The organism is Paraburkholderia sp. GAS199, from assembly GCF_050436585.1.
Lineage (GTDB): Bacteria > Pseudomonadota > Gammaproteobacteria > Burkholderiales > Burkholderiaceae > Paraburkholderia.
This window is the reverse complement of record NZ_JBNDMM010000001.1, coordinates 461,373-518,900: the sequence shown is the minus strand read 5'-3', so window position 1 is coordinate 518,900 and position 57,528 is coordinate 461,373. Positions and strand designations below refer to the sequence as shown.

53 protein-coding genes, 2 pseudogenes and 1 riboswitch (2 of these 56 running past the window's edge) are annotated in these 57,528 nt (G+C 57.5%); of the genes and pseudogenes, 33 read left to right on the top strand and 22 right to left on the bottom strand.

The features are described 5' to 3' along the window. Window positions 1-484, top strand: partial view of an aldehyde dehydrogenase gene (locus P3T18_RS02215; protein WP_429298272.1) — the end only. 995 nt of this gene lie to the left of the window's left edge; the window shows 484 of its 1,479 coding nt (coding positions 996-1,479); its start codon lies off the left edge, out of view; the stop codon is at window positions 482-484. A 249-nt stretch (window positions 485-733) separates the two neighbouring features. Here the strand turns inward: P3T18_RS02215 and P3T18_RS02210 are convergent, their stop codons facing one another. After that, complete coding sequence (locus tag P3T18_RS02210) at window positions 734-2,095, bottom strand: MFS transporter (protein ID WP_429298271.1); 1,362 nt, start codon at window positions 2,093-2,095, stop codon at window positions 734-736. Window positions 2,096-2,471: 376 nt separating this feature from the next. Here P3T18_RS02210 and P3T18_RS02205 point away from each other — a divergent pair, with 376 nt between their 5' ends. Further along, window positions 2,472-2,651, top strand: a complete 180-nt coding sequence (locus tag P3T18_RS02205; RefSeq protein WP_429298270.1) for a hypothetical protein — start codon at window positions 2,472-2,474, stop codon at window positions 2,649-2,651. Between the two features lie 7 nt (window positions 2,652-2,658). Here P3T18_RS02205 and P3T18_RS02200 read toward each other — a convergent pair whose 3' ends face one another. The 3 genes from P3T18_RS02200 to P3T18_RS02190 form a co-directional block, all read right to left on the bottom strand. Continuing rightward, window positions 2,659-3,603 (bottom strand): LysR substrate-binding domain-containing protein, encoded by a 945-nt coding sequence (locus P3T18_RS02200; RefSeq protein ID WP_429298269.1) that lies wholly within the window; start codon window positions 3,601-3,603, stop codon window positions 2,659-2,661. A 442-nt stretch (window positions 3,604-4,045) separates the two neighbouring features. Beyond that, window positions 4,046-4,651, bottom strand: a complete 606-nt coding sequence (locus tag P3T18_RS02195) for a thiamine pyrophosphate-dependent enzyme (protein WP_429298268.1) — start codon at window positions 4,649-4,651, stop codon at window positions 4,046-4,048. Window positions 4,652-4,659: 8 nt separating this feature from the next. Beyond that, entirely contained in the window at window positions 4,660-5,175 is a 516-nt protein-coding gene (locus tag P3T18_RS02190) for a thiamine pyrophosphate-binding protein (RefSeq protein WP_429298267.1), read from the bottom strand. Between the two features lie 303 nt (window positions 5,176-5,478). Between P3T18_RS02190 and P3T18_RS02185 the strand changes: the two genes are divergently transcribed. The 3 genes from P3T18_RS02185 to P3T18_RS02175 all read left to right on the top strand — a co-directional run bounded on the left by P3T18_RS02185 (window position 5,479) and on the right by P3T18_RS02175 (window position 7,599). Continuing rightward, entirely contained in the window at window positions 5,479-6,228 is a 750-nt protein-coding gene (locus tag P3T18_RS02185; protein WP_429298266.1) for an electron transfer flavoprotein subunit beta/FixA family protein, read from the top strand. A gap of 66 nt (window positions 6,229-6,294) precedes the next feature. Then, on the top strand, window positions 6,295-7,263 hold the full coding sequence (locus P3T18_RS02180) for an electron transfer flavoprotein subunit alpha/FixB family protein (RefSeq protein ID WP_429298265.1): 969 nt from the start codon (window positions 6,295-6,297) through the stop codon (window positions 7,261-7,263). Between the two features lie 33 nt (window positions 7,264-7,296). Continuing rightward, entirely contained in the window at window positions 7,297-7,599 is a 303-nt protein-coding gene (locus tag P3T18_RS02175; protein WP_429298264.1) for a hypothetical protein, read from the top strand. Window positions 7,600-7,602: 3 nt separating this feature from the next. Here P3T18_RS02175 and P3T18_RS02170 read toward each other — a convergent pair whose 3' ends face one another. Beyond that, window positions 7,603-8,514, bottom strand: coding sequence for a LysR family transcriptional regulator (locus P3T18_RS02170; protein ID WP_429298263.1), 912 nt, complete (start codon window positions 8,512-8,514; stop codon window positions 7,603-7,605). Window positions 8,515-8,664: 150 nt separating this feature from the next. On the opposite strand from P3T18_RS02170, the gene P3T18_RS02165 reads away from it, so the two are divergent. From P3T18_RS02165 to can, 8 genes are all read left to right on the top strand, one after another. Beyond that, window positions 8,665-8,823 (top strand): hypothetical protein, encoded by a 159-nt coding sequence (locus P3T18_RS02165; protein WP_429298262.1) that lies wholly within the window; start codon window positions 8,665-8,667, stop codon window positions 8,821-8,823. Between the two features lie 132 nt (window positions 8,824-8,955). Beyond that, window positions 8,956-9,606, top strand: a complete 651-nt coding sequence (pxpB, locus tag P3T18_RS02160; RefSeq protein ID WP_429298261.1) for a 5-oxoprolinase subunit PxpB — start codon at window positions 8,956-8,958, stop codon at window positions 9,604-9,606. Beyond that, window positions 9,603-10,580 (top strand): biotin-dependent carboxyltransferase family protein, encoded by a 978-nt coding sequence (locus P3T18_RS02155; protein WP_429298260.1) that lies wholly within the window; start codon window positions 9,603-9,605, stop codon window positions 10,578-10,580. The genes pxpB and P3T18_RS02155 overlap by 4 nt, the downstream gene beginning before the upstream one ends. 29 nt (window positions 10,581-10,609) lie before the next feature. Further along, window positions 10,610-11,386 (top strand): LamB/YcsF family protein, encoded by a 777-nt coding sequence (locus tag P3T18_RS02150; protein WP_429298259.1) that lies wholly within the window; start codon window positions 10,610-10,612, stop codon window positions 11,384-11,386. 11 nt (window positions 11,387-11,397) lie between these two features. Continuing rightward, entirely contained in the window at window positions 11,398-11,856 is a 459-nt protein-coding gene (locus P3T18_RS02145) for an acetyl-CoA carboxylase biotin carboxyl carrier protein (protein WP_429298258.1), read from the top strand. Next, window positions 11,849-13,216 carry an acetyl-CoA carboxylase biotin carboxylase subunit gene (gene accC / locus P3T18_RS02140; protein ID WP_429298257.1) on the top strand — a complete coding sequence of 456 codons (1,368 nt, stop codon included), beginning with the start codon at window positions 11,849-11,851 and terminating at the stop codon, window positions 13,214-13,216. Before P3T18_RS02145 ends, accC begins: the two co-directional genes overlap by 8 nt. Continuing rightward, entirely contained in the window at window positions 13,213-13,659 is a 447-nt protein-coding gene (locus P3T18_RS02135; protein ID WP_429298256.1) for a hypothetical protein, read from the top strand. Before accC ends, P3T18_RS02135 begins: the two co-directional genes overlap by 4 nt. Then, on the top strand, window positions 13,646-14,293 hold the full coding sequence (gene can / locus P3T18_RS02130) for a carbonate dehydratase (RefSeq protein WP_429298255.1): 648 nt from the start codon (window positions 13,646-13,648) through the stop codon (window positions 14,291-14,293). Before P3T18_RS02135 ends, can begins: the two co-directional genes overlap by 14 nt. Window positions 14,294-14,363: 70 nt before the next feature. On the opposite strand, the gene P3T18_RS02125 is transcribed toward can, so the two are convergent. Together P3T18_RS02125 and P3T18_RS02120 are read right to left on the bottom strand one after the other, a co-directional pair. Continuing rightward, window positions 14,364-14,765: a hypothetical protein gene (locus P3T18_RS02125; RefSeq protein WP_429298254.1), complete on the bottom strand. Its 402-nt coding sequence runs from the start codon at window positions 14,763-14,765 to the stop codon at window positions 14,364-14,366. Continuing rightward, window positions 14,762-16,135, bottom strand: a complete 1,374-nt coding sequence (locus P3T18_RS02120; protein WP_429298253.1) for a voltage-gated chloride channel family protein — start codon at window positions 16,133-16,135, stop codon at window positions 14,762-14,764. Before P3T18_RS02120 ends, P3T18_RS02125 begins: the two co-directional genes overlap by 4 nt. A gap of 79 nt (window positions 16,136-16,214) precedes the next feature. After that, window positions 16,215-16,283: riboswitch (Fluoride riboswitch) on the bottom strand. Window positions 16,284-16,442: 159 nt separating this feature from the next. On the opposite strand from P3T18_RS02120, the gene P3T18_RS02115 reads away from it, so the two are divergent. Next, window positions 16,443-16,745: a hypothetical protein gene (locus P3T18_RS02115; RefSeq protein ID WP_429298252.1), complete on the top strand. Its 303-nt coding sequence runs from the start codon at window positions 16,443-16,445 to the stop codon at window positions 16,743-16,745. A 207-nt stretch (window positions 16,746-16,952) separates the two neighbouring features. Further along, entirely contained in the window at window positions 16,953-18,089 is a 1,137-nt protein-coding gene (locus P3T18_RS02110; RefSeq protein WP_429298251.1) for a PDDEXK nuclease domain-containing protein, read from the top strand. Between the two features lie 58 nt (window positions 18,090-18,147). On the opposite strand, the gene P3T18_RS02105 is transcribed toward P3T18_RS02110, so the two are convergent. From P3T18_RS02105 to P3T18_RS02095, 3 genes are all read right to left on the bottom strand, one after another. Further along, window positions 18,148-18,786, bottom strand: coding sequence for a DNA-3-methyladenine glycosylase I (locus P3T18_RS02105; protein WP_429298250.1), 639 nt, complete (start codon window positions 18,784-18,786; stop codon window positions 18,148-18,150). 302 nt (window positions 18,787-19,088) lie between these two features. Then, a complete protein-coding gene (locus tag P3T18_RS02100; protein ID WP_429298249.1) occupies window positions 19,089-19,958 on the bottom strand; it encodes an SDR family oxidoreductase in 870 nt (289 codons plus the stop codon). Window positions 19,959-21,229: 1,271 nt separating this feature from the next. Next, complete coding sequence (locus P3T18_RS02095; protein WP_429298248.1) at window positions 21,230-22,450, bottom strand: MFS transporter; 1,221 nt, start codon at window positions 22,448-22,450, stop codon at window positions 21,230-21,232. 110 nt (window positions 22,451-22,560) lie between these two features. Between P3T18_RS02095 and P3T18_RS02090 the strand changes: the two genes are divergently transcribed. Beyond that, window positions 22,561-23,079 (top strand): winged helix-turn-helix transcriptional regulator, encoded by a 519-nt coding sequence (locus tag P3T18_RS02090; protein ID WP_429298247.1) that lies wholly within the window; start codon window positions 22,561-22,563, stop codon window positions 23,077-23,079. A gap of 409 nt (window positions 23,080-23,488) precedes the next feature. After that, a complete protein-coding gene (locus P3T18_RS02085; RefSeq protein WP_429298246.1) occupies window positions 23,489-24,043 on the top strand; it encodes a BON domain-containing protein in 555 nt (184 codons plus the stop codon). A 236-nt stretch (window positions 24,044-24,279) separates the two neighbouring features. Here P3T18_RS02085 and P3T18_RS02080 read toward each other — a convergent pair whose 3' ends face one another. The 4 genes from P3T18_RS02080 to P3T18_RS02065 form a co-directional block, all read right to left on the bottom strand. Beyond that, window positions 24,280-24,882: a nitroreductase family protein gene (locus tag P3T18_RS02080; protein WP_429298245.1), complete on the bottom strand. Its 603-nt coding sequence runs from the start codon at window positions 24,880-24,882 to the stop codon at window positions 24,280-24,282. Between the two features lie 350 nt (window positions 24,883-25,232). Then, the gene (locus tag P3T18_RS02075) at window positions 25,233-26,183 is read right to left on the bottom strand and encodes a GlxA family transcriptional regulator (protein ID WP_429298244.1); all 951 of its coding nucleotides are present in this window, start codon (window positions 26,181-26,183) and stop codon (window positions 25,233-25,235) included. A gap of 407 nt (window positions 26,184-26,590) precedes the next feature. After that, window positions 26,591-26,797 (bottom strand): hypothetical protein, encoded by a 207-nt coding sequence (locus tag P3T18_RS02070; protein ID WP_429298243.1) that lies wholly within the window; start codon window positions 26,795-26,797, stop codon window positions 26,591-26,593. A gap of 103 nt (window positions 26,798-26,900) precedes the next feature. After that, on the bottom strand, window positions 26,901-27,191 hold the full coding sequence (locus P3T18_RS02065) for a DUF1272 domain-containing protein (RefSeq protein WP_429299022.1): 291 nt from the start codon (window positions 27,189-27,191) through the stop codon (window positions 26,901-26,903). 529 nt (window positions 27,192-27,720) lie between these two features. On the opposite strand from P3T18_RS02065, the gene P3T18_RS02060 reads away from it, so the two are divergent. The 3 genes and pseudogenes from P3T18_RS02060 to P3T18_RS02050 all read left to right on the top strand — a co-directional run bounded on the left by P3T18_RS02060 (window position 27,721) and on the right by P3T18_RS02050 (window position 29,037). Next, complete coding sequence (locus P3T18_RS02060; protein WP_429298242.1) at window positions 27,721-28,236, top strand: hypothetical protein; 516 nt, start codon at window positions 27,721-27,723, stop codon at window positions 28,234-28,236. Window positions 28,237-28,426: 190 nt separating this feature from the next. Then, a pseudogene (locus P3T18_RS02055) lies at window positions 28,427-28,702 on the top strand (hypothetical protein); the annotation flags it as partial. A gap of 149 nt (window positions 28,703-28,851) precedes the next feature. Then, window positions 28,852-29,037 (top strand): hypothetical protein, encoded by a 186-nt coding sequence (locus tag P3T18_RS02050; protein ID WP_429298241.1) that lies wholly within the window; start codon window positions 28,852-28,854, stop codon window positions 29,035-29,037. A gap of 121 nt (window positions 29,038-29,158) precedes the next feature. Here the strand turns inward: P3T18_RS02050 and P3T18_RS02045 are convergent, their stop codons facing one another. Together P3T18_RS02045 and P3T18_RS02040 are read right to left on the bottom strand one after the other, a co-directional pair. Continuing rightward, window positions 29,159-30,064, bottom strand: a complete 906-nt coding sequence (locus P3T18_RS02045) for a LysR substrate-binding domain-containing protein (RefSeq protein ID WP_429298240.1) — start codon at window positions 30,062-30,064, stop codon at window positions 29,159-29,161. Between the two features lie 255 nt (window positions 30,065-30,319). Beyond that, entirely contained in the window at window positions 30,320-31,231 is a 912-nt protein-coding gene (locus tag P3T18_RS02040) for a LysR substrate-binding domain-containing protein (protein WP_429298239.1), read from the bottom strand. Between the two features lie 482 nt (window positions 31,232-31,713). On the opposite strand from P3T18_RS02040, the gene P3T18_RS02035 reads away from it, so the two are divergent. Beyond that, window positions 31,714-33,198, top strand: coding sequence for an NAD-dependent succinate-semialdehyde dehydrogenase (locus P3T18_RS02035; protein WP_429298238.1), 1,485 nt, complete (start codon window positions 31,714-31,716; stop codon window positions 33,196-33,198). Between the two features lie 351 nt (window positions 33,199-33,549). On the opposite strand, the gene P3T18_RS02030 is transcribed toward P3T18_RS02035, so the two are convergent. Continuing rightward, on the bottom strand, window positions 33,550-33,987 hold the full coding sequence (locus P3T18_RS02030; RefSeq protein WP_429298237.1) for a DUF3331 domain-containing protein: 438 nt from the start codon (window positions 33,985-33,987) through the stop codon (window positions 33,550-33,552). Between the two features lie 1,015 nt (window positions 33,988-35,002). Between P3T18_RS02030 and P3T18_RS02025 the strand changes: the two genes are divergently transcribed. The 9 genes and pseudogenes from P3T18_RS02025 to P3T18_RS01985 all read left to right on the top strand — a co-directional run bounded on the left by P3T18_RS02025 (window position 35,003) and on the right by P3T18_RS01985 (window position 47,703). Continuing rightward, window positions 35,003-37,633, top strand: coding sequence for a PAS domain-containing protein (locus P3T18_RS02025; protein ID WP_429298236.1), 2,631 nt, complete (start codon window positions 35,003-35,005; stop codon window positions 37,631-37,633). A 138-nt stretch (window positions 37,634-37,771) separates the two neighbouring features. Beyond that, window positions 37,772-38,143 carry a response regulator gene (locus P3T18_RS02020; RefSeq protein ID WP_429298235.1) on the top strand — a complete coding sequence of 124 codons (372 nt, stop codon included), beginning with the start codon at window positions 37,772-37,774 and terminating at the stop codon, window positions 38,141-38,143. 33 nt (window positions 38,144-38,176) lie between these two features. After that, window positions 38,177-38,833, top strand: a complete 657-nt coding sequence (locus P3T18_RS02015) for a response regulator transcription factor (protein WP_429298234.1) — start codon at window positions 38,177-38,179, stop codon at window positions 38,831-38,833. Window positions 38,834-39,140: 307 nt separating this feature from the next. Continuing rightward, window positions 39,141-40,343 (top strand): MFS transporter, encoded by a 1,203-nt coding sequence (locus P3T18_RS02010; RefSeq protein WP_429298233.1) that lies wholly within the window; start codon window positions 39,141-39,143, stop codon window positions 40,341-40,343. 64 nt (window positions 40,344-40,407) lie between these two features. Continuing rightward, the gene (locus tag P3T18_RS02005) at window positions 40,408-41,919 is read left to right on the top strand and encodes an MFS transporter (protein WP_429298232.1); all 1,512 of its coding nucleotides are present in this window, start codon (window positions 40,408-40,410) and stop codon (window positions 41,917-41,919) included. A gap of 354 nt (window positions 41,920-42,273) precedes the next feature. Then, on the top strand, window positions 42,274-43,611 hold the full coding sequence (locus P3T18_RS02000; RefSeq protein WP_429298231.1) for an LLM class flavin-dependent oxidoreductase: 1,338 nt from the start codon (window positions 42,274-42,276) through the stop codon (window positions 43,609-43,611). A gap of 103 nt (window positions 43,612-43,714) precedes the next feature. Beyond that, the gene (locus P3T18_RS01995) at window positions 43,715-45,355 is read left to right on the top strand and encodes an ABC transporter substrate-binding protein (RefSeq protein ID WP_429298230.1); all 1,641 of its coding nucleotides are present in this window, start codon (window positions 43,715-43,717) and stop codon (window positions 45,353-45,355) included. A gap of 173 nt (window positions 45,356-45,528) precedes the next feature. Next, window positions 45,529-47,379 (top strand): FAD-dependent oxidoreductase, encoded by a 1,851-nt coding sequence (locus P3T18_RS01990; protein ID WP_429298229.1) that lies wholly within the window; start codon window positions 45,529-45,531, stop codon window positions 47,377-47,379. Window positions 47,380-47,397: 18 nt separating this feature from the next. After that, window positions 47,398-47,703: pseudogene (locus P3T18_RS01985) on the top strand (ArsR/SmtB family transcription factor). Between the two features lie 167 nt (window positions 47,704-47,870). Here P3T18_RS01985 and P3T18_RS01980 read toward each other — a convergent pair. From P3T18_RS01980 to P3T18_RS01970, 3 genes are read right to left on the bottom strand one after another with little or no spacing between them, the layout of a single operon-like run. Beyond that, a complete protein-coding gene (locus P3T18_RS01980; RefSeq protein ID WP_429298228.1) occupies window positions 47,871-49,346 on the bottom strand; it encodes an efflux transporter outer membrane subunit in 1,476 nt (491 codons plus the stop codon). Next, window positions 49,343-52,537, bottom strand: coding sequence for an efflux RND transporter permease subunit (locus tag P3T18_RS01975; RefSeq protein WP_429298227.1), 3,195 nt, complete (start codon window positions 52,535-52,537; stop codon window positions 49,343-49,345). Before P3T18_RS01975 ends, P3T18_RS01980 begins: the two co-directional genes overlap by 4 nt. Beyond that, complete coding sequence (locus P3T18_RS01970; RefSeq protein WP_429298226.1) at window positions 52,534-53,784, bottom strand: efflux RND transporter periplasmic adaptor subunit; 1,251 nt, start codon at window positions 53,782-53,784, stop codon at window positions 52,534-52,536. The genes P3T18_RS01975 and P3T18_RS01970 overlap by 4 nt, the downstream gene beginning before the upstream one ends. A 332-nt stretch (window positions 53,785-54,116) precedes the next feature. Here P3T18_RS01970 and P3T18_RS01965 point away from each other — a divergent pair, with 332 nt between their 5' ends. After that, window positions 54,117-54,767: a TetR/AcrR family transcriptional regulator gene (locus tag P3T18_RS01965; protein ID WP_429298225.1), complete on the top strand. Its 651-nt coding sequence runs from the start codon at window positions 54,117-54,119 to the stop codon at window positions 54,765-54,767. Between the two features lie 429 nt (window positions 54,768-55,196). Here P3T18_RS01965 and P3T18_RS01960 read toward each other — a convergent pair whose 3' ends face one another. Further along, window positions 55,197-55,889 (bottom strand): cysteine hydrolase family protein, encoded by a 693-nt coding sequence (locus P3T18_RS01960; RefSeq protein WP_429298224.1) that lies wholly within the window; start codon window positions 55,887-55,889, stop codon window positions 55,197-55,199. 186 nt (window positions 55,890-56,075) lie between these two features. Between P3T18_RS01960 and P3T18_RS01955 the strand changes: the two genes are divergently transcribed. Together P3T18_RS01955 and P3T18_RS01950 are read left to right on the top strand one after the other, a co-directional pair. Next, the gene (locus tag P3T18_RS01955; protein WP_429298223.1) at window positions 56,076-56,249 is read left to right on the top strand and encodes a hypothetical protein; all 174 of its coding nucleotides are present in this window, start codon (window positions 56,076-56,078) and stop codon (window positions 56,247-56,249) included. Between the two features lie 469 nt (window positions 56,250-56,718). Then, on the top strand, window positions 56,719-56,922 hold the full coding sequence (locus P3T18_RS01950; protein WP_429298222.1) for a hypothetical protein: 204 nt from the start codon (window positions 56,719-56,721) through the stop codon (window positions 56,920-56,922). A gap of 99 nt (window positions 56,923-57,021) precedes the next feature. On the opposite strand, the gene P3T18_RS01945 is transcribed toward P3T18_RS01950, so the two are convergent. Then, window positions 57,022-57,528, bottom strand: partial view of a TetR/AcrR family transcriptional regulator gene (locus P3T18_RS01945; protein WP_429298221.1) — the 3' portion only. The gene runs 114 nt beyond the window's last position; the window shows 507 of its 621 coding nt (coding positions 115-621); the start codon falls outside the window, past its right edge — the gene reads right to left on this strand; the stop codon is at window positions 57,022-57,024.

Genomic DNA, 57,528 nt, shown 5'->3' with positions numbered 1-57,528 from the left:
CCACAAGGTGCTGTCGTACATCGAGACTGCGAAGCAGGAAGGTGCGACCTTGCTGCTCGGCGGCAAGCCTGGCAGCGCGCCGGAGTGCGGAAAAGGTTGGTTCGTCGAGCCTACTATCTTTGGCGATGTGAACAACAGCATGCGCATTGCTCAGGAAGAGGTGTTCGGCCCGATCCTGTCGATCATCAAGTTCAAGGACGAAGACGACGCCGTCGCACTGGCCAACGACGTGCGCTTCGGGCTGGGATCGGGTGTGTGGACGAAAGATATCGGGCGATCCATTCGCGTCGCCGAAAAACTGCAAGCGGGCATGGTCTGGGTCAACAGCTATCGCGCAGTGAGCTTTATGTCGCCGTTCGGCGGCTATAAGGATTCCGGCCTTGGGCGCGAGAACGGCATCGACGCGATCCGCGAATACCTGCAAACGAAGAGCGTCTGGATCAATACCGGTGTCAAGACGGCGAATCCGTTCGTCATGAGGTAAGTTGAAACGATGCCCGCGGCGCTGACTGCGGGCATCGTATTGTTTGCGTCGGTTTGTCCGGGGGAATCACACTAATGGGCGACCCGCAAAAAAGACTTCGCGCAGCGCATTCGCCGTCTGCCTTTTATCTTCCCCGTCTTGTCTCGCTTCGATTCACACCCAATAACCCGACCATTTGTGCTGCAGAGTTGCGTAGCGTGCTGCCGGATGCAATGGCAGCACGCTATCAATCGCTTGACGATGAAACCTTCAACTTGCCGTCACGGACGCGGCCGGCAGTAAGCGTGCGGCGCCCATGCCGAGGATCGCACAGAGCGCCCCCGCGACGAACACCACGACGTAGGAATGGGTGATATCGATGAAGTAGCCGGAAACGATGGGTGCCAGCGATCCGAGAATTTGTGCGACCGTATTCATCAGGCCGCCAATCGGTCCCGCGGCGGATGTCGGAAACAGCATCGTGGTGAGCGGCCAGGCAATAATCCACATGTTCACGAAGATCGAGAAGAATACGGCCGTGGTGAGCACCATCCACGCGGGAATCAGTCGCGGTCCCATGATCGTATAGAGAATGAACAAGGAGCAGATCAAGGCCACGATAGACAACGAGATCATCAGTGCGCGGCGGTGGCCGAATCTGTCGGAAGCGAAACCCGCGAGCGGTTGACACAACGCAGCGGGAACCGCGGCGACGAATGCCCAGAGGAATCCCGCATTGCCAATTTTTATCTGATACGTCGACACGAGAAAGGCCGCGAACCACGTCCAGACAAAATATTTACTGGCGATGAATCCTGAGTAGGCGATGGTCAGGACATACGGATACCGCGAACTCTTCATGATTTTCCAGAACGACGCCATGGACGGATCGGTGTCCGGGTTCACGCGGCCGACTTTCAACTTCTTCTTGTCGAGCGAAACGAGGCCGATCTGTTCCGGCTTGTCACGCAATACCAAAGGAACCACCACGATCATGATCAGGCCGGGAATGGCGGAATAGAGAAACCCGGACTGGATCATCGAAAGTCCGAACAGGGAGACGCTGCCGGTGATCAGCAAGGGCATGAGCGCGCCACCCGCTCCGGTTCCGAGCGCCCCGCCCATCGCGAGAATGCCCGTTTGCGTGCCTCGCAGCTTCGGCGAAAACCATCTTGCGAGCATCGGGTTCACGGGAACCCACACCGCCGCTGCGCCGAGGCCGATCAGTGCGCGGGCCAGAATCGCGAGCGCAATGCTGTCGGCGTGAATCGCAAATGCAATGCTGGAGAACGCGATCAGCGCGGTGCCGATCGTCACGGTCCAACGCGCACCGAGCCAGCGTTCGCTGATGACGCCCCACGGCAATTGACCGACGGCATACGCAATCAGGAACGACGAGTCGATCCAGCCGATTGTCGACGCACTCCACCCGTGCTCCCGGCGCAAGATCGGGATTACCGTGGGAATGTTGTAGCGCATGAAGAGATCGATGAAATACGCGGCCCATGCGACCAGCAGGATGTACCACGAGCGGCGATACGCGTTGGGCAATTGGATGGCTTCCTGGCCGTCGACGGAGCCGGACGCAGGCTCCAGTCGATCCTGATCCAGTGAATGATGTACCACTACCATGGCTGTCTCCTGACTTACCGTTAATGCACGGTTCTGTTTGATATGTCGTAGTGCACCGGCGCGATACGCCGCACCCGTTAGCGGGTGCGTGACTGAGGTATTGATGGCGTCAGAATTCGCGTGGGCCGGGCGGCATCCAAGTGTCGGTCCCGAATAGCCGGCCGCCAATAATTGATTCTGGAAGTCCCCATTAGCCGGCGCTTAAGGCATGCGAAGCTCGAGGACAAGGCGACGCCTTTATCCGGAACGTGCCGTTAGCGGCACGCTAAGGTGATGTTTCGATGTTTTGAATTGTGCGTTGCGGGTGATTGCTGCACCCTGACGTGCCATGCGGGATCGCATGAAGCACTATGTTCAGGACATCTGGAAATAAATCATGGTTTTCAAAATCGAGCAGGACCCTAATCACGAATCGGCGAATGCGCGAAATAAGGTGCCGCAGAGCAAGCCGGAATCAGCTCGCGACGCTAACGCGCGCGATACGGTGGCGTCAGAAAGCGGAGCGGCTTATGACTGGATGGGTCATTGCCTGCCGTTCGACGTATGCGAATGGTAGAGACGGGTCAGGTCGCGTTAGTCTTGCGCGATGTTTGCGAGGCCGCGTTCTCCGCATCATTGCTCTTTTGAGTGAGCAGATCGACCAGCTCGCGTGCGAAGGACGGCAACAAATCGAGGCTGCGCACGCAGATCAGCAGATTGCGTGTCGCCCAGTCGTCTTCGATCTCGACCAGATGGATATTCATGGTCTTCACGTAACGAACCGCGGACGAACCCGGCAGCACGCCGATGCCGACGTTTGCTTCGACCATTCGGCACAGCGCTTCGAAATTGCCCACTTCGATTCGCACATGAAGCTTCTTGTGCAGGTCGCTCGCGACCCGGTTCAGGAAGGTATGAATCGCGCTCGCTTCGGGCAGGCCCACGAAATCGAAACCGATCGCTTCCTCGAATGGAATCGACTTTTTCCCGGCGAGGGGATGCGAATTCGATACCGCCAGAATGAGCCGATCCGAACGGTACGGCAGAATCTGCAGGGATTCCGGCCTGACGTTACTGGCAACGATCCCGACATCCGCTGTCCCTTCGCTGACCGCACGAACCACGTCGTGGCTCAAACGTTCGCGCAGTTCGACATTCACATCCGGATGCTCGGCGAGAAAATCGCGCAGGTCGTTGGGCAGAAATTCGGTCATGGCGGTGGTGTTCGCAAAGATGCGGACATGACCTTTGACGCCGCGCGCGTACTCCTGCATGTCGCCGCGTAGCTGTTCGAGTTGAGACAGCACGACACGGGCATGATGGAGGAATGCCTGACCAGGCGGCGTGAGCGTGACGCCCTGGCTCGTCCGGTAAAGCAGCTTGGTTCCGAGGCTTTCTTCCAGATTCTTGATCCGGGTACTCGCCGCCGGTACCGACATATGGAATCGCTCGGCGCCACGCGTCAGGCTATCCGTCTCGGCAATACAGGTGATGAGACGAAGATCGACAAGATCGAAATGCATAGCCATGTGACGTGCTCCGAGTAATAACGTTCTGCTTACACCAGTGTAGCAAACAGCAGGAAGGCTCAAATCCGTGTTTGCGATAATTTTCCCGCTTCCCTGAGACCTCGCTGCCCATAGCCATGCCGACGCCAGTATGCCCCGTTCGTCGCGAGGCCTGCGTAGTCAAACGACGGAGATGATTACCTGGGCGACGGATGGCGCGAACGTCCACTATAAAGCTGGGCGGGTGTGTGTCGACGCCTGTTTCGAAGCGCGGGATTTTGAAGTGGGGAACATCGGGCACGCTTCGCGAAGCGTCGGGGAGATCACGTGATTGCAGGTGACAGAGGCGGAATTTCCGTACAGGCTGCGGCGTAGCGGCTACGAAACGGCTGCGAAACGGGCGCGAAAGCGACGAGGGGACAACCGCCTCGCCGCTTTCGTTTCCGCATGATACGACCCGAACTTACTGACTCGCGTGCGCCTTGGCGCCCAGTAGCGCTTCACGGAAGCGGCTTCGCAGGTACGGACCGTCGCGCGGAGGCAGGGCGGTCGGTTCGGGATCGGTGCCCACCTTCACCGTGGCGAGCACGGGGCCCGAAGCTTTCAGGATGACGTCGACGAATTCTTCGAGTTCGCCTTCCGTGTGGATCGTCGTCGCCTTGTCGAAGCCGGCCGCACGCGCGATTGCCGTGATGTCGACGCCGCGCCCCGCGTGGGCCAGTTGCATGCCCGTTTCTGCGTAGTGTTCGTTGTCGATCACGACGATCGAGAGATTCGACGGCTGATCGACACCGACGGTCGCCAGCGAGCCGAGGCCCATCATCATCTCGCCGTCGCCCACGAACACGATCACGCGCTTCGAAGGTTGCGCGAGCGCGATGCCGAGCCCGAACGTGACGGCTCCGCCCATCGCACCCCACAGATAGAAGTTCTGGGGCGTATCGCCTGCAGCGGCCACGTCGAAGGTCGGGTTGCCGAGGCTGGTCACTGCCAGAACGTCCTGCTGACGATCACGGAGAATCCGCTTGACCGCCAGTCGACGGTTCAATGGCGTCGTCTGCTGAGTCATATTCGTGCTCACTTGTTGAAGTTTTTGGTGCCGATGACGCGCTGTCCGATCAGGACGGCGACCATCCGGGAGGTGTTGTAGCCGAAATTCAGTGCCGCGCGCACGGTCTCGGGTACTTCGGCGGCGTCGTCCGCGCGGTAGACGTAGACGCCGGCCGATTCAAGCGCTTCCTGGGTGGATTTGCCCATTGCCACTTGCCACGGATTGAATTCGCCCCACTCGCCGCGCATCGTGACCAGCATGACGATCGGCATGCGGCATTCGTGCTGCAGCGAGAGCATGTTGATGCAGTTGCCCACGCCGCTCGATTGCAGCAGCAGGACGCCGCGCTGGCCACCTGCCCATGCGCCGCCCATCATGGCCACGCCTTCTTCTTCGGTGGTCAGCGAAACTGCATGGATTTCGGCGTCTGCTTCACAGAGTTCGATAAGGCGTTTGTGACCCGCGTCGGGTACATAAGCCACTTGCCGCACGTCAGCGGCTTTGAAGTGCTCGAAGATTGTTTCCGGCCAGTTGACTGACATGGTGACGAGTTTTGGTAAGTTGAAAAAAAACGGATAGCCGTCGCGCCCAGCAGGGCAGATCGTTTGCCGTGCTTTGATGGTTGATAGCGTGCATCAGCAGAACTCGTCGCTCAATTATTGATTTCAGAAGACATGTTTAGGCTGGGGTTAACGGGCCTACCGCGCGGCCGCTCCACGGCCAAACCCTTGGTGGCGCGGCGGCGCGCGCATTTGAGCGGATGAAATGCGGCCTTTCAGAATGCCGAATTCCAACGCCTCGCCCGAGTGAGCACACTAGCGTGCAAACCGATTGGAGAGGGAAGGATGAAGATTGTTGTGGCAGTCAAAAGAGTGGTCGACTACAACGTGAAAGTCCGTGTGAAATCGGACGGCACGGGTGTCGACATCGCGAACGTGAAGATGTCGATGAATCCGTTCGACGAAATCGCGGTGGAAGAGGCCGTGCGCCTGAAAGAAGCGGGCGTGGCAACGGAAGTGATCGCCGTGTCGGCGGGTGTGACGCAGTCGCAGGAAACGCTGCGCACGGCGCTGGCCATCGGCGCGGACCGCGCGATCCTGATCGAGTCGTCCGAAGAACTGCAGCCGCTGGCGGTCGCCAAGCTGCTCAAGGCGCTGGTCGACAAGGAACAGCCGCAGCTGATCATCCTGGGCAAGCAGGCCATCGACGACGATTCGAACCAGACCGGCCAGATGCTGGCTGCGTTGGCCAACCTGCCGCAGGCGACGTTCGCGTCGAAGGTTGTCGTGGCCGACGGCAAAGCTACTGTTTCGCGTGAAGTGGATGGCGGTGCTGAGACGCTGTCGCTCACGCTGCCGGCCGTGGTCACCACCGACCTGCGCCTGAACGAGCCGCGTTACGTCACGCTGCCGAACATCATGAAGGCGAAGAAAAAGCCGCTGGAAACGATCAAGCCGGAAGATCTCGGTGTCGACGTTGCACCGCGCCTGAAGACGCTGAAAGTCGCCGAGCCGCCCAAGCGCTCCGCCGGTGTGAAGGTGCCGGACGTGAAGACGCTGGTCGAGAAGCTGAAGACCGAAGCCAAGGTGCTGTGATCACGAGGATGGGACCAGAGTAAGCGCTAAAGCGCTAACTCTGGTCGACAAGGGAGATTGGACGAAATGACGAATCTGGTAATTGCAGAACTCGACGCCCCGAAGGAAGCCCCCTCGGGGGGCAACGCGTCGATCAAGGCCGCGACGCTGAACACGATTGCAGCGGCGCAGAAGATCGGTGGCGATATTCACGTGCTGGTCGCCGGTCGCAACGCGCAGGCAGCGGCCGACGCGGCAGCGAAGATTGCGGGCGTGTCGAAGGTATTGCTGGCCGACGCGCCGCAACTCGAAGCGGGTCTCGCGGAAAACGTGGAAGCCACGGTGCTGAACATCGCGAAGGACTACACGCACATCCTCGCGCCGGCAACGGCGTACGGCAAGAACATCGCGCCGCGTATCGCCGCGAAGCTCGACGTCGCGCAGATCAGCGACATCACGGCAGTAGACAGTGCCGACACGTTCGAGCGTCCGATCTACGCGGGCAACGCCATCGCGACGGTGCAATCGGCTGACCCGATCAAGGTCATCACGGTGCGCTCGACCGGTTTCGACGCCGTGGCGGCCGAAGGCGGCAGCGCGGCGGTCGAAAAGATCGAGGCCGCGGCAGACAGCGGCATCTCGTCGTTCGTGAGCCGTGAAGTGACGAAGCTGGATCGTCCGGAACTGACCTCGGCGAAGATCATCGTGTCGGGCGGTCGCGGTCTGGGCAACGGCGAGAACTACACCAAGGTGCTGGAGCCGCTGGCCGACAAGCTGAACGCAGCGCTGGGCGCATCGCGCGCCGCAGTGGACGCGGGCTTCGTGCCGAACGACTATCAGGTCGGTCAAACGGGCAAGATCGTCGCGCCGCAGCTGTACGTGGCGGTCGGCATCTCGGGTGCGATCCAGCATCTGGCCGGCATGAAAGACTCGAAGGTCATCGTCGCGATCAACAAGGACCCGGAGGCGCCGATCTTCAGCGTGGCCGATTACGGTCTCGTCGGCGATCTGTTCACGATCGTGCCGGAACTGGAAACGGCATTGCCTCAGACCTGAGATCCACCGCGACGGAAATCGACGAGGTAGCCTGTGACCGATTCTCAAGAGATGCGGCGTACGCGGGCGTTGGCCGCTTCACTCGCCAACGCCGACGACGCTTCCATCTGGCGCTGGTTCTCTGTGCTGCTCGAAGAGCGTCGGATCCGCTGGTGTCTCGCCGGAGACCGATGGATCGTCAGTGTCGACAATACGCACGCTGGCACCGACAAGAGTTTCGACCTGGCGATTCGTCTTGCGAAACAGAACGTCGAAAAGCGGGCGCCGAAAGTACCGAAAACACCGAAAAGGCAGAGCGAAAGCGCCCGAGGCTTGAATGCCGCCGCATCGGCATGAGTTTTATGCCGGTGCGAAAGGTGCATGCATGGCCCGCATGTAACGGTCGGCTTCCTGACACGCCAGTTCGGCGACGAACCGGATAGCGTCCGATGCGCGGCTCTCCAGATAGCTCACCACCAGGCCCTGCAAAGGCAGCGCGTGCTCGCTGGAAATGATGCGGAGTTCACCGCTTTCGATTTCACGACGCACGGGCGGCAAGGGCATCATCGCGCGGCCGAATCCGCTTTGCACCAACCCCACGATCGCGGCGATGGAGTTGACGCAGTGAACCTTGCCGAGCGGCATGCCGGCCCGCCGGTAGAGGTCTTTGAGCACGAGATAAGGTTGTGAGCCACGGCTGAGCGTAATGGTGGGCTGACTCAGGATGAGCTGAAGATTGTTGTCGAGTTCGGCGGGCGCGTCGGCGGGGCCGACCCAACCCATGGTCATGGGCAAGCATGCCTTGCTCACGATGCCTTCTCCAATCAGCTGGTCCGTCTGAAGGGCGATATCCACGTCGCCGTCGCGCAAACTGCGGAACAGGCGTTCCGTCGATTCGGAGCTGAGCTGCAATTCGATGCCCGGATACGACGACTGGAGATGCTGCATGAAGTCGACCAGCCACGTGTGAACTACGCTGTCGATGGCCCCGATTCGCACGCTTCCCAGCAGGTTCTGATCGGTCTTGCCCAGCAAGAACATCTCCTGCTGCAACTCGAGCATTCGCTCGCCGTAACTGATGAGGCGCAGACCGACGGGTGTCAGTCGCAATTCGCCGGGGCCGCGATCGAACACGCGCGCATTCAGTTCTTCCTCGAGTGACGCAATGCGATTCGAAATGGCAGCCTGAGTGACGTGCAGACGATCGGCGGCGGCGCGGAAGCTACCCAGTTCGGCGACCACGAGGAAGCTTTCCAGAAAACGGGTATTCACTTTGGTCTTCCTATTTTCAAGCGGTTTGTTGTCGCGAGTGCCACAAGAAAAATCTATCAGGCTCCCCCACAAAATCCCGTTTGCTCACGACTTATTGGCTGATGACGATAGCTCATTCGACGAACAGAAGAGCCAGAGGAGATCAACACGATGACAGCCCATGAAATGCCATTCGCCCGATCGGGCCTCGATGTCCCGCGTGATGCGTACGCATGCTCGCGGCTCTCGCTGGATAACTTCGCCATCCACACGATCGATTCGATCTTCGCTGTTGAAAATACCACTGCCTGCAACCCGTTGGAAGAGTAATTCATGCAAGCTCAAACGTTGGAGACATCGTGCGGTGCTGGGTCTGCAACAGGGGCCGTGCCCCTGACAAAACAAAATTCGCCACCCCTGAATCCGTTGCAACAACAACCGCAACCGCAATCGCAGCCCAGGTTGAGCGCTGCCGGCGCGGGTGCCGTCTTGCTCGATCCCGGCACCGGTATTTTCGACGCAGCCACGCAAATGCGTCTGCTGGCGATGGCAAAGCAGATCGAGGACACGCTCGGCACGCAAGGAACGGCCGAAGTCGTGCTCGGCGTGAACAACCTGTTGTTCATCTTCAATCCGCTGGATCTGCATCCTGAAGAAGCGAGCGCGGAGTTACTCCGATTGTGGGACACCGTCGAAGCGCGGCCCGTATCCGAACGGGTGATCGAACTGCCGGTTATATACGGCGGCGCGGCGGGCGAAGACCTCGTTGCGATGTCGATCGACGCGGGACTCACCGTCAGCGGATACGTCCGCCGTCATAGCGAAGCGACGTATACCGTGGCGTGCGTTGGCTCGATGCCCGGTTTCGCGTACATGACCGGTTTGCCGCCGGAACTGGCCGCACCGCGTCGAAGTGTTCCGCGCATGAATGTCGAGCGCGGCACGGTCATCGTCGGCGGCGCGCAGGCCGGTGTCATGCCTTGCACGGCGCCTTCCGGCTGGCGTCTGCTCGGACGAACCGATGCCTGTCTGTTCGACGCGAAAGCATCGCCGGTGTGCCTGTTCGAACCGGGCGACCGCGTCCGGTTTGTCGTGAAAGGTATCCAGGCATGATCGAGATTCTTTCAAACGGTGCGCCTAACCTCATTCAGGATGCAGGCCGTCGCGGCCATCTGGGTCTTGGCGTCAGTCGTTCGGGTGCGATGGACGGTCTCGCGCTTTCCGTGGGTAATGCGCTGGTCGGCAACGAGCCCACGGACGCCGCAATCGAAATCAGTCTGTTCCCCTTTCGCGTGCGCTTCGCCGAAGACCAGGAATTTGCGGTGACGGGCGCCGATTGCGCGGTCTGGTTGGACGACACGGTGCTGGCGCCGTGGTGGGGGCGCACGGCCCGCGCCGGACAAACGCTTGTCATCGAGCGACCAAAGCGCGGTGCGCGCGCCTATCTTTGCCTGGCCGGCGGCGTCGACGTCGAACCGGTGATGGGGTCGCGCTCGACCGATCTCAAAGGCGCATTCGGCGGTTTCGAAGGACGCGGACTCCGGCGCGGCGACGCGCTCAAAGTGCGCGCTGCGCCCGCACGTAGCTTTCGGGAATCGGGACTCGGCGTCGTTCCGACCGACCTGCCGCAATTCTGGCGCGAATTGTCGGCCGGAGTCGTGACGGTGCGTGTCGTCACGGCGGCCGAGTATCCGCAATTCACAGACGAAGCGAAGGCGTCGTTTGCCGACACCGAGTTCGAGATTACTCCGGAATCCAATCGCGTCGGCTACCGGTTGAGCGGCGCGTCTTTACGACTGGCGGACCCGCTCGAACTGCTTTCGCACGGAATCGTCCCCGGCACCATACAGGTTCCGCCTTCCGGTCAACCGATCATCCAGATGGCCGAGGCGAACACGTGCGGCGGTTATCCAAAAATCGCAACGGTGGTCGAAGCGGATCTATGGAAACTCGCACAGGCGCCGATTGGTTCGAGGATCAGGTTCGTCGTGACAGATGTGAACGAAGCCGTCGAATCCCTGCGGGCCCGAACCGCCGAATTAACGAAGCTTCGCAGGACGCTGACGCTCATGTCGCAGCGGGGCTAGCCAGCCACCCATTACTAGAGAGACATCGAATGAACTCAACAGAAAAGCCCCTGCACATCGACCTCAATTCGGATATGGGCGAAGGCTTCGGCGCATGGCGCATGGGAGACGACGAAGCCATTCTCGACATCGTGTCGTCGGCGAATGTCGCATGTGGACTGCATGCCGGAGACCCGGAAATCATGGCGCGAACGTTTTCGATGGCGCGCGAGCGTGGCGTCAACGTGGGTGCGCACCCGGGCTTCCCCGACCTTTGGGGTTTCGGGCGACGCATTATTCCGTTCAGCGCAGGAGAAATCGAGCGTCTGGTGGCGTATCAGATCGGCGCGGCTCAGGCGCTCTCGGCCTACGCCGGCAATCCGATCACTTACGTGAAGGCGCACGGCGCGCTCGGCAATCTGACGCAGACGGACCACGAGGTGGCCGCGGCAATCGCCCGCGCGATGAAGGCGGTCGATCCCGGCTTGATCTGCATGACGTTTGCCGGCTCTCTCATGCAGAAGGTTGCCAGCGATATCGGTCTTCGGGTGTGCAGTGAAGTGTTTGCCGACCGTGCCTACGACGAAGCCGGTCATCTGGTCGACCGCAAGACGCCAGGCGCCGTATTGCACGATGCCGGACAAGCGGCGGCGCGGATGCTTCGCATGGTCGAAGCCGGGGCGATTGAAACCCTTTCTGGCCGTCTGCTGCCCGTGCAGATCGACACGATATGCGTTCATAGCGATACGCCCGGGGCGATTCACATGGCCGCCGAACTGCGCCGGGTACTCGAAGGCGCGGGTGTGACCATCAAGCCGTTCGTTTGAGGTCCGCGCTCATGGACCATGACACACTGAACCGATTGCTCCAGTTGATCGAGCGTACATCGGTGACCGAACTCGAATGTACCGTGGACAACTGGAAGGTAAAGCTCGTGCGTGCAGCGAACGGCGTAAGCGCAGATGCGTCCACGCGGTTCGCCGAATCGGCTTCTGCGGATGTGCCGTTGAAGATCGACGATCCGGTGCCGGCAAAGCAATCGCAACATGTGATAAGCGCCGGCCTGACCGGCACCTTTTATCGGGCGCCGGCGCCGGATCAGGCGCCCTTCGTGTGCGTCGGTGACGTGGTGCAAGTGGGGCAAACCGTTGGTGTCGTCGAGGCGATGAAATTGCTCAACACGATCGAGGCGGATTGCAGCGGCCGCGTGGTGAGTATTTTCGCGGAAGACGGCGCGGCCGTCGCGCCGGACTCGAAGCTGATTGGGATCGAGCCACTGGAGGCATCGCATGTTTGATACGGTGCTCATCGCCAATCGCGGCGAGATCGCGCTACGCGTTCTGCGGGCGTGCAAAGCGCTCGGCCTCAAAACAGTGGCGGTGCATTCAGAAGCCGACGCCACGCTTCGACATGTCGCGCTCGCCGACCAGGCGATTTGTATTGGACCCGCGCCCTCGTCGAAGAGTTACCTCTGCAAAGGCGAAATCATCCTCGCGGCGCAGCTTTCCGGCGCCGGCGCGATTCATCCGGGGTACGGCTTTCTTTCCGAGAGCGCCGACTTTGCGGAAATGGTGGAGAACGCAGGCTTGAGCTTTATCGGACCGAGTTCCGCCGCGATCAGGCTGATGGGCGACAAGGTCAGCGCGAAACGCGCGATGACGGCGTCTGGTGTGCCTTGCGTCCCGGGTTCGGATGGCGCGCTACCTGAAAGCAGCGTGGAGATTTCGGCTGCCGCGGAACGTGTCGGCTATCCGTTGATTGTGAAGGCGGCAGGCGGCGGTGGCGGACGAGGCATGCGGATAGTGCGAGAGCCCGCCGACCTTCTGCAGGCAGTGGCCATGACGCGTGAAGAAGCTGGGCGCGCATTCGGCAATCCGACGGTGTATCTCGAACGTTTCCTCGAAGCGCCGCGTCACATCGAAATACAGATTCTTGCGGACAAACACGGTCACGCAATCTGGCTGGGAGAGCGCGACTGTTCGATGCAACGTCGCAATCAGAAGATTATCGAGGAATCTCCGGCGCCGGGTATTGCGCGCACGGAGATAGCGCGTATCGGCGAACTGTGCGCGCGTGCGTGTCTTGATGTCGGATACACCGGCGCGGGGACGTTCGAATTCCTTTACGAAGGCGGCGCATTCTATTTCATCGAAATGAATACGCGCGTTCAGGTCGAGCATCCGGTTACCGAACTCGTGACGGGTGTCGATATCGTTGCGGAGCAATTGCGTGTAGCGATGGGCGAACCGCTTTCGGTGCGGCAATCCGATATCCGGTTCGATGGACACGCCATCGAATGTCGCCTGAATGCGGAGAATCCATGGACCTTCGCGCCATCGCCGGGGCGCGTGACCGAATGGGTCGCGCCAGGCGGTCCCGGTGTTCGGGTCGAATCGCACCTGTATGCGGGTTACTCGATTCCACCGAACTACGATTCGTTGATCGGCAAACTGCTCACTCACGGCGCGACGCGCGAGCAGGCCCTTGCGCGTATGCGGGTGGCGCTTGAAGAAACCGTTGTCGCGGGAATCGATTCGACCATTGCGCTCCATCGCGAACTGATGAAAGAGCCGGGCTTTTGCGAGGGCGGCATCGACATTCACCATCTCGAACGTCTGATTGAAAGCGGCGCGTTCAAAGGGGCCCAGCAGGTATGACACTGGACGATATCGACCGGATTCTGACCCGGCTTGATGCCACCGACGTGACCGAGTGCGTCATAGAGAACGGCTCTGAAACATTGCGCGTTAAGTTCGACCGTGCAACGGATCGCGTGTCGGACGCGATTCAGACGAAGCCAGCCGCGGTTGCCGTCGAAGCGAGAACGGCAGTGGCGAACGCGCCAGCTTCGGGCTTGTTCCGAAGCGTTCATCCGCTGGTGCATGAGGACAAGGGAGACGGTAGTGCGACATGCGCAGTGCGGGCAGGCCAGCACGTAGGTTACGTGGAAGTCGACTCGATCTTCTGCGCGATCCTGGCGCCGGCCGATGGCATCCGGAAAACGGTGCTGGTGGATGAAGGCGAACTGATCGGCTATGGACAGACCATTGTGGAACTGAGCATCGATACATCGGAGGCAGCGGGTCATGGAAACGATTGAAGCGCTGATACGTAGAAATCAGGCATGGGCCGAGGCGACTGAGGCAGCAGAGCCCGGTTTCTTCGCATCGCTTTCCGGGCAACAAGCGCCCAGGTATTTCTGGATTGGCTGCGCCGACAGCCGCGTTCCTGCGAATGAACTCGTCGATTTGCGGCCGGGCGAACTGTTCGTGCACCGGAACGTGGCGAACGTTGTCTCTCCCTCGGACCTCAATAGTCTGGCGTGCCTGCAGTATGCGGTCGACGTGCTGAAGGTCGAGCACGTCATGGTGGTGGGACATTCGGGTTGCGGCGGAGTACACGCCGCGCTTGCCGGTACGCGCGTCGGGCTCGCGGACAACTGGATACTGCATGTGCGCGAAGTCCTGGCGCGCCATTCGGCTCGTTTGAGCGAACTCGATGAACATCGCCGGGCCGATGTGGCCTGCGAATTGAACGTGCTGGAGCAGGCCAGAAACGTCTGCCATACCACGGTGATGCAGGACGCCTGGGCCAGAGGTCAAAGCGTCGTCGTGCACTGCATGGTCTACTCGCTCGGCAACGGCCGGTTGCGTAGCCTGGCGTTCGATATCAGTCACCCCGACCAGGTCGATGAAGTTTATGCGACGGCGCTCGCGCGTATCTGGAACGCGTGAAGGCAGGGCGCGAGCGCGCCGATGATCGGCCCCATGCTGATCGCAAAAGCGAGTCGACCCCGGCCATGATTTACCCCGCGCCTGGGTTTGTCTGCGCACGCGGTGCACGTGAATGCGTGAGCGGCAGTTCGCAGAGCATGAGCACCGCGTGGACCTTGCGCAACTCGTCGCCATGGTCATGCATGAACTGACGCAGACGCGCTTCGGTGTCCACCAGTTCCAGACATTGCGGATGCCGCATCCCGCTGATTTCCGGATGGTGATGCGACAGCCGCTCGCCGGGCAGATATCCAGCACTGACGTGATGCAGCATCGCCTGCAGAATATTGGCCCGCTTCGCCACGGCGATCAGGTGATGCGCGAGCGCCGGCGCGCCGAGGTGATGCCAGAATCGCGTCGTGCGTACGCGCGTCGCATGCGGGAAGTAGAGGCGCAGCGCGGCGATACGCTGGTCGTTGCTGTCCTCGGTCATTGATCGCGCTCCTCTGTCGTCAAAGCGATATCGGCGGGCACGGCCGGCTGCTTCTGATTGGTCACTGATGCCGCCGCGACTTTCTGCCGGCGGAAGCCGCCCAGTTCTGCGATCCGCGTGCCGGCTGGCACCAGCAACCGGTGCTTTCGATGTTTGCTATGGCCGACACGCTGCGCGTGATAGATGCCCGTATGTCCGGAGAACAGATAGGCCGTGACGCACCCGATGGCGGCGAGCGGGCCGATACCGGTGCCGAACAATTCCATCGCCATGATCGTGGTGGCGACCGGCGTATTGGCTGCGCCCGAAAAGACCGCGACGAAGCCGATCCCGGCCATCAGCGCGAACGGCATATGCAGCAGCGGCGCCAGTGCGTTGCCGAGCGTCGCGCCGATGTAGAACAGCGGCGTGACTTCGCCGCCCTTGAAGCCCGTCCCGAGCGACGCAACCGTGAAGCCGAATTTGCCGAGGAAGTCCCACGGCTGCATTGGCTGCTGAAACGAGCGGACGATATCGGGAATACCCAGACCGATGTAGTGATAGGCATCCAGCGCCCAGACGGCAATCGCGATGACGATGCCGCCCACGAACGGGCGTAGCGGCGCATACGGGATGGTCTTTTTGACGAGCGCGCCGAGTTTGTGCGCGCTGGTCGCGAACGCCATGCCGACCAGACCGAACGCGATGCCCGCGATCACGACCGCGACGACGCTCCACGCGTTGATGAGCGGAATCGCCCCGACCGCATAGTGCACGTGGTGAACACCCCAAGCGAGACAGACCTGATCGGCGACGATGCCCGCCACGATGCAGGGAAACAGCGCGTCATAGCGCATCCGGCCGATAGCGAGCACTTCCAGACCGAACACGGCTCCGGCGAGCGGCGTGCCGAATACGGACGCAAATCCGGCGCTCATGCCGATCATCAGCAGGATGCGGCGGTCCTCGTGTTCGAGGCGAAACAGGTGCGTCAACTGGTCCGCCAGCGCGCCGCCCATCTGCACCGCCGTGCCTTCGCGTCCAACGGACGCACCGAACAGATGCGAGACGATCGTGCCGCCGAGAACGAGCGGCACCATGCGCAGCGGCACGACCTTTTTCGGGTCGTGGATTTCGTCGATGAGCAGGTTGTTGCCAGCGTCGACGGGCTTGCCCAGGCGGTAATACGTATAGCCCACGGCGAAGCCGGCCGCCGGCAGCAGCCAGATGACCCATCGATGGGCTTCGCGCCAAGCGGTTGCGTGGTCGAGAGCAATCAGGAAGAAGGCCGATGCGCTGCCCGAGAGAGCGGCGACAGCGCAGGCGATGAGAAACCATTTGCCCAGATAAGGCAGCAGTTCCAGTTGTTCGAAACGAGGGAGTTTATGCATTGGTCAATGTGCCGATGTTGCGTGGCCTGACCAACGGGAGGATGCGGACGCGAGCGCCTACAGCCCCAACGAAAGTCAGGTGACTGTAGGCGTCATTAACCGCGGTGAACGCGGTGGTTAAAGGAGGAACGCCATCTCCTTAAAGCCAGTTTACCGGAAGTGGCTTACGTGGACAACATCGTCGGGCCGTAGCGCGGGGTCCGGCGCACGGGTTTGCTTTGTCCGACCTGCCTTCAGGCCGACCTTCAAATTTCCAAAACACTGTATATATTAACAGTATTGTATATGCATACAGTTCGGAGGCGCTATGGAACATCTGGTACGAGTGCTCAACGATCGCGATCGGCGCGTGCTTGCGTGGGCGAGGGAACAGGTCGGCGACGCGGCGTTTGCCGATGCCGTGGCGCGATGCGGGCCGGTCAAGCCATACATATCCACGGTTTGCCGCCGGCTTGGCCTGACGGTGCCGCCGCTTCGCACGGCTGCGCACGCGCCTACTGCGACCGGCGAGAAGTCGCTGGCGCGTATCCGGCGCATCCTTGCTGAACGCGCCGAACGGCCGAGGCCGACTCATGGCGGACAGCAGGCGTCGCTGCCTTTGTTCGGTTAGGCGTGAGGGCGTCTGCGTATCCGTGACCGCGCTTTTCGTAGGCGGTCGCACCCGCTCGTTTCGCGTGGCGCGACCAGGTCCATTCTCCTTTGGCCGGTATCGGGCCGGGCCGGCCCTCGCGACTGTTCCTTGCACGGTTAGTGATGGACAATAGATGTCAGCTTACATTTTGCGGTTGGGATCGACGATGCCCATGGAACGGACACAATGACAGATGTGATTCTCTCCGGAGACGACTACGGCAAGATGCTGGGCGCCGTGGTCGCGTTGCTGGAACAGGGCAGGCAGGCCGCGGCGCGAAGTGTCAACGCACTGATGACGGCCACCTACTGGCAGATTGGTCGCCGGATCGTTGAAGCCGAGCAGGGAGGACGCGATCGTGCGGCTTACGGGCAGGCGCTCTTGGAGCGTCTGGCAAGCGACCTCACGATGCGGTTTGGGCGCGGGTTTGGCGTCGACAATCTGGAGTTGATGCGACTTTTTTACCAGACCTATCCTGACGTCGCGATTTCCGAATCGGCGATTCGGAAATCGTCGAGCAGGGCCGTCGCGCGGAAAACCGAATCACCGATTCGGAATTTCTCGATCGAGCAGCTGGCCGAGCGCTTTCCGCTGTCGTGGACACATTATGTCCGTCTGATGCGACGCACGCGTTCCCCGGAAGAGCGAAGTTTCTACGAAGCCGAGGCCATGCGTGGAGGATGGAGTGTCAGGCAACTGGAGCGCCAGATTGGGAGCCAGTTCTACACGCGCACGCTGCTGTCGAAAAATAAGCATGCAATGCTAGAGAAGGGCGCGGTCGCGCAGTCCGCCGACACGGTGACTCCTGAGCAGGCCATCAAGGACCCGTACGTCCTCGAGTTCCTCGACCTGAAAGACGAATACTCCGAAAGCGATCTGGAGGACGCGCTCATTCATCGGCTGGAAGATTTTCTGCTGGAATTGGGCGGTGATTTCGCGTTCGTGGGCCGGCAACGGCGTCTGCGCATTGGCGACAGCTGGTATCGGATCGACCTGCTGTTCTATAACAGGCGGCTGCGTTGCCTCGTGATTATCGATCTGAAGCTGACCGAGTTGAGCCACGCCGATGCGGGTCAGATGCATATGTACTGTAACTATGCAAAAGAGCACTGGACTCTGCCCGGCGAAAACCCGCCGGTCGGTTTGATCCTGTGCGCGCGGACCAATGCGGCCATTGCGCGTTACGCGCTGGAAGGTCTGCCCAACAAGGTACTCGCCGCGGAGTATCACATGGCGCTTCCCGATGAGAAATTGCTCGCCGAAGAGTTGGAGAAGACGCGCCGCGAGTGGGAGGCGGAGCATTTGCCGTTGGGTGACGGTTGAGGGGAGCTAAATCTGCCGGCGGTCGCTTGTGAACTGGGACGTCAGTTCGCTTAACAACTCAGCTAACTGAGTTTCTGCTTTCAACCACCCAGACGCCGGAACTCCCGCGTCGATGACTCCCTACCAGGTGGGTATCGACTATGCCGACGGCTTCCATCAGCGCGAACATGTTGGTGGGCCCGACAAATTTGAATCCACGAGCGCGAAGCGCCGCGCTGAGTTCGGTCGACTCTTTGGATGACGTCGGAATATCGCTGAATTTTTCGGGCGTTGGCGTCGCGGCCGGCTTAAACGACCAGATGAAGTCAGCGAGGCCGCCGGCGTCACGCAGACGAACAGTTGCAATCGCGTTACTGATCGTCGCGGAGATTTTCGCAACATTCCGGACTATGCCGGTATTGGCTTTTAATCTCTCAACATCTGCGTCGGTGAATTTAGCCACGATATCGGGATCGAAGTCGTGAAACGCGTCCCGGAACGCGTCGCGCTTCCGCAAGATCGTCGCCCACGAGAGCCCGCTCTGGAAGACCTCGAGCGACACTCGTTCAAACATTTCCCGTTCGCCACGAACGGGCATTCCCCATTCGGTGTCGTAGTAGCTTTGAAGCATACCTTCCGTTGCCCACGCCGGTCGCGCGAGGCCGTCTGATCCGACAATGAGGCCATCGAGATTCTTTATAGCCGGCAGGTTGCTCATGCATAAAACCGAGAAATTGTTGGGAAACGGATAGCGGATTCTGTCGAACGCCTACGTTGAGGGTGCCTCGCGCACTCAAGTGCCTTGGCCAAACTCCTGCTTTCGATGTTCAGATTTTCGCACGATTGAGCGCCACTAATCTGATCGCTGACCTTCTATTTCTTTGCGGCATCTTAGGTCGTTACGTTGCCTCAGACGAAGCGATGCATTTCAATCTATAGCCATGAAATGGCTTCGATACTTCCCGTGCCTAGCCTGACCAGCGCAGATTAAGCACGGGAGAAACTCAATCGACCATCGAGTTAGCCAACCTTCAGCGTGTCGAGATGCGCCATGCCGATGTCAGCGACGAGCTTGGCCTGAATCGGTTGAATGGCGGTGTTGGCCGCGATGGCGCCAAAATCGAGACCCACCGTGACGCGGTTCGGGCGTTGACCATTGGGCTGCGCGATCAGATCGACGAGGGCCTTGGCGATGTCATGCGGATCGGGCGCGCCTTCCGAGCTGAACAGACCGCCCAGGAACTCCTCGAAACCCGTCTGAAGTTTGACGAGATCGCCGTAGCTCTCCGCGCGACCGATATCCGCGGGCTTCTGGATGGCCGTGTAAAGCCTGGTCGGATACGGACCGGGCTGAACCAGCACGACGTCGATGCCCTGCTGCGACAGTTCATAGCGATAGCCTTCCGTGACGGCTTCGACGGCATGTTTGGATGCGCCATACAACGCGAAGAACGGCAGCGTCACACGGCCGAGAATCGAGCCGATGTTGATGATCAGTCCAGCCCTGGCCTTGTGCATGCTCGGCAGGGCGGCGCGCGTCACACGCTGAATACCGAAGACGTTGACGTCGAACATCGCGCGGGTCTGCTCGGGCGTGAAGGTTTCCTGAATTCCACCGGCCGCGACACCGGCGTTGTTGATCACGACGTCAATCGTGCCGCCGGTCCTGGCGAACAGCGCCTTGAACGCAGCGTCGACGCTTGCGTCATCCGTCACGTCGAGTTCGAGTGTCTCGATACCCTGCGAATTAAGTTCCTGCGCGGCTTCGCGATGGCGGCCGTTGACGTCGCGCATGGTGGCGAAAACGCGGTGACCGGCCGCGGCCAGAGTCCGGGCGATGTCGTTGCCGAAACCGTTGGAGGTGCCGGTGATGAGAACTGTCTTGGACATGATATTTACCTTAACCTTTAGCACTACGGATTGTTAAAAGACTGCCGGAGACATCAGGGTGATCCTCGCTACTGTCTGGGCGGCGCATGCAACTACGTTCTCCAGACATCTGCTTCGTCTATTTCTGTAGCGAACGTTCTAAATATAGAGAGGCCCGCTCATGCCGTCAAGCTATTTTTATAGCGTTCATTACAGATGTGGCGTGATGATGGGTCGCGACTATGTTGTGAGCGTCCGCGGGGTTGAGTCGCAAGGGGCATTGATCGTGAGTTGTCGCTCTGCCATGGGGGCTTTTCGCGCTGCATCGCCGTGGGATCAGGGTGACTTGATGGGCATCTGCATGCCGAACCTGTGGATCTGTGACGACCCGAAACTGGCGTGGCGATGACCGCATCGCCGAGGCCTGAACTCTTCACCAGTTGAGTTGTGCGACTACAGGCTGGGTTCTCCCCAGAGCCAAAACATTGCAGGTCAGGGACAAACCGCGAATATCCGCGCGCTGATCAAAACGGCTTTCAACTAGTGGCACTAGTACATCACACGCTGGTGTGCGCAACAATTGGACGAAGGTATCGCTTTTCGTCTGGCGTGTCGTCCTAATCTTCATAACACGTCTTAGTGCTTTAAGTTACTTGGAAGTCTTGTGACTTGTGTGGGTGCCGTGCGCAAAGCGCAGGGTATTGACGTTCGAATCGAGCCAGCGGAACGTCTATATCGGTTGACTTAATGGAGGCCGCCCGTCGAGCATGAACCTTGGAAACCGGAGCGGCGTTACCTGCGTTCGACCAGCTGGAAAAAGGACCGGCAGGGAACCGCTTCGTCTGTCGACGAACGACGTAAAAGAAATAATTCAGAAAGGAAATTTTGAACATACATGTATGACGGGCAGGGCGTCGCACACAACCGGCACTTGCATTAGGCGGCTTACTACCCAGCTTGTATGCTCTCGACTTAGCGTGTCTCGCGTTAGCAGTCCGGGAAGACTGCGCCACGGCGAAACCTGCAATGAGGTGGCGCATAGTTCGATGCTGGATCGGATGCCCACGAAGCCTGTAGCTTTACAAAAGCGCCCTACGCTTGCTTCGCATTGAAGTCCCGTCAGGTCGGCGTAGGGCCGTGCTTTAAAGCGAAGCGAAAAATCGTAGCGGCAGTAAGGAACAAACGTGAACTCGTCGCCTTAAAGGATATCGCCTACCTGCAAGGAAATGTCGACGATCCTTTTAGCCTTGCTAACCGCTTACCTGAATCTGCAACCTTCGCGTTCGATATTGTCAGGCAGTAGCGCCGTTTTTGACAGCCGAAGCATTTGCGACCGCGGCGATACGCCAGTTAGCGAGCTCCGATACAACAAGCGCTGCGAGGACAATCGCGCTCGCGAGGAAACCAAGATTGTGGCTGCCGATAGTGGGAATGGCTGCGGCGCCCACCACACCGGCGATCGACACGCCGACATAGGTGCCGGACGTGTTAAGCCCAACGAGCACAGGCGCCATCGGCGGATTCAACTGCACGAGTCGGAATTGCTGCGGAACCAGCAGGCCCCAACAACAGCCGCCCCAGATGGTGACGGCAATAGCGGCGCTCCAGAGGTGAGCCGCCGACCACGGCATCGAGACAATCACCGCCATGATCGCAACGAGCATGACGATGACGACCTTGCGCGATCCCATTCTGTCGAGAATCCGCCCCGTCAGCAGGTTGGTGACGGTTCCCGCGAGGCCCCAAAGCACGAGCAGAGCGCCGACCACTGTCGTATTGCCGGCAATGGCGCGATCGAACACCACCGAGAAATAGTTGTAGACAATAAAGGTCCCGATTTGAGCGAGCACCGTGGTTGCGAGGACTAGAGCGACGCGTGAATCTGTGAGCGGGGCAAAGCGCTTGCTCAACGAAACGGCGGGCGAGAGAGGCACATCTTGCAGCAGCGCCATAACGCCAACAAGGCCGGCTGCACCGAGTGCTGCAACGAAGCCTAACGCCCACTTCCAGTCAGCGAGACCACCGATCACGGCTCCAATCGGCGTTCCCATCGCAGTGGAAATCGTCAGGCCGGCGACGATGATGGAGAGTGCAAACGCGCGCCGATCGGGTGGGACGAGCATCGTAGCGGTTCCGCTCGCTGTGGGCGAGAACATGGCGGCGCCCACGCCTGCGATTGCGCGAGTAGCGAGCGCAATGCTGAAAGTCGGCGAAACGACGGTTGCGAGATTAGCGACGACGAACAGGCTCATGCCGCCGATCAACATGCGCTTGCGAGGAACGGCCGCCGCGAGCGCGGCAATCGTGGGCGCCAGAAGCGCGTAGGTGATGGCGTACACAGTAATCATCTGACCAGCTGCGCCAATGCTGACGTGAAAGGCGCGCGCGATCTGCGGCAAGATGCCGGCGAAGATAAAGCTGTCGGTGCCCAATGCAAACATGCCAAGAGCAAGCGTTAATAACCGGCGATCCATCGCAATTCCCCTAAAATTGAAGCGATACAGTTGCGTCACGAAACTATACATAACTCAGTTGCGTGACGCAACTGGATGATGCCGGTACGCTTGCTTTGCAAGTTGATTAAACAGTTGCGTGACAAAACTTACCGTGCTATAAAAACCTCATGTACAGAAAACGACTTACTGGAACGAACTGTTCGATTGCTCGGGCCTTAGACGAGGTTGGCGAGTGGTGGACGCTACTCATCGTGCGGGAGTGCGCGCAGGGGACGACTCGTTTCGACGAATTTCAAAGCGAACTTGGCATCGCGCGCAACGTTCTAACGGCGCGGCTGGAGCGCCTGGTCGAGTTGGAGATAATTGAGCGCTTCCCGCTGGCCGAGCGTGCCAACACGTTTGGATACAGGCTGACGGAAAAAGGAACCGAGCTTTTCCCGGTTCTTGTCGCGCTGATGCAATGGGGCGACAAGTGGCTTACACCGAACGGAAAGGCACGTATCGCGATGGTCGACGATGCCACCGGTAGCCCTGTCGATCCACTCACGGTGCGTAGCGGCAAGGGCAAGGCCTTGACCTTCCGTGATATTCGTTATGTACCGGGCCCGGGCGCAACAGAGACAACAGAGGTCGTGATTGAAAGCCGTAACCAACGGGTCTTGGGTGCAGCAAAAGAAGGTCGTTAGGCAGACGTAGAAAATCGGCGCGGGAGCGGGTCTGCATGGCATGCCTCCATACAGCCGCACTTGTCCCACACGAGATTGTCATAGAACTAGAAAAACACATTTGCATTTTTAGGCCCGACAAAAAATTCACCTGCGGCCTACTCAAAGATCAGAATCTAGATGGCCGGCTACGGCACTCAATGAATGCATTCGGCCGAGATTTGTGCCCGACATCAGGGAATCTCGACACTTGACGGTCAATCATAGTGAGGATAGTGTTTGGAATCCTCATACCGAATGTGAATCTGGGCAGCTCGCCGATCATCTCAACCTGCCCAGCCCCTACGCGGCCTGTGGGCGTCGTTCTCCATTGAAGAATGGCTGTGTTCCTTATCGACTTGCTCGCGCTGGATTAGCCGTTGGAAAACCTATGACAACGCGCCAAACTCCGGAACTTAGTGCCTCAAGACTCCATATCGGGAGGCGGCTCTTCATCTACTGTGCGGTCTGGAGTGTCGTTGCAGCGGTGACATCGTCATCAGAAGCTCAAGAGACATTGGAGAATCGTGGGCACGACCCATTTTTTCAAATCTCATCTGCCATCAAGAATTGCCCGGAGCCTGCCGGGCCGAGAGTCAGTGAGGAAGAGTGGATGAGTCAGTCCCACCATCGCATTGAGCATGGAAACCACTGCTGGCTGGAGGGACGATGCCGGTTACCAAACGCGTTCGATTACGACGGCGAAATCGCGGAAACGACTCGCCGTCGGCTGCAATGGCTGTCTGAAGTGTTGCCGGCATGGCGGCAGAGCACGCTCTGGATCACCGTCTATCAGCGGTGGATTCTGGTTCAAGGTTGCGTTACTGACCGCTTTCCACGCGAGCGATTCTTTGCGGCGTTGAACGAGGTGGCTGACGCAGAGCGAATCGTTAGCGAAGTCACCGAGCATGTTGATCAGAAACCACCGTATATCCTGTTTCACTAGCGCCCGCTACAAGTCTTTCGATTTTCCAGATCGCCTTCTGTCTCTTGGGCTCGTTCGCTGTCGGCGGGTAGTAGCCTGCAATTGGGCGCCGGTATAGTACAGCCCTGTTTTCAGCGTCTCAGGCGTTGAGCGTCACTTTTGCTAGTGAGAAGATGAAGCGGCGGCGCAGCCGTCTAAGCCGGAAGACAAAGAGGCTGCGTCGCGATCAGGCCACCATCAATACGCGGCCGAAACCGTCAGAAGGTATCCTCGAACAACATCTCGGCGCGGTCGATATAGCCAGGTTTCGGCCATGCCTGTTTCGTGCTCTCACCGATGGCAAGCATCATGGCGATGATGTGGTTGTCGGGCAGCTTGATCAGTCTCGAGACTTCTACTGGGTCGAATCCGATGAGAGGACACGAATCGTAACCCATCGCCTTTGCCGAAAGCATCATTGTATGGGCAATTAAAGTAGCTGAGCGAATGCCTTCGTCTCTCTGCAGTTGATCGTCGTATTCATAGAATCGTCCCATCCACGGTACCAGTAGATCCTGAATATCTTGGGGCGCATTCCGGTAATAGCGATCGGGGCTTTTTTGCCACGCCTTAAGGTCGGCGCAGACAACAAATAGCAGCGATGAGTCGGTAACCTGCGGTTGGTCGGCGGCAGCCGCACGAATTTTTTTACGCAGCTCGGTATCTTTGACATTCACGAGCCGCCAGTGCTGCGCGTTGAACGACGAGGGTGATTGGACCGCTAGCTCGATCAGAAGATTTTCTTCGTTCTCGTTGAAGCGATGCAGGGGATTGAAGTTCTTGATGGAGCGACGCTCGCGTATTGCTTGAAAGACATGCATGGTTTGCTCTGTATCTACATGAGTTCTGGCGCTTGCCGGGAAATTTGGATGAGATCGATTCTGTCTTGCGAACCACACTCCAGATTAGAGTTGGTTTGCGGGCCAACAGTCGCGAGGCTCTCAGTCGCACGATTTGTGGATTGTTATCATACGCCAAAATGCAAATCGAAGCGTACCTGCGGATTCGAACTCGCACCATGAAGTAGGGTTCTAAACGAACCCAGAGACCCGGCTTGGCGAAGTTAAGAAAGTGATCAGACTAATGCGTGGGACGGAGTCGGAATGTCGAGCAACTGGCTCGCCGTTTGTTCGACTCAGGTGAGGCATTGCACCTCACATCGTCGATGAGCTTAAATTCGAAACCTTGCCCTTATTTCGCGTGGTGTGATCCGGGCATTCCGCTGAAATGCTCGCCTCATCCGCTGCTCGTCACCAAAACCGTAACGCGTTGCTATCACGCCGAGTGGAGTGTCACTCTGCTCGATTGATTCGCGAGCCGCTTGCACGCGCATTTTCTCAACCACCTTTGCTGGGGTGAGTCCAATGCGCGATACGCAGGTACGAACGAAAGTCCGTGGGCTCATACTTACTCGCTCGGCCAAGACCTCGGCGCGAAGGTCTGCGTTGAGGTTATTGGCAACCCAGGCGAGCAGTTGCTCTAGTGGGCCGCCCGCATCGGCCATTTGCCCTGATAGCACGGTGCTGAACTGTGATTGACCGCCAGGACGCTTTAGAAAGACTACCAACTCACGTGCGACGCCCAACGCTGTCGCAACTCCATGGTCGGTTTCTATCAGTGCCAACGCCAAGTCCACACCCGCACTGACGCCAGCGGAAGACCAGATGGTTCCGTCTTGTACCCAGATTCGATCACGCTCTAGCGCGACATCGGCAAAGCGCTCAGCGAATTCGTCGCAATATCGCCAATGGGTTGCGGCACGTTTGCCTTTCAGAATGCCGGCCTCTGCCGCAAGGAAAGCACCTGTGCACACGCACGCGATACGATCGGCCTGAGCGGCGAGGCGCCGTACGGTTCCAAGGAGAGCTTCACCTCTTGCCGCTGTGGGGGCGTTCAGGCCGCCCGGAAGAACCAGGGTGTCGATCTGCCCGGTGATTTCTGCCGCACTGACGCTACCGAAAGAGACGCCGGGACAATCGCTTTCTATAAGGCCTCCCGATACGGACGCGATGGTTACGCTGTATCGATCTTTTCCCGCTACGGCAAAGGCTTGTGCGGGGCCGGCCACGTCGTATGAAGCGACACCCGGATAGATGAGAAAGCAGACCTTATGAGGATTCACGATGGCTTGTCAGAGAGTTAAACGTCGCCGCGATTGCCGCCAGTCCGATGGACGCTTGCGGATTATTCTAGCGGAAGAGATCGGCGCTGACGAACCATCGTCCAGGCGAGGCCGTTTGGATGATGAACTGACAAGCAACATGTCAGGCCAATCTTGAGAATCGTCGTTGAAAAATCACGGCCTGGAGCGCGGCCACTGATCTCTACAGCGACTGAATTGGCTAGGAAAACAGAGGAGTCGGTCAGGCTGGATCGCCACGCATTGACACGCGCATTGACTAGCTCCGAGGCAGGACCGGAAGAGTGCCACGCTTACTGACAAAAGCGTTCTTGATCGCGCTTGAAGTGCACTACGCTCTAACGAGGCATGCTATGCCGTTATATAAGTGCTTAGACTGTCTGAAACAGTCAGTGGAAGACGGGCAATTCTGCGGGGACGTCGCACTCGCAGCAGTGGAGGAAGACCTCGTCAGACGTTGGACCATGTGCCACCTTTCGGAAACCTTCGGGTGCCAAAAATGCTTTTGGGTCAATTTTTTCGTCAACCAGATCGACCGAGTTTTCGTCGATCATGCCGATCTTTCCGCAATTCGGGCAGTTAAGCATGATGGTCATGTCGAGTCACCTCGATAAGCGATTGCCTCTTTACCAAACTTGGCAAAGAGGTGGATGAGCGTAATTAAATTGCTACGCAAACGCACGGTCCGACGTTATCGAACTATGTTGTCCACGTTTCGTTTGCTCGAGTCGGATCGGGCGTCGACACGCATCCTTCTTTTTTCGTTACACGATTCTTGGATGCAGGATGTTTGCTCAAGCCGCCGACGGGGCCACCACTAGGTCGTATCGGACGTTTTTGCAGATCACCGAGGCAGTTTGGGCAATATCCTTTAAGAATGCCGCGCGTACATGACGGACAAAACGTGCATTCGTAACTGCAGATATAAGCCTCATCAGCCGGGCCAAGATCCGTATCACAACATTCGCAGTTGGGTCGTAGTTCCAGAATAGCCATGGCCGGGAAGTCTCCGATTTAATACTAACTGGCGATCAGTTCGCCCGACGCGCATGCCTATCCAGACGGAATCGCTAGTGCCAGTGTCATGCTTTAAGCGCGCATCCGTGTCTGGATGTCGGGCCTAATACAAGTAAGTTACTCGATGGGCAAATTGGCGTAAAGGTCAACTCGGCGTCATTTTTTACCATCGAAGCAGAGCAAAAATTCGGGCTCGACGTTGGGACAGGTGATCGAACAATGCATCTGTGTTGGCCTGTATGCGAACGCATGGCGACCTTCCGAGTTCTACGGCTAAAAGCGACGTGTCTGCCTACAGCTGGTTTCTCGTGCGTCGCGCATAGAGGGGAGGCCAGTTCAACCGGTCGGGGCTGTATCCCAGGAAAACCCTGTGTGCTTCCATCCACAATGCGTTGGGAGCGCGTGACGGTGAGAGAATGCGGCGACGGCCTTTGAGTCGTCGCTCCGCGTCAGCCGGGTTAGATGAAGCAGGCGGCGCGGTTTCGCGATTTAGCAGCTTGCAATGACCGACTATGCCTCCCGACTTGGCGATGATCCGGACATGAAAATAGCCCTGCATCAACGTACGGGAGCACTCGAGCGCTTCTGCGGTTGGAGGTGTGGACCCATGCCATGCAAGAAGGGCTCCAAAGAATTCGACGCGGGAGCTCGCCTGAAGCGGATCCAGCACACAACCTGCAGCGAACGTCTCATCCTCGAGCATGATTGCCCAAAAATCGCCCATTCGCAGATTGCAGTTCGAATAGGGGATGAATGGAATGCGCCGTTTTTCGAGCATCAACCCTTTCCTTTCGTTGGCGCTGCGATCTTACAAATTGCGAGTGGTATTCGGCTGGAGCGCGGCCCCTGCCGTTACTGCCTTGCCCGGGACCTCTTGTATGCTCTTGCTGGATTATATGAAGAATCTTCGAAACGCGCAGAAGACGTCCCGAGCCGGCAGGAAGGCCGCTCGCGGTTCGACAGGGCGAAGAAGGAAATTGGAGTGCAGAACGAAGGAGACGATTGGAACTTGCATTAAGCCGCAAGCAGGCTTGAAAGAATCCTGCTATCTTGTGGCTGACGGGTAAACTCCAGATCGTTCCACTTTACTGTGAGAACGGAACACCGTCGTCTTTGTCACCCGGTGTCCGGTCTTCAAACTGGACACTGGGTTTTTTTCGTGGAAATGAAAACGGTCTTTCAACCGCAATCCTGTGGATAGAAACGCAGTGCCGCCGACGATGCGACTGGCGACGGAAGCGTTCGGCGATCGCGACGCCCCGGTTGTTTTCGGGTGGGTGGTCGCAGCGCATCAGCTTGGTGCGGCGTGCGCCGCATGGATGGCTGGGTTTGTGCGTGACACTTACGGAAGCTACTTGACTGCGTTTGTTCTTGCGGGTGCTACGGGCATCGTTGCTGCATTTCTAGCCCTATTCATCAATCCAAAGCGGCAGACCGCTCTGCGCAAAGCACGCTCGACGAATTCCATATCGTCGTCGTTCTGATCAAGAAAAATGTCCGTATCGTCTCTGAGAAACTCAGGTCACTCGTAGTGGTCGTATGAAGATTTTTCAGAAATACGCCAGAATACGGTTCATGCCCGCGATGGCTGCGAAATGAACTTCCGCTCGAAATCGCATTGGAGATAGTCAACATGAAGATTTGGAACATACGTGAAAGCAGTCCACATGGCGCGTTGCTGGACGTCGTGACATCTTCCGACGACATGACGGCAAAAGAAATTTGCGCCGCGTGGGCGGAATCTTCGCAGGCCAAATACATCGCGCATTTGCACGCGGTTGCGGTAGAGGCGCCACATTACGGAAGCGGCGACGATTAGCCCGAGTAGTTGTTGCGACCTTCTGCGAGATGCAGATCGTTGTACGGAAGACAGTGCAATTTTCACAACCTCAATCGTCCGCTGAACCTTGCGGGGGGAATAAAGCAGTGCGGAGATCAGCTTATGCGCGCAGCCCCGTCTGCTGGCCAAAATGACGTGCGGCGTGGTCGACGAAAGCCCTGATTTTCGAGCTTAAATGTTTGCGGCTGGCATAGCCGACTTTGATCTCGACCTTGTCCAAATCAAAGTCTCCCGCGATTTCAACTAGTCGATTCTGTGCAATATCGTGCTGGACGAGGTAGTCCGGCAAGATGGCGAGCCCAAGATGGCGCAAGGCGAGTTGACGCAGCATCTCGAGGTTATTGGAAACGACAATATCCTTGGGCTTCGTGTGGAAGATATCTGCCGCACCCGCAAGGTAGCGCGCTACACCTGTGCTTCCCTGTGAGGTCACCAGACATTGATGCTCGCTTAACCCGCTCCGATCAAGCGGCGCACCGTGTTCGGCGACATACTCCGGCGTCGCGCACACGACCAGGCGGCCCGACAACAGCGTTCTGGCGATCAACGTCTCGCTATGGATTTCGTGTCCGACGAAAATGCCGACGTCAAAACCATCTTGCACCAGATCAACCCCACGGTCGTCCAGGGTGATGTCGGTGCTTACTCTAGGAAATTGTTTGCAATAAGACTCAATGACGGGACCTAGCGCGCAAGATCCAAACGCCACGGGCGCAACAATACGAAGTGCCCCGGCTGGCTCCAGATTTGCCGAGTCAAAAATATTGTCGAGCGAGTCGACGGAATCGACGATATGTCGAATACGCTCGAGGTAGATCGCCCCCGAGTCGGTTAATGTCACTTTCCGGGTGTCTCGATGAAACAGACGAGTGGCCAGCCTTTCTTCGAGAAAGGTCACATGACGTGTTGCGACTGATGTTGAAATGCGCATCGCTCGCGCCGCGCTTGCAAAGCTTCCAATGTCTGCTACGAGAATGAACAGTCTGATCGCGTTCAGGTGATCCATGTGAGAGCCTCTACCATCATCTGACTCGCCCCTGCTTTTTGAAACGTGCCGAGTACTAAACGCGCGAATCGTAGACTCGCTTGCTCATCGTCTTTTTATTGATGGTATTCGATTCTCGAATTTGCTGCATTCGACGTGCTATTTCCGCTTAGGCTAGGAGGTCCGAACAGTAGGAAGCTTCATAAGAGGTTGTTTGCCTGCGCGATTAAGCCCAAGGCGGATAGCAATCATCGCCAGGGTGACGCGTGTCGCGACTCAGTTGGCAGAATCGCCCGCGGCGCGCGAACGCACGCAGTTCCGGAGGATCTGGATAAATTGCTCGACCATGCGCGAGCGAACCGCGAATCTCGGAGTCAGGACACTCACGCTGTAGGTAATCTTTTGCGAAAGAGGTTTGACGACGAGGTCTCCCCAGATATTGTTTGCAACGGAAAACTCATCGACGATCGCCAACCCCAAAGATCGTCTTGCAAGCGCTATCGCGAGCTCCGCTCGGGGAGCATGAATGGTGGGGGTAATGTCGAAGCCGTGCGCCTCGAGCGTTGAGCGAATGAGGCTTCCAAAGTCGATGCTGGAGGAGGCAAAGATCGTCTTGTGAGTGGAAAGCTCCTCGAATGTAATCGTTTCACGCGACGCCAGCGGATGGTTGCGCGCCATCACGCAGACCATCTTGCCGGTACCCAACTCTTCCGCGATAAGATTTGGATTGTTCACCGGAACGACAACAACCGCCAGATCTGTCTTCCTGCTGAGTAATTCGCCCGGCGTGTCGATCGCCAATGTAGTATGAAAATGAATGCGCGCTTTCGGATTCTGTTGACTAAAAATCTCGATAACTTCGGGCAACAGGTCTAACCCAAGGCATGGGCTACAGCTAACCGCTATTTCAGTTGCGGATTGGCTTGCCAGATTTTCGACGAACCGGTCAACCCGCAACGCCGCATCGTAGACCTCCTGGACTTCCTCGAACAGGGCCGCAGCGGCCTCAGTGGGCAGCAGCTTTCCGCCGGTACGTTCGAACAAGGTGATGCCTAAGCTGGTCTCCGTATGGTTCAGAAGACGGCTAACAGCCGGTTGCGAAACGAACAGCATTCGCGCAGCACCGCTGACCGTGCCTGTGAGCATCACAGCCCGAAAGACTTCCATTTGTCGCAGCTTGAACTTCACTGATCTACTCCGTTCATGACCACCTCCAGGCACCGGGCAGATCGATCCGGCGGTCACCTTGATCGATATTTAAAATCAAAAGAATGCGCATGATATGACGACTTCAATCGGTAGGCCGATCTATGCACGGTTTTAAGGTATAGCCCATAACGTTTTAGCATAGGCGCTGACGTATTGGCATAGGCGGCAACGGATTGCCCCTGCTAGTATTTCGTTGTATTCCGGCTGGATAGCCTTCGAACCGCGCGTCGATGCTCGTGAGTGATTGCGTGCGAAATTATCCTTCCCTTCTTAAGGCGGCAGATGATTTCATAGTCTGCTTAGTCAGTCCGATGCAATCACACCAACTTCAAATTCCCAGGACGCCAGTAAATTGCGTCGACGAAGGGGAACCTCTGCCTGGCTGTCAGGCTGTTCAACAACACACGAGCCAATTTTGGCAGCGCAACGGAATCAAACGTCAGTTGAAAGTGGCGGATAAGATGGACCACGCATCGCACGATAGTGGCGACGACATCGTTCTGGACGCTGAGGTAGCCGTCCATGACCGTCTTTTCATTAATGGAGCCTGGGTACCGGCAACGGGCGAGCAGCAAACCGACCTGCACGACCCTAGAAGTGGAATGCTGAGCGGGAAGACCATCCACGCTAGTCCAGCAGATCTGGCGGCGACCGCACAATCAAGTCTGGCTGGCTTTATGGCATGGCGGAAGCGTTCGGCTTATAACCGGTCCAAGCTCATTCGCGCGGCGGCTGACTTGCTGCGCGAGCGCGCTCCGGAAATGGCGGCGTTGATCACGCGCGAGCAGGGCAAGCCGATAAGAGAAGCCGGCGTTGAAATCGAGGCTGCCGCGGATCTTCTCGACTGGTATGCGGAAGAGGGGAGGCGCGCATACGGCAGAATAATTCCGCCACGTGGCCCTGGGTTTAGTCAGGTGATTGTGCGCGAGCCTGTTGGTCCCGTGGTCGCGATCACGCCAACTACATTCCCGATTTCACAGGCGATCCGGAAGATCGGACCCGCGTTGGCTGCGGGCTGTTCCGTGATAGTCCGGCCGCCTGAGCAGACCCCGGCGACCAATGCAGCGTTAGCTGAAATATTTGTCGATGCCGGGATCCCGCCGGGCGTGCTGAACCTGGTCTATGGCGATGCCAAAAAAATTGCTGACTGTCTCGTCCCACATCCGGCAGTCCGGATGGTGACGATCGCCGGCTTTTTGAGTGACGCCAAGCATGTCGCGGCGCTTGCCGGCGTTCACATGAAACGTAGCAACGTTGAACTCGTCGGACATACCCCAGCTGTCGTCATGGACGACGCAGATGTTGAGATGGCGGCGAAACTCCTTGCCTTCTCCAAATACAGGAATTGTGGGCAGGCCTGTACGGCTCCTACTCATTTCATGATCCATGCCGGCATCTATGATGAATTCAAAGAAAGGTTCATCGCCGAGACCAGACGCATCCAGGTCGGCGGTGACGATCGTCCGGCTACGAATATGGGACCGCTTGCCAGCGCTGCACGTTTGGATGGAATCCAGGAATTGGTCGATGATGCTATTGAACACGGCGCCAAACTGGAATTCGGTGGGAACCGGATAGGAACTGCAGGCTATTTCTTGCAGCCGACCGTGCTAAGTGAAGTGACGTCAGACATGCGCATCATGAGCGACCAGTTGTTCGGGCCAGTCGCATTGCTGAGTACTTTTGAAACGCTTGACGAAGTGATTGAAAAAAGTAATCGGCTGCCTTACGGACGCGCCATTTATGTATTTACGGGATCGACGGCCGTCGCGTCTCTGCTTTCCTCTTCCCTTCGTGCCGCGATGATTTCAATTAATCACCTTGGCCTTGAGTTACCCGAAACTCCTTTTGAAGGTCTCAACGACAGTGGGTTCGGCTATGAGGGAGGTCCCGATGCCATCGATTCCTATCTGGTAACGAAATTTATCTCTCATGCCACGTTGTAGCGTGGTCGGAAATCACGAAGCATCAGAATGAAAGAAGAGCGATGTTGATGAGCGTGGAGTCGGTAACGCTGGTCTCAAGGAATTTTAAGCGCTATTGAAGCGATGCACGCGTTAGATTGAATGACGTAGGCGTGGTAAGAATCTGAGAGCAAGTCTGCGCGGCAATCCGCTAAAGACTTGAGAAGACGAGATGACGAGGCGCAGTTGTGGAGAGCAACGCGTCTCGTCGCCGGCAATTTCTTGCACATTGAACGCAACTTCGGGTGCGTCAGAACGGGGTGGACGAAATGTAATGTAGGTGCACGTCAGGCGCAGAATTTCGATGGCAATTTAAAGCGGATGTTGTCGTGGCTAATGTGTGTTGTCTTCCGTGTACACGCCGATGGCTGACGCGAGAATCATTCGGTCACGGTTGAATGGCATCGTGGATCCTCTGGCTAATGGTTTGAACACGATGTCACCGGGTCCGATCAACGCGCCAGTGGCGGCACAAAATGCTCGAGTTCGAGACTGTGACATACGCCAGAGTTGCTCGCCGTAGTAGCCGGAGCGTGGATCACTCCAACGCACGGCAACCGTGCTTGGTGTGGGGCGTTCGAGCACGACGGCGGGAAGCGCAGGGTGAGGGTTGCCGTTGCTGCATTGTTCGACGTGCATTTGCATCAGCTTCTTCATCGAACGACTGCTGCGCGGTACCCGGATTTTCGGCTGTTCAGTTGCTATTTGAGGGGGATGAAGAAGGTCCAGCAAGGCTCGCGCAAACAATTGATCTTCACTCGTATGATTCATGGCAGTTCTCTCTTGATTGGCTCGTGAGACCTAAAAATGCGATGTGGGATCAGGTGACGTGCGGATTTGAACCGGCAACGCGAAATATGCCGGGTGCCGACCTTTGAATAGGGCACAGGCGTCGCTTGACCGAGTCTGGATAGATGGTGTCGCCCCTGAGCGCTAGGGCCAGACGCAGGAGAAGCGAACGATTTAGTTGATGCACCTGATATCGCACCCGGCGTGCTTTTCCGCCGTGCTGTACAGCTGGATGGCGAGAACGATGCTCAAGCTGTGTTGTGCTGGGTACTGCTCCAACGGAGCGGCGCTTCGTATTTTCGCCAGCGGAGCCCGAGCAGAGACCGGCGGCTTGCTTCGACGCGAGATGCCACGTCAAGGACGATTGGGGGAAATGTGGCTTGCTCATCAAGCAACTCCTTCGAAGAAAGCGACGCCGGTTGGCGCTGCTGTCAGCCGTTCTACGCAACTTGCGATTGGCAATTGCGACGTCCCTCTTGCGCACTCGGAGATCAGCTAATCCGGCGGCCTACGTGTTAGCGCAAATAGGAGCGTTGGCAGATAGGGCTGGCTACGTCCAGTTCATTAGCCGCGGAATTGGTGTGAGGCAGATTTCACGGAGCGACGTAGGCTCAATCTGTGAGCGAATTACGCCATAGGCAGCCACGCGAAACAATTGGACCAAGGTATCAAGCGTCACTACTTCTTTGAAGACCGTATCCGGCGTATTTGGGCAAATTGTGCTAAAGTATTATGGTGAGCGTACGAAATCCACATCAAAATAGAAATGATTATTTTGATTGAAGCTGGTTGCTGCACGGGAGTTTGCGCTGACAAGTCCTGGCGAACTCGTCGGGCGACGAGGAGGAGTGGCCACGGTTCAGCGCATAGGGCGTAGACCTGGCCGTGAGTGATGGACACCTTGCGGTTGGTCGGTCTGCGTGGCTCCAGAACGTCGCAATACGCAAATCTGGCGGAAAGAGACGGTCATATCGGGAATTTGTGACGCGGACTGGATATGAAGCAACTTGATAATACTCAGGTGAGAAAGCTATCGCTAGACGACCTGCGGTCCGTTCCCGAAAGCGAGTTGCGATTACATGAAGCTTTGCAGCCTCAAGTCTCTCGTTACACGACAACCCATTCCGATACCGTCAGCCCTGTAGCTGCGCTAGATGACATTCTAGGCTTGCTGTTCAAGCCGGCAGCCTCGCAAGATCAGGACACGACTGCTGTTTTCAAAGTGCTTTTTCGCGCGCTAGTCGCCGCTCTGCGCCTCGACTATCTCCATCTGCGCGCGCTGGACGAATCAGGTCAGGCACGTATCGATGTCGTCGAAAGGATAGAAGTTGGCGGAAACTCGAGGGATGCAGCAATACCTGCTTCGGCGGCGCTGGATGAGCCGGTTTCCGAGTCTGGCGCTGGGGCTGCCACGCACGGACCATTTCGGTTTGAATTCAGCGCCGGCCGTTTATCTGGCGTGCTGATTGCAGAAGCATCCCGTGCCGGTTTCCCTAGCCCGGCCGAGCAGCTCGTGCTGAATATAGCGGCGCGAAAGATCGTGAGAGATCTGGGTGAGTTGCCGTATGACAAAAAGCAGATACTGACTCCCGCAATTGAACAGCTTGCAGTCCGCATGGGTGCCAGGCTCGAATTGGCAGAAGACGCGGTCCCTAGACGGCAGAGCGTGCCGTTAGATGCCGTTCGGGAGTCTTACAAAAATAAATTAGTGACTGGCATGCCCGACTGGCGGTTACGCGAGCTATTCGATCTGGTGCCGACCATGGCATGGAGCAGTTTCCCCGACGGTTCATGCGAATTTTTGAATCGGAAACACTACGAGTACACCGGACTTTCCGCGGCCCAGTCTCGCGAATGGGGTTGGCAGGCTGCGATTCACCCGCAGGATATTTCTCGTCGCATGGAAAAATGGCGGGAGTCCCTTGCGTCGGGTCGACCGAGCGAAGTCGAGGTTCGGATTCGACGTCGGGACGGCATGTATCGATGGTTCCTGCTTCGCATCGAACCGTTTCACGATCAGTTTGGAAGCATCGTGCGATGGTATGGCGCGGGAACGGATATCGAAGATCGGAAACGGGCCGAAGAAAAGTGGTCGGCCAGTGAAAAACGCCTCAGCCTTCTCATCAATACTGTGCCGATGCTGATCTGGTCGTGTTTGCCGGACGGGCATGCCGACTTCTTTAACGAGCAGTGGTACAACTACACGGCCTTTTCACCCAGCCAGAGCGATGGCTGGGGTTGGACCGCGGCATTGCATCCCGACGACTATCGCCATGCAACGCAGCACTGGCGAATGGTGACGACGACAGAAGACCAGCACGACAGCGGTTTCGAGGCGAGAATCAAACGCAAAGACGGGGAATATCGATGGTTCTGGCTTCGCGCCAATGCCATGTGGGATGAAGTTGGGATCGTCAAGCGGTGGTACGTCACGAGCATCGATATTCACGACCGCAAACTGGCGGAAGAGGAAGTTCGCCGTAGCGAAGCCGTTCTGGCCGAGGCGCAGCGCCTGACAGGTCTGGGCACATTTTCGTGGCGCGTCGGCGCGACGCACGTCTCTTTGTGCGGGACGTTGTGCAACATTTTCGGATTCGAATGCGGAGCGGCGGTAACCCGTTCGATGATAGAAGAGCGCACCCATCCGGGGGATTCGCCCTTTATTTTCGAAAGGGTGAAACAGGGCGTAGAGAAAGGGGAAAATTTTGAAGAGCAGATGAGGGTCCTAATGCCTGACGGGTCCGTCAAATATCTTCACTATTGCGCCTATGCCACGAAGGCTCCGAGCGGAGAGGTCGAGTATATCGGCACCGCGCAGGACGTGACGGAAAGGTATCTCGCGTCTGAAGCACTGGAGCAGGCCAGAGCAGAGCTTGCGAAGGCCGCACGGGCGAGCAGTCTGGGCGTGCTTACCGCTGCAATTGCCCATGAGGTCAATCAACCGTTGGCGGGAATCGTGATGAACGCCAACACAAGCCTGCGCATGCTTAGCAGCGATCCACCGAATATTGCCGGTGCCGTCGAAACGGCAAGACGAACGATTCGGGACGGAAAGCGCGCTGCAGATGTGATCTCGCGCTTACGAAAGCTTTTCAAGCACAAGGAAATCAACGCGAGTTGGTGGGGGCTCGGCGATGCGACCCGTGAGGTGATCGAACTGGTTCAGGACGAATTGCGCAGGGATCGAATCGCGCTTACCGAGTTATTCGACGATGGCGTACCGCCCGTTAAGGGCGACCGGATTCAAATCCAGCAAGTCATTCTGAACCTCGTTCGAAATGCCATCGACGCCATCGACGCAGCTCAAGGGAAGGCGAGAACGATCGTTGTAAGTATCAGCTACAAGGATAACTTCGTTTGCCTGAGCGTCGAAGATTCCGGAACCGGATTCGACGCTGCCGCGGCGGACAAATTATTCGAAGAGTTTTACACCACCAAGCAGGACGGAATGGGCATTGGACTATCTGTCAGCCGTTGGATAGTCGAAGCCCATGGCGGCAAAGTTTGGGCCGAGCGAAAGCAAGAAAAGGGTGCAATCGTGGGATTTTCCATTCCATGTCAAAGCAACCCAAATACTGAGAGTGTCCGAGGCGCTGTTCGAGCGGGAAAAGCTGATCTCACACTATAGGCTAATAGACAACGCGGCTGGCGAACGCTATTTTCTCGATGTTCCGGAAATGAATCGCTTTGCCAGGCGCTGCGACGCAGCTTTTTGACTTCACCGGGATTTGTTCATATGTCTGGTGCTTCGTGTGAGCAGTGCACGATGGAAACACGGCTACTCGTATCCATCGTCGACGACGATGAGTCGGTGCGTGAATCTTTGCCAGATCTCGTCCGGGAACTGGGTTTCGAGGCGGCCGCGTTCGCATCGGCGGAAGCGTTTCTCGAATCCCAGTGCGCTGTGACGACACGATGCCTGATTCTTGACCTGATCATGCCGGGGATGGGAGGGCTTGAACTGGCGTACGAGTTGAGAGCGAGACACATCAGCGTTCCCATCATATTCATCACCGCGAATCAGAGCGGTGTTGCCCATGCCCAGATGCTCGAGACCGATGCCATAGCCTGTCTCTACAAACCTTTCAGTGACATTGAGCTTTCTGACGCACTGAAGGCTGCCGTACGAAGACACTAGGAGCAAATGATTTTTGGTGATGTGGAGAGAATCATGAACATGGCAAACGCTGATGTGAAAAGCGAAATATCGACGCTTGCCAAGCCTTCCCTCGCGACGGTTTTTATACTTGACGACGACGTCTCCGTTCGGGAGTCTATCGAGTCGCTGCTCGACAACGAAGGATTCGAAGTCAAAAGCTTCGATAGTGCCAGTGCGTTTCTTGCGTACCCCAATACGCCCAAACCTGGGTGTCTGTTATTGGATATCGCACTGCCGGGACTCACCGGGCTCGAGCTGCAGAAGATGCTCGCCTTCGATCGTCCCGCAATGCCGATAATTTTCATTACCGGCAGGGACGATGCGCCGACCATTGTGCAGGCCATGAAGGCAGGCGCCGTTGAGTTCCTCACCAAACCATTCGACGACATTCAATTGCTCGATGCGATTCGTTCTGCCATTGAGCGGAGCGAAAGCCTCGTGCGGCAAGAGTGGCTGAAAATGGCCATCAGAAAGAAATATGGTGAACTCACCCGGCGTGAACGCGAAGTGCTGCTGTTCATACTCAAAGGTTTCCTGAATCGGGAGATCGGCGAAGAGATGGGTATCAGTGAAATCACGGTGAAGGCTCATCGTGGTCAGGTTATGCGCAAAATGAACGCAGCGTCTCTTGCCGAGCTGATACATATGGCGATCGAAATTGGCATATAGCCATTCGAGCCTTGCACGATAACGCGAGAGTCTGCTCGATCCGGCGCACGGGATCGATACCTTCGTCTGATTGTTTTCCCGTTCTAAACATGGCGTAATGCAATCGGTCATCCGGATGATTGATCGTCGTGCCCGGGTGATTCGTCTCCTTACTACGCGAGCGGGTTGCTCCTCCATACCAGCCTTTTTCGCGTGCGGGGCACGGCATGTTTCCGTGCCCATTTTTTTACCGACATTCTTCGGGCAGATGCCGCGAAAGACACTGATAGCCATTGTCGTGGCTCAGTGTCGGATCGAGAGGGATTTCATGTCCACGCCAACCACTCACAATGACGCCCCTGTTGCGATAGAACCATGCTGGTTGGGCGTGGCAGCCATCGCATTCGGTGCCTTTGCGCTCGTGGTCATGGAATTTCTTCCGATCGGCCTCTTGCCAGGCGTGGTTAAAGGCTTTGGCATTTCAGATGGCACGGCGGGTCTGACCGTCAGCGCGACGGCGGCGTTAGGTTTTATCGCGGCACCGGCCACCGCATTAGCTGCGGGCGTCCTGGATCGACGCCTTGTTCTTCTTGCTCTTTCAGCAATCGTCGTCGTGTCCGGCATGATGTCGACGGTCGCCCCCAACTTTTATGTTCTGCTACTCGCTCGCGCGATTCTTGGCATCGGCGTTGGCGGATTCTGGTCCATTTCGATTACGGCTGCAGCGCGCCTCGTGCCTCAGGACAAGGTCGCCAGGGCTTCGTCGCTGGTATTTGCCGGTATCTCGGTCGCGTCGGTCGTAAGCGTGCCTTTGGGGACGTACATTGCCACCCACTATGCGTGGCGTACCGGCTTCGCGATCGCAAGCGCACTTGCAATCATTGTGTTCATTTCGCAAATATTCCTGCTGCCACGGATCGAGGTCAAGCAGCGCGTCATCCTGAGCGATTTCATCGGCTTGCTGAAGTCGAGCAAGGTTATTGCGATTTACTGCACCATCATTTTTGTCGTGTCCGGCCATTTCTGCGGCTATACATTCGTGACCGCCGACCTTCAGAAAGTGGCGAGGTTCGACCTCGACACGATCGGCATCCTGCTCCTTGCGTACGGAGTATTGACGGTCGTCGGGACGTTCGTCGGTGGTGCGATGGCAGGACGCGATCTGCACAAAACGGTCTATGGAAATATAGCGTTGTTCTGCCTTTCGCTCGTCGCGCTATCTGGCCTTCCCGGTTATCGGGGCATTGCGATCGCCAGTTTGTTGCTGTGGGCGCTGTCGTGGGGCATGGCGCCAGTCGGGACACAGCTATGGCTATACGATTCGACACGCCATGCGCCCGAGGCCGCACAGTCCATGAACACGTCGATATTTCAATTGTCGATCACGCTGGGCTCGTTGATCGGCGGATTGGCAGTCGATCACATTGATTTGCACGCTGCGATGTGGGCAGGTGCTGTCATCTTTGTCCTGGCGATTGCTGCCGCCGTAGTTGCTGGGCGGATGGACTCGTTAAAGACGACAGGCCCCTAAGCATCGTGGCGCGAACCACCACAATATCGGTGCAAGTCAGTAGGCTATCAGCGGGGTTCCTCTAGTGAAAATCTATCAGTCTGCTAGCGACTCGGAGGATCGATCGGGTAGTAGCGCGCTCACCGCCGCGATCTTCGCTTCGGGGATGGCGTTTGTCGACGGCACGGTTGTCAACGTCGCAACTGCCGCACTTCAGACGTCGTTTTCGACAACTGCGGGAGGAGTTCAATGGGTTGTCGAAGCATATGCTCTGACGCTGTCAGCCTTTCTGCTGATTGGCGGCATCATGGGAGACCTCTACGGACGCAAGCGGATTTTTATCTGGGGCAACGCCTTGTTCGGTGTGTCATCGCTTTTTTGTGGAGTGGCGAGCACACTGTCAATGCTCGTCATTGCCCGCGCTATTCAAGGGCTTGCCGCCGCATTGCTGATCCCGGGTAGTCTCGCATTGATTACCTCGGCGTACGCCCCGGCAAAGCGTGCTCGCGCTATCGGAATCTGGTCGGGTGTGACCGCGATGATGGGCGCAATAGGGCCTTTTGCAGGCGGTTGGGCCATTGACCACTTTTCCTGGCGCGCAGCCTTCCTGATCAACCTGCCGATGGCTGGCCTGGCTGTGTTTTTTGCGTGGCGACTTCACGAAAGTCGCGAAATGGCGAAACCCCAATCGATCAACTGGATTGGGGCGATAAGTCTCGCCGCTGCATTAGCGATGTTGACCTATTCGCTGATGAGCGCCCAGGAGCACGTGATGGTCGTGCTCCCCGCCGCGCTCGCCAGCGTTGCGCTGTTTTTCGTGTTCAGAAGAACCGAAACACGGGCACGGGCGCCGCTTCTTCCCGCTGCGTTGCTGGCGGCGCCAGTGTTCGTCGCCGTGAACATCATCACGTTCTTTCTGTATGCGGCTCTTTGGGGCACCATGTATTTCTTGCCGATCGATCTCATTGAGATCCATCACTATTCGGCATCAGAGGCAGGAGCCGCACTTGCTCCGATGATTCTCACGTTATTCGTGCTGTCCCCGTGGGCCGGAGGATTGCTCGAGAGGTACGGTGTGCGCAGGACGCTGACAGCAGGATGCAGTATCGTCGCCGTCGGTCTCGCCGGCATCTCCTTGCCTGGTCGCGATGGGACATACTGGTCGACTTTCTTTATACCGCTGCTTGTGCTTGGACTCGGGATGTCGGTCTGCGTTTCTCCTTTGACAACTACCGTCATGAGTTCGGCACCCGCGGATCAACTGGGCGTGGCGTCCGGTATTAATAACGCGGTATCCCGTGTTGCCGCCCTTCTCGCAGTAGCGATGCTCGGTCTAATCCTGTCGATCTCGTTTAGATGCCACCTTGACCTCGCAATGCACCAGCTGCGGCCAAGTGAAGAGGTTCGGATGCAGGTCGATCGGCAGAAGCCGATGCTCGCATCGGTGCAGTACGCCGACGTGGCAATCCAACATGCGGTCACGAACTCATTTGTCGACGCGTTTCGTGCCGTGATTATCTGCGCGGTTGGCCTCGCAATTGTTAGCGCGACATGTGCGTGGCGAATGTTGAAGGAAGAGACTCCTTCCGCGCAATAAAAAACTCTGTCACGACCAGCAGATTCGGCGCTCGGGTAGTCGCCCTCGTTATAGCGCAAACAAAAAGAGGGCACGGCGACCAACCGTGCCCAGCAGACGAAGAAGACCAGGGGGTTATCTGTCCTGTCTGCGCAGATCATCGAGCGCAGACGGGTGTAGCGCCCGATACCTGTTCCGCGACGCACAGAGCAGGCAATTTCATTACGCCACATGGCGTCAGCCGACACAATCAGACGAAGGTATCGTTTGCCGCCTGCACGATCCGTCCGTTACCTCTAAACTAAACGTGGAAGATGGATAACCGCTACGTCAAACGCGACTAGTCGCGTGAGTGCTACAGGCAATGGAGCTGGCATGGATCAGGAACGGATGATTTTGAGTGCTTTTTTCTTCAACCCGCAAGGCGACCATCGAATGTCCTGGCGCCACCCTGCCGCGCCGGGTTTCGAAGTATTTGATCTCCAGTACTACCGCGAACTTGCCGCAATAGCAGAGGCGGCGTGTCTCGACGCCTTGTTCATCGCCGATCATGTAGCAATGTGGGACACATTCGAAAGTAACGTCGCACACTATGCCAATGCGCGGCTTGAACCCATTACCTTGCTGGCCGCTCTCTCCACGGTTACCCGGGATCTTGGCTTGATTAGTACTTTATCGACCTCTTTCAGCGAGCCATACAACGTCGCCCGCATGTTTGCGTCGCTCGACCACCTCAGCAGTGGACGCGTCGCCTGGAATGTCGTGACGTCCGGTATGAATGAAGAAGCCATGAATTTCGGCCGCGATGCAACGTTGGAGCACGCGCACCGTTACGACCGCGCCGCAGAATATCTGAAGGTGGTCAAAGCGCTCTGGGATAGCTGGGAGGATGAAGCGGTGCTAATCGACCGAAAAGCGGGCCTGTTTGCCAATCCGGAAAAAGTGCATCGCATCGAACATGCTGGGCAACACTTTAATGTGCGCGGTCCGCTGAATGTACCGAGACCGCCACAGGGATATCCTGTCATCGTTCAGGCGGGATCGTCTGGCGACGGAAAAAACCTTGCAGCCACGCATGCGGATCTACACTTCTCGATGTGCCGAAGTCTGGAAGAAGGCCTGTCATATCGCCGTGAGATTAACGATCGTCTCGCGCGCTGTGGTCGCTCGCCAGGCAGTTTGAAGATTCTTCCGGGCATACAGCCGGTTCTCGCGGCCTCCCACGCCGAGGCAAAGGAAAAACGCGAACTTCTCGAATCGTTGGTCCCGGAGCGGATGGCAGTCGACCTCGTGTCGAGTTGGTGCCAGATCGACGTTTCTTCTCTTCCCATTGACGGCCCACTTCCAGACTTGCCGGATGAGGATAGTTATGACGGTCAGCGAAGCAACCTCGCAAGGCTCAAAGCTTTCAAGGCACAGAGCATGAGCATTAGGGAAGTGGCAAGACAACTCGTCGGCTCAGGTGCTGCACCCGTCGTCGCGGGAACCGCCGTCGAAATTGCCGACTTCATGGAAGAGTGGTTCAGGTCCGGTTTGTGTGATGGCTTCAACCTGATGTTTCCAGTGCTACCGCAGGATATGTCCGATTTCGCCAATAGCGTGGTTCCCGAATTGCAAAGACGCGGGCTCGCTCAGTCGAGCTACGGGAAAGGCACGCTACGAGACAAGCTCGGTCTTGAACGACCTTCAAACAATTTTTCGACGCCGCACTAATGCTTTCGCCAATAGCGGCGGCATTTAATGAGCGGCCGCTCTGTCATGGCTTGAACTTCTCGGTCATGCATTTTTGGCAATCAACTCTTTATTTCAATCACCGATGAAAGACAGAAGAAATCCGTTCCGTGCGATTCGCGAGAATGGCAATGAAGCTCAGAATCACGTTGTCGACGAATTCCTGGCTGGGCGCCTCTCGCGCCGTGAACTTTTGCGGATCGGCAGCGTATTCGGCTTGTGGACGCTAGGTGGTGCACTGATGACGGCGAACAGCGCGCGCGCCGCTGTGGGGCCTGCAAACACCATTCGCGTAGGCCATCCGATGCCTTCCGGCGCGATTGATCCACTTACGGCGTTCGACGTCGCGAGTCCGGCGCTTCTTAACCAGAGCGGCGAATACCTGCTGAACGCCAGCAGCGAGACATTCACACTGCAACCTGCGCTCGCCGTATCCTGGAGTCCAAACACTGGTGGCACTGTGTGGACATTCAAACTCCGCAAAGGAGTCCGCTTCCAGAATGGCAAGCCGCTAACGGCGAAAGACGTGGCCGCCACGTTCGACCGGCTCACTGATACGGCTTCCGGATCGGCAGCCCGCTCGACGTTCAAGGGCGTGTTGTCAAAGGGCGGTACCCGGGCTCGTGACGACGAAACCGTTGAGTTTCATCTGGACGCGCCGAATGGATCGTTTCCCTGGTACGTGTCGTCGGATACGGTCAACGCAGTGATTCTTCCCGACGATTTCAAGGGGCCGTACGAGCAGTCGTTCATGGGTACTGGTCCGTACAGGCTTGAACGTTTTCAGCCGCGAGTCGGTGCGTCGTTCGTACGTAACGACGACTATTGGGGACCCAAAGCGCGAACTCCGCGAGTGGAATTCAAGTTTTATGGCGACCAGCAAGGGCAACTGCTGGCTATGCAAGGACGTGAAGTGGACGTGCTGACCCGCTTCACGGTTCATGGCGGCGCCGCTTTGCTCAACAATCCCGAGTTCAGAATAGCCGGGGCGCGCTCGAGCACGCATCGGCAAATCCATATGCGCACGGATGAGGGCGTCTTCAAGGACAAACGCGTTCGCCAGGCGCTCGCTTTGAGTCTCGACAGGGACGCCATCGTGCGTGGTTTGCTGATGGGACGGGGCGTAGTGGCTAATGATCATCCGTTCGCGCCAGTTTTCCCGGCGTTTGACTCATCCGTGCCTCAAAGAGCAAAGGACGTTAGTGGTGCGAAAGCGCGCCTCGCAGCGGCGGGCGTACCAAATGGATTTTCCGCAACGTTGACGACGGAGGCATTCCTCGAAATGCCCGACCTCGCGGTCGTCGTTCAGAATGCAGCCAAATCGATCGGGGTGAACCTGTCACTGCATGTCGAGCCCCAGGAGGCGTATTACGGTGCGGGTACGCCAGGAAAATCGGATTGGCTCGATGCGCCCATGGGTATGACCGATTACGGCCATCGTGGGGTTCCAGACCCGTTCCTGCGCGGTCCGTTGACGAGCGGTGGTGCATGGAATGCAGCGCACTTTGCCAATCCGCAATACGATCAGCTGGTGGCGATCTACACGTCGACGCTCGACGTGCAACAACAGAAAAGGGTGGCGGGACAGATAGAGCGCCTGTTGGCCGACGAAACGCCGCTCATCATCACTTATTTCGAAGATTCGCTTATCGTTACCCGCGCAAGTCTTCAGGGTGTACGGTTCTCCGCGATGGCCCAGTTGTACCTGGATCAGGCAAGGTTTTAAGCAGAAGCGAAGAGTTGTGCCCGCTCTGCGGGCAATACTGGCGGAATCTGGCTAATGCTCGTTTGCTAGAAGGTTCATTCGGCGTTACTCTTTTGCATGCGCCGCGTGGCACCGCGCTGCGATGAATTTAAGCCAGTTCTGCAGTTTGTATTTGATTGCTTGAAGAGACGCAAATGAACAAACAAGGTGGGTCAGATGTACCGTTAGCCACATCGACCGATGCTTTACTCGGCTTGGGTGAGACGGCGTCTGTGTCGAAGCGTTATCTTGCTGACGCGTCCAATGTGATTTCGCAGCATAGTGCCGCTGAGATCGAGGCAATTGAAGCCGACGCGGCTTTTTCGCCGCTTAGTAGCCGTCTTCATCAGATGTTTCCGTCATTGTCGCCGCGCGAGATTGAGCGTGCGCGGACATTCGGGTCCGTCTCGAAGTGGAAAGCAGGCGAAGCGCTATTTACGATGGGCTATCCGAGTCCGGGGCTGATAATCATCCTCAGTGGCCTGGTGCGGGTGTCGAGAGGAGATGCTATCGGAAGGGTGCATCGCGTCGTCGACCAGCATGCGGGACACTTTCTCGGTGAAATTGCCCAGCTGTTCGGTCATCCCTGCCTTGGCGACGGTCTCGCGGTCGAAGACACCGAAGGTATCGTGATAGCGTCGGCAGATCTGCGAAGCCTGCTTGTAACTGAAGCCGAGATCGGTGAGAAGATCATGCGGGCATTGATTGTCCGACGTGCCGCACTGATCGAAAATGGAAGTGGGCCAGTACTGGTGGGCGATACTTCCGATGCGCGCATGATTTCGCTGCAGCGCTTGCTGCAACGAAATGCCTATCCGCACACTGTTGTGGATGCCCACGACGACGCGCAGACGGTTAGCCTGCTGGAAAAAATCTCCGCCTCTAAAGCGGAATTCCCCATCGTGGTCTGCCCTGACGGCACGGTTTTGCGTGCGCCGGATGAAAACCGCCTCGCGGCTCAGCTAGGCTGGTTGCCTAAATTCGACTCGGGCAACATCTACGATGTAGTGATAGTCGGTGCCGGTCCTGCCGGGCTTGCCGCGGCCGTCTATGCCGCGTCCGAAGGCTTGTCCGTTGCTATCTTCGATAGCCGCGGGCCGGGTGGGCAGGCAAGCGCCAGTGCTCGAATCGAAAACTACCTCGGTTTTCCAACGGGAATTTCCGGACCGGCACTAACGGGTAGAGCGTTTGTACAGGCCCAGAAGTTCGGCGTTCACATCAGCATTCCGTCGAAAGCCAAAGCTCTGCATTGTGAGCGTACTCCGATTGAAATAGAGCTTGATGACGACAGGTCGATCGCGGCGCACGCCGTGGTGATCGCGTCGGGCGCAACCTACCGTAAACCGGATATCGACGGACTCGATCGCTTCATCGGGCGCGGCGTCTTTTTCGGCACGTCGCCGATCGAAGCCAAATTGTGCCGAGGTCTCGATGTGGCTGTCGTCGGAGGCGGTAATTCGGCCGGCCAGGGCGTTGTCTTCTTGGCGTCCCACGCCAATCACATCCATCTGCTGATTCGCGCGCGCAGTCTCGACGCGAGCATGTCGCGCTATCTTATAGACCGAATCGCGCGCCTACCCAACGTGACCTTGCATGTAGAGACGGAGGTAACGTCACTGACTGGCGACGAATCCGGCTTGAAGAAGATCGAGTGCAAGACGAACACGGGCAATATTTCGTTCGATACCAAGCATCTGTTTCTCTTCACGGGCGCCGTGCCGAACACCGGGTGGCTGGAGGGCTGTAGCGTGGCAACCGACGATAAGGGATTCGTATTGACGGGTTCGCGCGCACACAGACGCCCGGATGACGTCGATCACACGTTGGAGACAAGCGTGCCGGGCGTATTTGCGATAGGCGACGTCAGATCGGGTTCAACCAAACGCGTTGCGGCAGGTGTCGGAGAAGGCGCTGCGGTGGTTTCGCAAATCCACGGCGTGCTGAGTGAGCGTCAACAACTCGCACTGATCAACCCACCGGCCGCTCGTGGCGTGGGCCTTGGATGACAGGACAGACTGCTGTCGATGGAAAAACTGGATGTAGACGCGATTTACCGAGCGTTGGCCAATCCCGTTCGGCGAAATATTCTCAACTGGTTGCGCGAACCAGAGTTATATTTTGCCGACTAGGAGCTGCCTCTCGAATTTGGTGTGAGCGCAACAACGATTGATCGGCGTTGCGGACTCGCTCAATCTACCGTTTCCGCGCACCTGGCAACACTGTCGCGTGCGGGGCTGATTACTTCGCGGAAGGTAAGTCAGTCTGTCTGCTTCAGGCGAAATGAGGCGACGTTACACGCCTTTGTCGATTACATGCACGGACTGCTTTGACTTTCTTGCACGCATTCAGACCCGCTGAAAGCAGCAAAGAGACAATCTGAATCTCCATACGTGTGTGATGAAACGAAACGCGCCGATATGACGAGCATCATATCGGCGCGTTTCTTGTCGGCATAACGGGCGTCCATCCCATGGCTACGGAATGGACGGTCGCTCGATCAATCCTTCTGTGCGACCTGCTGTGGAGAATCCCAGCCGCCTCCTAGTGCGCGGAAGGTCCTGACTGCTGCTCGCGCCGCATCGGCTCGTGTTGCATCCAGGTCGTCACGCGACACGAGAAGCAGTCGATCCGCGTCGAGCACGTCGGTCAGCGTAATCGAGCCGGCACGATAAGCCTTCTCGGATAGATCACGCGCTCTGGTGAGCGCGGCGACTTCCTGTTGAAGCTCTTGCGCACGAAGTTCTGTTTGCGAGAGCGTAATAAAGGCATCTTCGACGTCTTCAGTGGCCTTAAGCGCAGCTTCTTTGTATTGCGCGAGCGCTTCCGCATATCCACCACGCGCCTGTTTAACTTCGGCGTCTACTTTGCCGAAGTCGAAAAGTCGCCACTGCAGAGCCCCCGTGCCAACCGGCTGGAAAGCCTTCGCGCTGAACAGATGGTTCGTGGTCAAGCTGTCGAAACCCAACGCGCCGGACAGCGAAATCTTTGGATAGTAATCCGACAATGCCACGCCAATCTGTTCGTTCGATGCGGCCAGATGACGCTCGGCCGCAATGATGTCAGGCCGACGACGAAGCACATCAATCGGCTGATCACCCGTGCCGATCGCCGGGATATCCGGAATGACAGCGGCGTTGTCATTGAGCTCAGCAGCGTAGGTGCCGGGCTGGGCACCCATCAGCACATCCAGCCGGTTGAGTTGTGCTTCAAGGGCGACGCGCAGCGAAGGCATCAATGCACGAGCCTGACGCAGCAAAGCTTCGGCTTGCGCGACTTCACGTTCATCCGCAGCGCCGGCGGTCTTGCGCGCGCGGACCAGTTCTAGCAGATGCGCATCGGTGTCGATCTGATCCTGAGTGACAGCAACTCGCGCCTGTAGTCCACGAATCTGCAGATAGGCGTCCGCAGCATCCGCCGCAACCGTGACACGCGTGCCGAGTTGATCGGCCTCGGCAGCCTGTTCTTCGTCGCGCGCGGCCGCATGCGCTCGTCTTAGTCCACCGGCGAGATCGATTTCCCAACTAGCGGTTGCACCGACCACATATTCCTTCTGGTCGCGGCTGTAGTTCGGAAAAGCGCTCGCCAGCGCGCCCAGCGGGCTCTGCGTGCTCTGATGCTCCGCCGTATAAGAGGCGCCTGCGTCCACAGTCGGCAGAAGCGCAGCGCCTGCTGCCTGCGCGGCGGCCCGAGCCTGGGCTACGCGTGCAATGGATGCCTGAAGACCAAGATTCTGGTCCAGCGCTCGCTGCACGACCTTTTCCAGCATCGGGTCATTGAAGCCGGTCCACCAGTTGTCCAGTTTCGGCGCGGCGAGCGTAGTCTGTCTGCTGGCGACCGCGTCGGTGTTATGGAACGGCGCCATTTCTGTTTTCGGCGCAACGTAGTCGGGACCGACTGCACATCCGGCGAGGCCGGCGGCGACAACCAGGCCGCCGATGATCGCCTTCGACGTTCTTTCGAGTAGATAGGTCATTGTGCATCTCCGCTGCCAAGCTGCTGTGGCAACTGAACAGTATTCTTGACACCGAGTTTCTTGACGAACGCGTAGAACGCCGGCGTGAAAGCGAGACCGAAGATAGTCACCCCGAGCATGCCGAAGAAAACCGTAGTGCCGAGCGACTGCCGCATTTCCGCACCCGCGCCACTGGCAATTGCGAGTGGTGCGACACCAGCGATGAACGCGAGCGAGGTCATCAAGATGGGGCGCAACCGCACATGCGCTGCATGCACTGCTGCATCTTCCGCATTCACTCCATCCTCGTCCTGCCGTTGCTTGGCGAATTCGACGATGAGAATCGCGTTTTTAGCCGCCAGCCCCACCAGAACCACGAACCCGATTTGCGCAAGAATATCGATCGGCATGCCCCGCATATTCAGCCCGATCGACGCAGCAAGCAGACACATCGGGACGATCAACACAATCGCCAGCGGCGTCTTCCAGCTTTCGTACTGAGCGGCAAGCACGAGGAACACGAACAGTGCCGACGCTGCAAAAATCACCAGCGGAGACATGGTCTGCTCTTTCTGCTGATGGGCAAGATCGGTCCACTCGTACGCAATGCCGTTGGGGAGCACCTGATCCGCAAGCTGTTCCATACGTTCGATTGCTTCGCCCGACGAATGGCCGGGGCCGGCCGCACCCATCACCTCCGCGGCTGGATACATGTTGTAGCGAGGTGTGCGGTACGGTGTCGTGGTGTTCGTGAACGTCGCAACGCTGCTAATCGATACCATATTGCCGGCGGAGTTTCGCACTTTGAGTCGGCCAATGTCCTCGGGTGTGCGCCGGAATGCTTCGTCGCCTTGCACGCGTACCTGGTAGGTGCGACCGAAGAAGTTGAAGTCATTCACGTATTGCGAGCCGAGGTACAGCTCCATCGTGGAAAACACGTCGTTGGGGACCAGACCGATTTTCTCCGCTTTCAAGCGGTCGATGTCGGTATAGACAGACGGTGCGCCTGCGTTGTAGAGCGTGAATACGCCACCGAAGACTTTATCCTTGTTTGCTGCGGCAACCAGTGCATTGGTTGCCTGAGCGAGTGCCTGAGGACCCAACCCGGCGCGGTCTTCGAGCATGAGCTTGAAGCCACCCGCCGAACCGAGACCCTGAACAGGCGGCGGATTGATAACGACTACGACAGCGTCTTTGATGCTCGCAACACGCTTGCGGATTTCCACCAGCATCGTTGCCGCGTTGACACCCGGAACGTGCTTGTCATACAGCGAAGGAAGACCGTAGAAAAGCGTGCCGACGTTCGGCGCAATCGTGCCTGTGGTGACGTCATAGCCGGTAACCGGTGACGTATGAGTCACGCCCTTCATTCCAGGCGTATTGAGCACGATATCGTTGATCTCGCGGATCACCTTGTCGGTACGCTCAAGACTGGAGCCCGGCGGAAGGAATGCAATCACCGCCTGGTAGCCGATGTCCTGGTCCGGAATAAACCCCGTCGGCATTCTGGCCATCTGCAGGCCGGTGGCTGCAATCAGGCCGGCGTAGACGATCAGCATGAGCGTTGTTGCGCGAACGGCGCGACCGGTAACCTTACCGTACCTGTCAGACAGCCATTCGAACGACGCATTGAATCGACCAAAAGTGGCGTGATGGAAGCGGCCCCATGCGGTCGAAGCCTGCTCACCGACATGTTCCATTTCGTGCGGCTTGAGCAGCGCTGCACAAAGAGCAGGGCTGAGTGTCAGCGAAACAAAGCACGAGATGATGGTGGACGCCGCGATTGTGATCGCGAACTGCTTGAAGAACAGACCCGAAATGCCGGACATCAAAGCGGTCGGCCCGAACACAGCACACAGTGTCAGCGCGATTGCGATAATCGCGGTCGACACTTCGTTCATCGTCTGGTGTGCAGCTTCGCGTGGCGACATGCCGAGCGCCATGTTCCGCTCGACGTTTTCCACGACGACAATCGCATCGTCCACCACAATCCCCACGGCTAGCACCAGCCCGAATAGCGATAAGTTGTTAATCGACGCGCCGAACAATGAAAGAATCGTGAACGTGCCCAACAGCGAGACCGGAATCGCGACAACCGGAATGATCGTCGCACGCCAGTTCTGCAGGAACAGATAAACCACGCCAACCACCAGCAGGATCGCGATGATGATGGTCTTGATCACTTCGTGAATCGACTGGGAAACGAACGTGGTCGGGTCGTAGATCCGGATGTAATCGACGCCGGTCGGGAACGTCTTTTTCAACTCCGCCATCTTGTCCCAGATTTCGTTTTCGACTGCCACGACGTTTGCATCGGGCGTTGCGATCACGAACCAGGGAGCGGAAGGGTACTTGTCTGCATAAGCTTTGGAACCGTAGTCCACCGAGCCCAGTTCAACGCGGCCGATGTCGCGAATGCGCGTGACACGACCTTGTGGGTCGGATTTCACAATGACGTCGGCAAACTGCTCGGGCGTGGTGAGTCGGCCCAACGCGTCAACGTTGATCTGGTAGGCGCCGATACCGTTGTTAGAGACAGGTGGCTGGTTAAGCACGCCCGCCGATACGGAGGTGTTCTGCGCACGTAGCGCGGCGAGAATTTCGTTGGCGCTAATGTTGTACGAGGCGGCTTTATCTGAGTCGATCCAGATTCGCATCGCGTATTGCCGCTCGCCGAACAACTGGAAGTCCGACACGCCCGGCAAACGCGCGATCTGATCGCGGATCTTGAGCATGTAGTTAGACAGATATTCCGGGCTGCGGGAACCGTCCGGCGAATAGACGTGAACACCCAGCAAAAGAGCCTGAATCGTCTTCTTCACCTGAACGCCCTGCAACTGCACTTCTTCGGGCAGGCGTGAAAGCGTGTCTTCCACACGGCTACGCGTCAACAGCAGTGCGGTGTTCGGATCTGTACCAACCTTGAAGATCACGGTAATCGCGAGGTGGCCGTCGCTCGTCGATTGGCTCGTGATGTAGTCCATGTTTTCAACGCCATTCACCGACTGCTCGAGAGGCGTTGCAACAGTGCGAGCGATGGTGTCTGCCGACGCACCCGGATAGGACGTCACGATCTGGATCGTAGTTGGAACGATATTGGGGTACTGGGCGATTGGCAGTTTTACCATCGTCACCAGGCCGATCAGCACCGCAAAGATATTGAGCACGGCCGCAAAGCGGGGGTGCTCAATGAAGAAGTGAGTGAGTTTCATGATTTCGCGCCCTCTTCGACCTGCTCGGAAGAGAACTTGATCGTTCCAGCGTGAGGCGCGACTTTCGAACCCGGGCGAACGGTCGGAATTCCGTCGATGATCACCTTGTCGGTCGGCTTTAGCCCTGACCGGATAATGCGCAGACCGCCACGAAGATCGCCGACTTCAACCTGACGCGGCGTAGCAACGTCGTCGTCGCCGACAACATATACCGTATGGCTCGTTTGATCCTGGAGAACAGCGGCATCGGGTACGAGCAGAGCAGGCTGAGGCGCGGACACCGCCAGTCTCACGCGTGAAAAGCCGCCCGGCGTGAGCGCAAAATCAGGATTCGGAACCGTAGCGCGCGCATGAATCGTCCCACTCGATCGATCAAGTGTGTTGTCGATGAAGTTGAGCGTGCCTTGCTTGCTGAACGCGGAATCGCCGGTCGGCGAAATGTTCACCTTGTCGGCTAGCGCTCCCTTCTGATTCGCGCGAACTTGCTGGAACGTGGCGTAGTCGTTCTCGCTCATATCGAAGTCGAGATAGATCGGGTCGAGTGAGACGATCGTCGCGAGCAATGTCGTCGGGCTGCTTGCTGCGCGACTGCCGGAAACCAGATTGCCCGTGGAGACCAGGTGCGTACCCATGCGGCCGGTGAACGGTGCATAAACACGGCAACGGTCGAGGTCAAACTTCGCGTCGTGGACGAGCGCCTTGCCATTGTCGACGGCTGCCTGAGCAGCGCGCTGTTCTGCAACCTTCTGATCGACGTTTTCTACCGTGCCGGCTTCCGAACGTTGAAGTTCCTGAGCGCGTGCTAGTTGGCGCGTTGCCAGTGCCAACCGTGCATTAGCGGATTCGAGTTCGGCATTCGCTTCGCTCAACTTGATCTGATAAGGCTCAGGATCGATTTCGAAAAGCAGATCGCCTTTATGCACGATGTCGCCATCTTTAAAGGCGATTTGCGTGAGCGTGCCACCCACCTGAGCGCGCAACTCGACGCGATTTACCGCGGAGAACTGACCCAGAAAACCAAGCCGCCCTTCGATGTCGCGTTGCAACGGCGCGCTAACGGCAACAGGCGGCGGCGGTGGAGCAGCGACAGGCGCAGAGGTTGATTCATGCAGGTGATACGCAGTCGCAGCAACAGCGACGATAACCGCTAAGGCGACGGCTTTGCCGACCCAACGCGTGCCGCGCGGTTTTGCCGAACTCGTTGGAGTGACGGCACTCGCTTCGGCCTGGTTTAGACGATTATTCATGATAATCCTGATTAGATGACTAGGCTGGGTGGGTCAACGAATCGACCTGTTCCGTGTTAGATGATCAACATGCACTATCGATTCGCAAGATAATGGGTATAATCCATATTGTCAAGAGATGAGAGTTGCTGTAGACATCTCGGTGTCGTGTCTAAGCGGAGATCTTCAGCAGTCTGCGAGTTCACCGAATAGCGTTGCGCATCAAGCACTGGCGGGCATTGGCCTTTGCCGTTGAGTTGAACGCGGTGAACCTGGCCAACAAGCAAAGCGTCTGGCGCGGCAGGTATCGAAATTTGGAAAACTGAGTTGCGAATGCAGTGAGGAGTAACGGTATGAAAAAGTCGAAGGCTGAGACGGCTGCGACGCGTCAACGGATTGTTCAGGCCGCTGCGCAGGCGTTTAGAAATAACGGAATTCACGCTACTGGCGTTGCCGAGATCATGTCTGCGGCCGGCTTGACGCCTGGCGGTTTCTATCGCCATTTTTCGTCCAAGGATCATCTGGTGGCCGAAGCTTGCGCGGCCGGAATGGAATCCACCCTTGACGCGATCGATGCATCGGCCAATGCGGGCGAGCGTGCCTTTATCGAACATTTCCAAGCCTACCTTTCGGATAAAAATCGCAGAGACTGTCTGGGCGAGTGCCCTCTTATCGCGATGGGGAGCGAGCTTGCCCGGGCTGACACGGAGACACGGCGAGCCGCAACGAACGGATATCGCGAGATCATCACCAGCATGGCCGAGAAGGGCGCAACCGACGACGGCGCCGCCATGTTCGCTTTTTCGGCGTTACTCGGCGCGCTGACCATGTCGCGGATCGTCGACGATCCAGCGCTGTCGAGCCAGATACTTGCCGAGACCAAGGAGCGCATCACCGGGCATTGGCTCAAGCCGATCGAAGCAGGACCCGCGATCCAGCGTCGAGGAGACGATGTTGCAGATGATGTGTTCATCGGTAGCCTGCCAGATCGTGTCGACTCTTAAATTGGCCAGATTCAATCCACGGGAATCACGCTTATCGCACGTTGTGTTCACGTCCATGCCGTTGGGTTTGGCGATCAGCATGTGGCGTGCGCATTCATGTTTCGAGGTGGAACGTGGTCCGTCCGAACTCCTTTGACCAGAAGGCTGAATTTCTTTAATCGCGTTAGCTAAAGATGATCGAGACGTCGCTGCCCTGGTGACTGGTCAATGGAGATTGAGCAAGGCTGAAGCCTTCGCCAGCTCTCAGGAGGACGGCGGCCGTCGATCGCTCTCCACGCGCTGACAATGACTTCAGTTCATTGGGCTTAACGTTGCAGAGCGATTGAGTCAAGCCGATAAGGACGAAGGAGGTGTGACGGCTTCCATACGCGCATGCCATGTCAATCGGTTCGCAGCAACACACCTCTTTTCAGCCTCACAAATCGCCCGTCAGGAAGCGATTGCCTTCATTCGGCCAATTGCCTCTTCCGTCGTCCACACCGCATTAGCCATGTAGCGGTAATTGACCATCGCGGCGAGGTAGGCATCGCCTTCTTCATTGCATCCGCCTGCGACGGCATCTCGAACCATGGCCACTTCAAATCCTTCTTCAATAATGTCGCGCATGTGCCCTTCAAGGCAGATGTTCGCTACCGGACCTGCCATGATGACCTTCTCGATACGTCGCATCCGCAATTGCTTGATGACATCATTGGTGCGAGCGGAAGCACCTTTGTGCGGCGACGTGTTGGCAGTCTTTCCGTCTTGCAGATATTTTTTGAAGCGTTCCGGATAATCTGCGCCGGAACCATGAAAGCCTTCCAGATCGACGGGGTCTTTGCGGCCGACAAAGCTCACTTGCGTGGCGAGATAGTCCGAGATAGCGCCGCCTGGCGCGACCCATTGCATGTCGGTCGGGTAGTAATAGTGTGGCGAATGAATAACCGGTAAGCCGATTTCTTTGGCGCAACGCAAAAGGTCCTCAAGGTGGTCTGCTACCTTGTTTGCTTTAAGGCTTTCCTCGATCATCGGATAGTAGCTGCCGCTTTCCGACAGGAACTCGTTTTGCATGTCAGCGAGGAACAGGGCCGTATGATCTCTGTCCAGCGTCATCTCGGGATTGCGGTGGGTGAACGTGAACATTTTCCAAACTCCTTAAAAGGATTGCGAGATCCACCTGGTGTTGCCGACAGTTCTTACGGTCTGCGCCCAGCTCAAAGCGGTTTGCGATCAGGGCGCCGTCCTACTTCTCTCAAGCCTTGAAAGCAGATCGCCTGAAAGGTTTGCACGGGACGGCAAGTTGGCGCAAAGTCTGATGGCTAAAACCCCTTGCTCGCCCCCGACACCGCGCTGCATCCACTTCGATTCATCATGCTTAATCAAGACTGGAAGGTGCGCACATGCGCTGGAGTAGATGGCGAGGATTACGCCACACTGCTGGACTGGTCGCAATTGGACGAAGGTATTGTTTTGGGAGATTTAAAAATGAAGCGTCAAATTTGACGTTAAATGCGTCAAAAAAACGAGCCAATTAGGTTCGCGCTAAATCTTTGAAGGGAGCGTTTCCGCCGCAGTATGGCCATGACGGAAGAAGTCGGCAGTGCGCATGTCCGCAGGGGTGGCGATCGATCCAGACGGCGCAGGATTGCGTATCCTTGTTTTGATTAAATCTGACGCTTCGAAGATCAATCAGCGCTTATAGATTCAGGTCATAATCCTAATATTTTGTGTTTTCCGCTTATTTTTTGGCGATCTTGTGCGCGTTTCTTGCAAGCCTGATATCGTAGGAATTCACAAGATCAACGTGGAGGTCGACATGCGTAGAAATAGTGAACTTCTTAAAACGATACTTCTGTTCATGGAGAGTCACAAAAACCCGACCCAATGCTGCAAAGACATTGAAATCGGGGTTGGCGGGAAGGTCGAGCATAGCTGGCCGGAGGTCAGACTCCACCTTGCTTTGCTGAAAGACATGGGACTAGTGACCGAATGCACCACACCCGCCGAATACCGGTTGACCAGCGCAGGCTACGACGTGGTCGAAAGTGCGGATCCGGTGGAACAGATGAAGGGCTGGGCGAAGTTGCCCACCGGTGAGAATACGCCAATGGCGCCGTCGTTTTCGTCGTCGCGTCATCCGCTGCCGCCGGCCTTGCGGAGTCAGCGGCTCACGTGAGGTAGCGTGACGTCATGACGATTGTGCAGGTTCAAGTTGCGCCTTGACGGCGCAACTGCAAAGCTCATGTCCGCTTGAAAGCAAGCCTTTGTATTGTTCCTACGCCGATTCTTTGACCGGACGTGGTGCCGTACGCTTAGGCTTCTTTTGCGTCGTGTCTGGTTGGCGTGCCAAACGTTGCCTGGTTACGTCGAGGATATGTTCAGACAACGGGGCGTCATTTATCAGGCGCGAAAGCGTAATAGCGCCGAGCAGCGCTGACATGGTGAAAATTGTGTCCGCCTCTGCTTCGGCGCTGCCGTCGGTGAACGTTAGCGCCAGGTCGAGCAATTTAGCTAAACCATCGGATACGCCCTGGCGTATCGGTGCGTCTGCAAGCGCCAATTCCCCGCCTGTCTGGACAACCGGGCACCCGCCCATTTCCTTGTCACGGTACTCGGTCGACAGATAGTCTTGCAGATATTTGACGAACGTATCGGGTCCAGACGCTGCTGCCGCTTTGGCTGCCTCGACGAAGACATCCAAACTGGTAGAACTCGCCTCGGCAATGAGTTCGTCTTTCGACTCAAAATGTCTGTAGAAAGCGCTGTGTGTGAGACCGGCCGC

Coding starts and splice junctions, on each gene's coding strand:
- can (WP_429298255.1), top strand. CDS start 13,646: ATGGAAACGATTGAAGCGCTGATACGTAGAAATCAGGCATGGGCCGAG.
- P3T18_RS01980 (WP_429298228.1), bottom strand. CDS start 49,346: ATGACCTATCTACTCGAAAGAACGTCGAAGGCGATCATCGGCGGCCTG.
- P3T18_RS02200 (WP_429298269.1), bottom strand. CDS start 3,603: ATGGCTATGCATTTCGATCTTGTCGATCTTCGTCTCATCACCTGTATT.
- P3T18_RS02180 (WP_429298265.1), top strand. CDS start 6,295: ATGACGAATCTGGTAATTGCAGAACTCGACGCCCCGAAGGAAGCCCCC.
- P3T18_RS02195 (WP_429298268.1), bottom strand. CDS start 4,651: ATGACTCAGCAGACGACGCCATTGAACCGTCGACTGGCGGTCAAGCGG.
- P3T18_RS02010 (WP_429298233.1), top strand. CDS start 39,141: ATGTCCACGCCAACCACTCACAATGACGCCCCTGTTGCGATAGAACCA.
- P3T18_RS01950 (WP_429298222.1), top strand. CDS start 56,719: ATGGGACTAGTGACCGAATGCACCACACCCGCCGAATACCGGTTGACC.
- P3T18_RS02210 (WP_429298271.1), bottom strand. CDS start 2,095: ATGGTAGTGGTACATCATTCACTGGATCAGGATCGACTGGAGCCTGCG.
- P3T18_RS02125 (WP_429298254.1), bottom strand. CDS start 14,765: ATGACCGAGGACAGCAACGACCAGCGTATCGCCGCGCTGCGCCTCTAC.
- P3T18_RS02100 (WP_429298249.1), bottom strand. CDS start 19,958: ATGTCCAAGACAGTTCTCATCACCGGCACCTCCAACGGTTTCGGCAAC.
- P3T18_RS01960 (WP_429298224.1), bottom strand. CDS start 55,889: ATGTTCACGTTCACCCACCGCAATCCCGAGATGACGCTGGACAGAGAT.
- accC (WP_429298257.1), top strand. CDS start 11,849: ATGTTTGATACGGTGCTCATCGCCAATCGCGGCGAGATCGCGCTACGC.
- P3T18_RS02070 (WP_429298243.1), bottom strand. CDS start 26,797: ATGACCATCATGCTTAACTGCCCGAATTGCGGAAAGATCGGCATGATC.
- P3T18_RS02000 (WP_429298231.1), top strand. CDS start 42,274: ATGGATCAGGAACGGATGATTTTGAGTGCTTTTTTCTTCAACCCGCAA.
- P3T18_RS02080 (WP_429298245.1), bottom strand. CDS start 24,882: ATGCATGTCTTTCAAGCAATACGCGAGCGTCGCTCCATCAAGAACTTC.
- P3T18_RS02035 (WP_429298238.1), top strand. CDS start 31,714: ATGGACCACGCATCGCACGATAGTGGCGACGACATCGTTCTGGACGCT.
- P3T18_RS02185 (WP_429298266.1), top strand. CDS start 5,479: ATGAAGATTGTTGTGGCAGTCAAAAGAGTGGTCGACTACAACGTGAAA.
- P3T18_RS01995 (WP_429298230.1), top strand. CDS start 43,715: ATGAAAGACAGAAGAAATCCGTTCCGTGCGATTCGCGAGAATGGCAAT.
- P3T18_RS02110 (WP_429298251.1), top strand. CDS start 16,953: ATGACAGATGTGATTCTCTCCGGAGACGACTACGGCAAGATGCTGGGC.
- P3T18_RS02025 (WP_429298236.1), top strand. CDS start 35,003: ATGAAGCAACTTGATAATACTCAGGTGAGAAAGCTATCGCTAGACGAC.
- P3T18_RS02205 (WP_429298270.1), top strand. CDS start 2,472: ATGGTTTTCAAAATCGAGCAGGACCCTAATCACGAATCGGCGAATGCG.
- P3T18_RS02115 (WP_429298252.1), top strand. CDS start 16,443: ATGGAACATCTGGTACGAGTGCTCAACGATCGCGATCGGCGCGTGCTT.
- P3T18_RS02120 (WP_429298253.1), bottom strand. CDS start 16,135: ATGCATAAACTCCCTCGTTTCGAACAACTGGAACTGCTGCCTTATCTG.
- P3T18_RS02085 (WP_429298246.1), top strand. CDS start 23,489: ATGACAACGCGCCAAACTCCGGAACTTAGTGCCTCAAGACTCCATATC.
- P3T18_RS02030 (WP_429298237.1), bottom strand. CDS start 33,987: ATGAATCATACGAGTGAAGATCAATTGTTTGCGCGAGCCTTGCTGGAC.
- P3T18_RS02050 (WP_429298241.1), top strand. CDS start 28,852: ATGAAGATTTGGAACATACGTGAAAGCAGTCCACATGGCGCGTTGCTG.
- P3T18_RS02020 (WP_429298235.1), top strand. CDS start 37,772: ATGGAAACACGGCTACTCGTATCCATCGTCGACGACGATGAGTCGGTG.
- P3T18_RS02135 (WP_429298256.1), top strand. CDS start 13,213: ATGACACTGGACGATATCGACCGGATTCTGACCCGGCTTGATGCCACC.
- P3T18_RS02105 (WP_429298250.1), bottom strand. CDS start 18,786: ATGAGCAACCTGCCGGCTATAAAGAATCTCGATGGCCTCATTGTCGGA.
- P3T18_RS02045 (WP_429298240.1), bottom strand. CDS start 30,064: ATGGATCACCTGAACGCGATCAGACTGTTCATTCTCGTAGCAGACATT.
- P3T18_RS01990 (WP_429298229.1), top strand. CDS start 45,529: ATGAACAAACAAGGTGGGTCAGATGTACCGTTAGCCACATCGACCGAT.
- P3T18_RS02060 (WP_429298242.1), top strand. CDS start 27,721: ATGACCGACTATGCCTCCCGACTTGGCGATGATCCGGACATGAAAATA.
- P3T18_RS02145 (WP_429298258.1), top strand. CDS start 11,398: ATGGACCATGACACACTGAACCGATTGCTCCAGTTGATCGAGCGTACA.
- P3T18_RS02165 (WP_429298262.1), top strand. CDS start 8,665: ATGACAGCCCATGAAATGCCATTCGCCCGATCGGGCCTCGATGTCCCG.
- P3T18_RS02090 (WP_429298247.1), top strand. CDS start 22,561: ATGTACAGAAAACGACTTACTGGAACGAACTGTTCGATTGCTCGGGCC.
- P3T18_RS01975 (WP_429298227.1), bottom strand. CDS start 52,537: ATGAAACTCACTCACTTCTTCATTGAGCACCCCCGCTTTGCGGCCGTG.
- P3T18_RS02190 (WP_429298267.1), bottom strand. CDS start 5,175: ATGTCAGTCAACTGGCCGGAAACAATCTTCGAGCACTTCAAAGCCGCT.
- P3T18_RS02155 (WP_429298260.1), top strand. CDS start 9,603: ATGATCGAGATTCTTTCAAACGGTGCGCCTAACCTCATTCAGGATGCA.
- P3T18_RS02015 (WP_429298234.1), top strand. CDS start 38,177: ATGAACATGGCAAACGCTGATGTGAAAAGCGAAATATCGACGCTTGCC.
- P3T18_RS02150 (WP_429298259.1), top strand. CDS start 10,610: ATGAACTCAACAGAAAAGCCCCTGCACATCGACCTCAATTCGGATATG.
- P3T18_RS01965 (WP_429298225.1), top strand. CDS start 54,117: ATGAAAAAGTCGAAGGCTGAGACGGCTGCGACGCGTCAACGGATTGTT.
- P3T18_RS01970 (WP_429298226.1), bottom strand. CDS start 53,784: ATGAATAATCGTCTAAACCAGGCCGAAGCGAGTGCCGTCACTCCAACG.